Annotated in this window: 54 protein-coding genes and 2 pseudogenes (2 of these 56 only partly in view); 29 read left to right on the top strand and 27 right to left on the bottom strand. The window is 73.0% G+C overall.

Translation table 11 applies throughout. From position 1 onward, the window contains the following. Window positions 1–279 carry the end of a cysteine desulfurase-like protein gene (locus tag AB0P07_RS05260; RefSeq protein ID WP_365545339.1) on the top strand. 924 nt of this gene lie to the left of the window's left edge, so only the last 279 of its 1,203 coding nucleotides appear in the window; its start codon lies beyond the left edge, outside the window; the stop codon is at window positions 277–279. A gap of 10 nt (window positions 280–289) precedes the next feature. Here AB0P07_RS05260 and yicI read toward each other — a convergent pair whose 3' ends face one another. Then, window positions 290–2,560: an alpha-xylosidase gene (yicI, locus tag AB0P07_RS05255; RefSeq protein ID WP_365545337.1), complete on the bottom strand. Its 2,271-nt coding sequence runs from the start codon at window positions 2,558–2,560 to the stop codon at window positions 290–292. A gap of 284 nt (window positions 2,561–2,844) precedes the next feature. Between yicI and AB0P07_RS05250 the strand changes: the two genes are divergently transcribed. Genes AB0P07_RS05250 through AB0P07_RS05235 form a run of 4 tightly spaced genes read left to right on the top strand, consistent with a single transcriptional unit; the run spans window position 2,845 to window position 7,376 of the window. After that, the gene (locus tag AB0P07_RS05250) at window positions 2,845–4,131 is read left to right on the top strand and encodes a sugar ABC transporter substrate-binding protein (protein ID WP_365545334.1); all 1,287 of its coding nucleotides are present in this window, start codon (window positions 2,845–2,847) and stop codon (window positions 4,129–4,131) included. Window positions 4,132–4,154: 23 nt separating this feature from the next. Then, window positions 4,155–5,108, top strand: coding sequence for a sugar ABC transporter permease (locus tag AB0P07_RS05245; RefSeq protein ID WP_365545863.1), 954 nt, complete (start codon window positions 4,155–4,157; stop codon window positions 5,106–5,108). Between the two features lie 5 nt (window positions 5,109–5,113). Beyond that, window positions 5,114–5,941: a carbohydrate ABC transporter permease gene (locus AB0P07_RS05240; RefSeq protein WP_365545331.1), complete on the top strand. Its 828-nt coding sequence runs from the start codon at window positions 5,114–5,116 to the stop codon at window positions 5,939–5,941. Window positions 5,942–5,996: 55 nt separating this feature from the next. Continuing rightward, a complete protein-coding gene (locus AB0P07_RS05235; protein WP_365545328.1) occupies window positions 5,997–7,376 on the top strand; it encodes a GH1 family beta-glucosidase in 1,380 nt (459 codons plus the stop codon). 57 nt (window positions 7,377–7,433) lie between these two features. Here AB0P07_RS05235 and AB0P07_RS05230 read toward each other — a convergent pair whose 3' ends face one another. Further along, a complete protein-coding gene (locus AB0P07_RS05230; protein ID WP_365545326.1) occupies window positions 7,434–8,600 on the bottom strand; it encodes a ricin-type beta-trefoil lectin domain protein in 1,167 nt (388 codons plus the stop codon). On the opposite strand from AB0P07_RS05230, the gene AB0P07_RS05225 reads away from it, so the two are divergent. The 3 genes from AB0P07_RS05225 (at window position 8,587) to AB0P07_RS05215 (ending at window position 10,866) form a co-directional block, all read left to right on the top strand. Beyond that, window positions 8,587–8,808, top strand: coding sequence for a substrate-binding domain-containing protein (locus tag AB0P07_RS05225; RefSeq protein ID WP_365545323.1), 222 nt, complete (start codon window positions 8,587–8,589; stop codon window positions 8,806–8,808). The two genes, AB0P07_RS05230 and AB0P07_RS05225, sit on opposite strands and share 14 nt — an antisense overlap. An 80-nt stretch (window positions 8,809–8,888) precedes the next feature. After that, entirely contained in the window at window positions 8,889–10,061 is a 1,173-nt protein-coding gene (locus AB0P07_RS05220; RefSeq protein ID WP_365545320.1) for an MFS transporter, read from the top strand. Between the two features lie 64 nt (window positions 10,062–10,125). Next, entirely contained in the window at window positions 10,126–10,866 is a 741-nt protein-coding gene (locus AB0P07_RS05215; RefSeq protein ID WP_365545317.1) for a maleylpyruvate isomerase family mycothiol-dependent enzyme, read from the top strand. Between the two features lie 22 nt (window positions 10,867–10,888). Here the strand turns inward: AB0P07_RS05215 and AB0P07_RS05210 are convergent, their stop codons facing one another. Then, window positions 10,889–11,287, bottom strand: coding sequence for a MarR family transcriptional regulator (locus AB0P07_RS05210; RefSeq protein ID WP_365545315.1), 399 nt, complete (start codon window positions 11,285–11,287; stop codon window positions 10,889–10,891). Window positions 11,288–11,363: 76 nt separating this feature from the next. On the opposite strand from AB0P07_RS05210, the gene AB0P07_RS05205 reads away from it, so the two are divergent. Continuing rightward, the gene (locus AB0P07_RS05205) at window positions 11,364–11,648 is read left to right on the top strand and encodes a DUF6332 family protein (RefSeq protein WP_365545312.1); all 285 of its coding nucleotides are present in this window, start codon (window positions 11,364–11,366) and stop codon (window positions 11,646–11,648) included. On the opposite strand, the gene AB0P07_RS05200 is transcribed toward AB0P07_RS05205, so the two are convergent. The 3 genes from AB0P07_RS05200 to AB0P07_RS05190 all read right to left on the bottom strand — a co-directional run bounded on the left by AB0P07_RS05200 (window position 11,609) and on the right by AB0P07_RS05190 (window position 15,317). Continuing rightward, a complete protein-coding gene (locus AB0P07_RS05200; protein ID WP_365545308.1) occupies window positions 11,609–12,274 on the bottom strand; it encodes a response regulator transcription factor in 666 nt (221 codons plus the stop codon). The genes AB0P07_RS05205 and AB0P07_RS05200 overlap by 40 nt on opposite strands. Continuing rightward, entirely contained in the window at window positions 12,271–13,518 is a 1,248-nt protein-coding gene (locus tag AB0P07_RS05195) for a sensor histidine kinase (RefSeq protein ID WP_365545305.1), read from the bottom strand. Before AB0P07_RS05195 ends, AB0P07_RS05200 begins: the two co-directional genes overlap by 4 nt. 530 nt (window positions 13,519–14,048) lie before the next feature. Further along, on the bottom strand, window positions 14,049–15,317 hold the full coding sequence (locus AB0P07_RS05190) for a geranylgeranyl reductase family protein (RefSeq protein WP_365545303.1): 1,269 nt from the start codon (window positions 15,315–15,317) through the stop codon (window positions 14,049–14,051). A gap of 144 nt (window positions 15,318–15,461) precedes the next feature. Between AB0P07_RS05190 and AB0P07_RS05185 the strand changes: the two genes are divergently transcribed. Then, window positions 15,462–16,817, top strand: a complete 1,356-nt coding sequence (locus AB0P07_RS05185) for a dipeptidase (protein ID WP_365545300.1) — start codon at window positions 15,462–15,464, stop codon at window positions 16,815–16,817. Between the two features lie 84 nt (window positions 16,818–16,901). After that, window positions 16,902–17,597: an MBL fold metallo-hydrolase gene (locus AB0P07_RS05180; RefSeq protein WP_365545297.1), complete on the top strand. Its 696-nt coding sequence runs from the start codon at window positions 16,902–16,904 to the stop codon at window positions 17,595–17,597. 2 nt (window positions 17,598–17,599) lie between these two features. Here the strand turns inward: AB0P07_RS05180 and AB0P07_RS05175 are convergent, their stop codons facing one another. The 3 genes from AB0P07_RS05175 to AB0P07_RS05165 form a co-directional block, all read right to left on the bottom strand. Continuing rightward, on the bottom strand, window positions 17,600–18,643 hold the full coding sequence (locus AB0P07_RS05175) for an NUDIX domain-containing protein (RefSeq protein ID WP_365545295.1): 1,044 nt from the start codon (window positions 18,641–18,643) through the stop codon (window positions 17,600–17,602). Between the two features lie 167 nt (window positions 18,644–18,810). Beyond that, complete coding sequence (locus AB0P07_RS05170) at window positions 18,811–19,005, bottom strand: hypothetical protein (protein WP_365545292.1); 195 nt, start codon at window positions 19,003–19,005, stop codon at window positions 18,811–18,813. A gap of 376 nt (window positions 19,006–19,381) precedes the next feature. Then, the gene (locus AB0P07_RS05165) at window positions 19,382–20,335 is read right to left on the bottom strand and encodes an ROK family protein (protein ID WP_365545289.1); all 954 of its coding nucleotides are present in this window, start codon (window positions 20,333–20,335) and stop codon (window positions 19,382–19,384) included. Between the two features lie 213 nt (window positions 20,336–20,548). On the opposite strand from AB0P07_RS05165, the gene AB0P07_RS05160 reads away from it, so the two are divergent. Together AB0P07_RS05160 and AB0P07_RS05155 are read left to right on the top strand one after the other, a co-directional pair. Then, on the top strand, window positions 20,549–21,625 hold the full coding sequence (locus AB0P07_RS05160) for a LacI family DNA-binding transcriptional regulator (RefSeq protein ID WP_365545286.1): 1,077 nt from the start codon (window positions 20,549–20,551) through the stop codon (window positions 21,623–21,625). A gap of 120 nt (window positions 21,626–21,745) precedes the next feature. Beyond that, window positions 21,746–22,621, top strand: coding sequence for a hypothetical protein (locus AB0P07_RS05155; protein WP_365545283.1), 876 nt, complete (start codon window positions 21,746–21,748; stop codon window positions 22,619–22,621). On the opposite strand, the gene AB0P07_RS05150 is transcribed toward AB0P07_RS05155, so the two are convergent. From AB0P07_RS05150 to AB0P07_RS05130, 5 genes are all read right to left on the bottom strand, one after another. Beyond that, window positions 22,602–23,900 carry an aldolase/citrate lyase family protein gene (locus tag AB0P07_RS05150; RefSeq protein ID WP_365545281.1) on the bottom strand — a complete coding sequence of 433 codons (1,299 nt, stop codon included), beginning with the start codon at window positions 23,898–23,900 and terminating at the stop codon, window positions 22,602–22,604. The two genes, AB0P07_RS05155 and AB0P07_RS05150, sit on opposite strands and share 20 nt — an antisense overlap. 167 nt (window positions 23,901–24,067) lie before the next feature. Next, window positions 24,068–25,030 carry an electron transfer flavoprotein subunit alpha/FixB family protein gene (locus AB0P07_RS05145; RefSeq protein WP_233647539.1) on the bottom strand — a complete coding sequence of 321 codons (963 nt, stop codon included), beginning with the start codon at window positions 25,028–25,030 and terminating at the stop codon, window positions 24,068–24,070. Window positions 25,031–25,084: 54 nt separating this feature from the next. Beyond that, complete coding sequence (locus AB0P07_RS05140) at window positions 25,085–25,873, bottom strand: electron transfer flavoprotein subunit beta/FixA family protein (RefSeq protein WP_102928853.1); 789 nt, start codon at window positions 25,871–25,873, stop codon at window positions 25,085–25,087. Window positions 25,874–26,093: 220 nt separating this feature from the next. After that, window positions 26,094–26,603 carry a flavin reductase family protein gene (locus AB0P07_RS05135; protein WP_365545278.1) on the bottom strand — a complete coding sequence of 170 codons (510 nt, stop codon included), beginning with the start codon at window positions 26,601–26,603 and terminating at the stop codon, window positions 26,094–26,096. 145 nt (window positions 26,604–26,748) lie between these two features. Next, window positions 26,749–27,099 (bottom strand): thioredoxin family protein, encoded by a 351-nt coding sequence (locus tag AB0P07_RS05130; RefSeq protein WP_365545860.1) that lies wholly within the window; start codon window positions 27,097–27,099, stop codon window positions 26,749–26,751. 295 nt (window positions 27,100–27,394) lie between these two features. Here AB0P07_RS05130 and AB0P07_RS05125 point away from each other — a divergent pair, with 295 nt between their 5' ends. Next, window positions 27,395–28,123, top strand: a complete 729-nt coding sequence (locus AB0P07_RS05125; protein WP_365545275.1) for a lysophospholipid acyltransferase family protein — start codon at window positions 27,395–27,397, stop codon at window positions 28,121–28,123. A gap of 10 nt (window positions 28,124–28,133) precedes the next feature. Here the strand turns inward: AB0P07_RS05125 and AB0P07_RS05120 are convergent, their stop codons facing one another. The 4 genes from AB0P07_RS05120 to AB0P07_RS05105 form a co-directional block, all read right to left on the bottom strand. Continuing rightward, the gene (locus tag AB0P07_RS05120; protein WP_365545273.1) at window positions 28,134–28,706 is read right to left on the bottom strand and encodes a transglutaminase domain-containing protein; all 573 of its coding nucleotides are present in this window, start codon (window positions 28,704–28,706) and stop codon (window positions 28,134–28,136) included. 96 nt (window positions 28,707–28,802) lie between these two features. Continuing rightward, window positions 28,803–29,873 carry a low specificity L-threonine aldolase gene (locus tag AB0P07_RS05115; RefSeq protein WP_365545270.1) on the bottom strand — a complete coding sequence of 357 codons (1,071 nt, stop codon included), beginning with the start codon at window positions 29,871–29,873 and terminating at the stop codon, window positions 28,803–28,805. Next, a complete protein-coding gene (locus tag AB0P07_RS05110) occupies window positions 29,870–30,616 on the bottom strand; it encodes an SDR family NAD(P)-dependent oxidoreductase (protein ID WP_365545268.1) in 747 nt (248 codons plus the stop codon). The genes AB0P07_RS05115 and AB0P07_RS05110 overlap by 4 nt, the downstream gene beginning before the upstream one ends. Window positions 30,617–30,675: 59 nt before the next feature. Continuing rightward, on the bottom strand, window positions 30,676–32,079 hold the full coding sequence (locus AB0P07_RS05105; protein WP_365545265.1) for a DUF6421 family protein: 1,404 nt from the start codon (window positions 32,077–32,079) through the stop codon (window positions 30,676–30,678). Window positions 32,080–32,305: 226 nt separating this feature from the next. On the opposite strand from AB0P07_RS05105, the gene AB0P07_RS05100 reads away from it, so the two are divergent. After that, a complete protein-coding gene (locus AB0P07_RS05100) occupies window positions 32,306–32,989 on the top strand; it encodes a glycerophosphodiester phosphodiesterase family protein (RefSeq protein WP_365545262.1) in 684 nt (227 codons plus the stop codon). Window positions 32,990–33,023: 34 nt separating this feature from the next. On the opposite strand, the gene AB0P07_RS05095 is transcribed toward AB0P07_RS05100, so the two are convergent. Beyond that, complete coding sequence (locus AB0P07_RS05095; RefSeq protein ID WP_365545259.1) at window positions 33,024–33,563, bottom strand: GNAT family N-acetyltransferase; 540 nt, start codon at window positions 33,561–33,563, stop codon at window positions 33,024–33,026. An 86-nt stretch (window positions 33,564–33,649) separates the two neighbouring features. Here AB0P07_RS05095 and AB0P07_RS05090 point away from each other — a divergent pair, with 86 nt between their 5' ends. Together AB0P07_RS05090 and AB0P07_RS05085 are read left to right on the top strand one after the other, a co-directional pair. Further along, window positions 33,650–34,042 carry a VOC family protein gene (locus tag AB0P07_RS05090; protein ID WP_365545256.1) on the top strand — a complete coding sequence of 131 codons (393 nt, stop codon included), beginning with the start codon at window positions 33,650–33,652 and terminating at the stop codon, window positions 34,040–34,042. A 120-nt stretch (window positions 34,043–34,162) separates the two neighbouring features. After that, complete coding sequence (locus tag AB0P07_RS05085; protein WP_365545253.1) at window positions 34,163–34,927, top strand: VOC family protein; 765 nt, start codon at window positions 34,163–34,165, stop codon at window positions 34,925–34,927. 41 nt (window positions 34,928–34,968) lie between these two features. Here the strand turns inward: AB0P07_RS05085 and AB0P07_RS05080 are convergent, their stop codons facing one another. Together AB0P07_RS05080 and AB0P07_RS05075 are read right to left on the bottom strand one after the other, a co-directional pair. After that, window positions 34,969–35,532: a MarR family transcriptional regulator gene (locus tag AB0P07_RS05080; RefSeq protein ID WP_365545250.1), complete on the bottom strand. Its 564-nt coding sequence runs from the start codon at window positions 35,530–35,532 to the stop codon at window positions 34,969–34,971. Next, window positions 35,529–37,217, bottom strand: coding sequence for an FUSC family protein (locus AB0P07_RS05075; protein WP_365545248.1), 1,689 nt, complete (start codon window positions 37,215–37,217; stop codon window positions 35,529–35,531). Before AB0P07_RS05075 ends, AB0P07_RS05080 begins: the two co-directional genes overlap by 4 nt. Before the next feature lie 201 nt (window positions 37,218–37,418). Here AB0P07_RS05075 and AB0P07_RS05070 point away from each other — a divergent pair, with 201 nt between their 5' ends. From AB0P07_RS05070 to AB0P07_RS05050, 5 genes are all read left to right on the top strand, one after another. Then, complete coding sequence (locus AB0P07_RS05070) at window positions 37,419–38,024, top strand: DUF5134 domain-containing protein (protein WP_365545245.1); 606 nt, start codon at window positions 37,419–37,421, stop codon at window positions 38,022–38,024. 396 nt (window positions 38,025–38,420) lie between these two features. Next, entirely contained in the window at window positions 38,421–39,356 is a 936-nt protein-coding gene (locus AB0P07_RS05065; protein WP_365545242.1) for a M56 family metallopeptidase, read from the top strand. A 45-nt stretch (window positions 39,357–39,401) separates the two neighbouring features. After that, complete coding sequence (locus tag AB0P07_RS05060; RefSeq protein WP_365545239.1) at window positions 39,402–40,076, top strand: phosphatase PAP2 family protein; 675 nt, start codon at window positions 39,402–39,404, stop codon at window positions 40,074–40,076. Window positions 40,077–40,157: 81 nt separating this feature from the next. Then, window positions 40,158–40,847 (top strand): HAD-IA family hydrolase, encoded by a 690-nt coding sequence (locus tag AB0P07_RS05055; protein WP_365545236.1) that lies wholly within the window; start codon window positions 40,158–40,160, stop codon window positions 40,845–40,847. Between the two features lie 145 nt (window positions 40,848–40,992). Further along, entirely contained in the window at window positions 40,993–41,730 is a 738-nt protein-coding gene (locus AB0P07_RS05050) for a helix-turn-helix domain-containing protein (protein WP_365545233.1), read from the top strand. On the opposite strand, the gene AB0P07_RS05045 is transcribed toward AB0P07_RS05050, so the two are convergent. Next, window positions 41,718–43,220: a hypothetical protein gene (locus tag AB0P07_RS05045; RefSeq protein WP_365545230.1), complete on the bottom strand. Its 1,503-nt coding sequence runs from the start codon at window positions 43,218–43,220 to the stop codon at window positions 41,718–41,720. The genes AB0P07_RS05050 and AB0P07_RS05045 overlap by 13 nt on opposite strands. A 206-nt stretch (window positions 43,221–43,426) precedes the next feature. On the opposite strand from AB0P07_RS05045, the gene AB0P07_RS05040 reads away from it, so the two are divergent. Further along, window positions 43,427–44,083, top strand: coding sequence for a DUF305 domain-containing protein (locus tag AB0P07_RS05040; RefSeq protein ID WP_365545227.1), 657 nt, complete (start codon window positions 43,427–43,429; stop codon window positions 44,081–44,083). 42 nt (window positions 44,084–44,125) lie between these two features. On the opposite strand, the gene AB0P07_RS05035 is transcribed toward AB0P07_RS05040, so the two are convergent. Together AB0P07_RS05035 and AB0P07_RS05030 are read right to left on the bottom strand one after the other, a co-directional pair. Then, on the bottom strand, window positions 44,126–44,581 hold the full coding sequence (locus tag AB0P07_RS05035) for a DUF6214 family protein (protein ID WP_365545224.1): 456 nt from the start codon (window positions 44,579–44,581) through the stop codon (window positions 44,126–44,128). A 172-nt stretch (window positions 44,582–44,753) separates the two neighbouring features. Next, window positions 44,754–44,966: pseudogene (locus AB0P07_RS05030) on the bottom strand (helix-turn-helix domain-containing protein); the annotation flags it as partial. An 11-nt stretch (window positions 44,967–44,977) separates the two neighbouring features. On the opposite strand from AB0P07_RS05030, the pseudogene AB0P07_RS05025 reads away from it, so the two are divergent. Beyond that, a pseudogene (locus AB0P07_RS05025) lies at window positions 44,978–45,313 on the top strand (pectate lyase); the annotation flags it as partial. A gap of 4 nt (window positions 45,314–45,317) precedes the next feature. Here the strand turns inward: AB0P07_RS05025 and AB0P07_RS05020 are convergent. Further along, window positions 45,318–46,070, bottom strand: a complete 753-nt coding sequence (locus AB0P07_RS05020; protein ID WP_365545857.1) for a PaaX family transcriptional regulator C-terminal domain-containing protein — start codon at window positions 46,068–46,070, stop codon at window positions 45,318–45,320. 102 nt (window positions 46,071–46,172) lie between these two features. Here AB0P07_RS05020 and AB0P07_RS05015 point away from each other — a divergent pair, with 102 nt between their 5' ends. The 5 genes from AB0P07_RS05015 (at window position 46,173) to AB0P07_RS04995 (ending at window position 51,917) form a co-directional block, all read left to right on the top strand. Then, entirely contained in the window at window positions 46,173–47,876 is a 1,704-nt protein-coding gene (locus AB0P07_RS05015) for a DNA alkylation response protein (RefSeq protein ID WP_365545221.1), read from the top strand. Window positions 47,877–48,029: 153 nt separating this feature from the next. Further along, complete coding sequence (locus AB0P07_RS05010) at window positions 48,030–49,115, top strand: exo-alpha-sialidase (RefSeq protein ID WP_365545219.1); 1,086 nt, start codon at window positions 48,030–48,032, stop codon at window positions 49,113–49,115. A 70-nt stretch (window positions 49,116–49,185) separates the two neighbouring features. Further along, window positions 49,186–49,863: a uracil-DNA glycosylase gene (locus tag AB0P07_RS05005; RefSeq protein WP_365545216.1), complete on the top strand. Its 678-nt coding sequence runs from the start codon at window positions 49,186–49,188 to the stop codon at window positions 49,861–49,863. Then, window positions 49,860–50,852, top strand: a complete 993-nt coding sequence (locus AB0P07_RS05000; protein WP_365545213.1) for a BadF/BadG/BcrA/BcrD ATPase family protein — start codon at window positions 49,860–49,862, stop codon at window positions 50,850–50,852. The genes AB0P07_RS05005 and AB0P07_RS05000 overlap by 4 nt, the downstream gene beginning before the upstream one ends. A 138-nt stretch (window positions 50,853–50,990) precedes the next feature. Then, entirely contained in the window at window positions 50,991–51,917 is a 927-nt protein-coding gene (locus AB0P07_RS04995) for a hypothetical protein (protein ID WP_365545210.1), read from the top strand. A gap of 304 nt (window positions 51,918–52,221) precedes the next feature. On the opposite strand, the gene AB0P07_RS04990 is transcribed toward AB0P07_RS04995, so the two are convergent. Next, window positions 52,222–53,259 carry a lactonase family protein gene (locus AB0P07_RS04990; protein WP_365545207.1) on the bottom strand — a complete coding sequence of 346 codons (1,038 nt, stop codon included), beginning with the start codon at window positions 53,257–53,259 and terminating at the stop codon, window positions 52,222–52,224. A gap of 210 nt (window positions 53,260–53,469) precedes the next feature. After that, window positions 53,470–54,714, bottom strand: partial view of an FUSC family protein gene (locus tag AB0P07_RS04985; protein ID WP_365545204.1) — the 3' portion only. 237 nt of this gene lie beyond the right edge of the window; only the last 1,245 of its 1,482 coding nucleotides appear in the window; its start codon lies beyond the right edge, outside the window; it ends in the stop codon at window positions 53,470–53,472.

Below are 54,714 nucleotides of genomic sequence, written 5' to 3'. Positions count from 1 at the left end.
CGGGGCCTGGCCGGTCTGGACGGCGTCACCGTGTACGCGCGGGCCGCCCGGCGCACGCCGACGCTGCTGTTCACCGTGGCGGGCCTGCGCCCGGGCGAGGTGTACCGGCAGTTGGCCGAGCGGGGCGTCGACGCGCCCGCCGGGTCGTTCTACGCCCTGGAGGCCTCGCGCCGCCTGGGCCTGGGCGACGAGGGCGCCGTCCGGGTCGGACTGGCGCCCTACACCAGCGCGGCGGACGTGGACCGCCTCCTGACCGCGCTGGCCGGCCTAGACCGCTGAGCCCGCCGCCTCACGACAGCGGTACGGTCACCTCCCCTTCGCCCTCCGCGCTCGCGCCGCCCGCGACCCGGACGGTGAAGGGGCGGTCGGTGCCGTCGGCGGTGACCCGCAGGACGTCTCCCTCGCGCCGCACCCGGAAGGTCGCGGCCGGAGTGCCCAGCAGGTCGGGCACGGTGACCTCGGCCGTGCAGCCGGCGTCGGCGGTCGGGTGGACCAGCAGGGTCGGGGCGTCCAGCCAGTCGCCGTCGGGCCGCCGGTCGTCGGAGGCCAGCGGCAGGACGGCGCCCTCGCGGACGTACAGCGGCAGGCTGTCGTAGCCGTGCCGTTCGGTGCGCCAGGCCGGGCCGGTGACGCGCTCGCCGGACAGGAGGTGGGTCCAGGTGCCCTCGGGGAGGTAGACCTCGACCTCGCCGTCCTCGGTGAAGACCGGGGCGACCAGGACGTCGGAGCCGAGCATGTACTGGCGGTCCAGCGTCCGGCAGCCCGGGTCGTGCGGGTACTCCAGGACCATCGGCCGCATCATCGGCACGCCGGTGCGGTGGGCCTCGGCGGCGACGCCGTAGAGGTAGGGCATCAGGCGGTGCTTGAGCAGGGTGAAGCGGCGGGCGACGTCGACGGCCTCCTCGCCGAACTCCCACGGCACCCGGTACGACGAGGAGCCGTGCAGCCGGCTGTGCGAGGAGAGCAGGCCGAAGGCGAGCCAGCGCTTGAAGACGGCCGGGTCGGGCGTGCCCTCGAAGCCGCCGATGTCATGGCTCCAGAAGCCGAAGCCGCTCAGGGACAGGGACAGGCCGCCCCGCAGTGACTCGGCCATCGCCTCGAAGGACGACCAGCAGTCGCCGCCCCAGTGGACGGGGTACTGCTGGCCGCCCGCGGTCGCGGAGCGGGCGAAGAGGACGGCCTCACCCTGCCCGCGCTCCTTCTCCAGGAGTTCGAAGACGGTGCGGTTGAACAGGTGCGTGTAGTAGTTGTGCATGCGCTCCGGGTCGGAGCCGTCGTGCCAGACCACGTCGGTGGGGACGCGCTCGCCGAAGTCGGTCTTGAAGCAGTCCACGCCCTGGTCCAGCAGCGGCTTGAGCTTGCCGGCGTACCAGTCGCGGGCGGCCGGGCTGGTGAAGTCGACCAGGCCCATGCCCGCCTGCCACAGGTCCCACTGCCAGATGTCGCCGTCCGGCCTGCGCACCAGGTGCCCGAGGGCGGCGGCCTCGTCGAAGAGCGGGGACTTCTGGGCGATGTAGGGGTTGATCCAGGCGCTGACCCTGAGCCCCTTGGCCTTGAGCCGGGCGAGCATGCCGTCCGGGTCCGGGAAGACGTCCGGGTCCCATTCGAAGTCGCACCACTGGTACTCGCGCATCCAGAAGCAGTCGAAGTGGAAGACGGAGAGCGGGATGCCGCGCTCGGCCATGCCGTCCACGAACGAGGTGACCGTCTGCTCGTCGTAGGAGGTGGTGAAGGAGGTGGTGAGCCACAGGCCGAAGGACCAGGCCGGCGGCAGGGCGGGGCGGCCGGTGAGGGCGGTGTAGCGGGTGAGGACGTCCTTCGGGGTGGGCCCGGCGACGACGTAGTACTCCAGCGCCTGGTCCTCGACGCTGAACTGCACCTGGCCGACGGACTCGGAGCCGACCTCGAAGGAGACCGCGCCGGGGTGGTTGACGAAGACGCCGTAGCCGCGCGAGGAGAGGTAGAACGGGACGTTCTTGTAGGCCTGCTCGCTGCTGGTGCCGCCGTCGGCCTGCCACATGTCGACGACCTGGCCGTTCTTGACGAACGGGGTGAAGCGCTCGCCGAGGCCGTAGATCTGCTCGCCGACGCCGAGGGTGAGGCGGCCGAGCATGTGGTGGGCGCCGTCGCCGGTGGTGGCGAAGGCGGTGCTCTTGGCGTCGGCGCGGGTCAGCTCGCGTCCGTCCGCGTCGCGGAAGGTGAGGCCCCAGGGCCCCTCGCGGTCCAGGCGGAGGGTGAGCGGGCCGCTGGTCAGCTCGGTGACGGTCCCCTCCTGGCGCACCTCGCCGGCGCCGTCCTCCGCCTCGGTGAGCGCGAAGTCGGGGCCCGGCCGGCGCTTGCCGGCGTGGTGGGTGACGCGGACGCCGATGACGCCCTCGGCGGGAGAGAAGCACTCGACCGTGAGGAGCGGCGCGTTGAGCGTGTCCCCCCTCCGCGTCACCTTCTTCACGGCGGCATGGGCGGTGAAGCGCTTCGATTGCGGACGTACATCGCGTACCTCGGTGGCGTACGAGAGATGCACGCCCTCACGGATGAGCCAGAAGCCGTCGGTGAACTTCATGATCTTCCTCGGGTGGGGCGGGAGCTGTCGGATGGGGAGCACGGAGGCCGTCTCACAGCGATGTGATCGTACACAAGACAAATCCCCGCGCCGAGGCGTTTGCGGCACTCACACCGCTCTGACCAGTAACTATTACGTCGGAGAACAACTTCGTCACCGCACGGAGCGAAGAGAGAGGGGCCACTTTGCTCTAGCGCGGAAGCGGGTCCGTGACGTATTAGTCATCACACCAAACAAATCGGTCCGGCGAGGAAGCCGGACGGTACGACAGCAAGGGCCGCACCATGTCGAAGCGCTTCACCTCGCTCGCCTTGACAGCACACCCTCCGGCTGCCACGCGCCGCGGGCGAGGACGCTCACGCCGAGTCATCGCCCCCGTCACCGCCGTGTCCGTGCTGGTCTCCGCAGCGGCGCTGGCCGGCTGCGGACAGCAGCGCGACGCCGGCACGTACACCGTGATGAACTCCTCGACCGACGAGTCGTACCACCGCTGGGACGCGGAGGCGATGGCCCGCTGCGGCAAGGAGCTGGGCATCACCATCGAGCAGCAGAGCGTCCCCGCCTCGCAGGTGATGACGAAGGCGCTGCGCATGGCGTCGTCCAAGTCGCTGCCCGACATCGTGCAGTTCGACGCGTCCGAGATGCCGACCTTCGCCGACGCGGGCGGTCTGGTGGACCTGAGGACCCTCGGCCTGAGCACCGACGACATCCCGGACGGGATCGTCGACTTCGGCTCCTACAAGGGCACGTACTACGGCGCGGCCCGCTCCGTGAACACCCTCGCCCTCTTCTACAACAAGGACGTCCTCGACAAGGCGGGCGTGAAGGTGCCCACCACCTGGGCCGAACTGCGGGCGACGGCGAAGCAGCTCACGCAGGGCAAGCGGTACGGCCTCGCGCTCAGCGCGGGCGGCGCGGAGGACGGCGTCTTCCAGTTCACGCCGTTCATGTGGTCCAACGGCGGCGACGAGACCGACCTGGACGGCCCGAAGGTGGTCGAGGCCCTGGACTACTGGAAGAGCCTGCTGAAGGACGGTTCGCTGTCGAAGTCGACGGTCAACTGGACGCAGGCGGACGTCAACGACCAGTTCATGGCCGGCAACGCGGCGATGATGATCAACGGTCCGTGGCAGGTGGAGACACTCAACAGCGACGAGTCGCTGCACTGGGGCATCGCGCCGATCCCGGTGCCCGAGGCGGGCGACGACTCGGTGGGCCCGCTCGGCGGTGCCGTGCTGACCGTGCCCGACACCGGTGACGAGGCCCGGGAGAGGACGGCCGGGAAGATCGTCGCGTGTCTGGCGAGCGAGAAGGAACAGCTGACCTACGCGCTCAACAGCTGGATGGTCCCGGCCAACGCCGAGGCCGCCGCCGTCTGGCGCGAGAAGGTGCCCGAGCTGGACTCCCTGGCCGACCAGGTGGCCGTCGCCCGGTCCCGGACGGCGAAGCTCGGCGCCGGCTGGTCGAGTGTGTCGCTCGCCCTGCAGAGCGCCTTCCAGTCGGCCCTGACCGGCCAGTCCAGTGAGACCGCCCTGAAGCGCGCCCAGCAGCGGGCCACGAGCGGGAACTGAGGTACGCCGCCATGACCACGCCCATGCCCACGTCCACCGTCTCCACGCAGGCGCCCGCGAAGGCGCCCACGTCGCCCGCCGCGCCGGACCCCGGCCGGATCGCGCGCCGCCGCAGGCTCGCCCAGTGGGGGTTCGTCGCCCCCGCCGTCGTCTTCATGCTGCTGTTCTTCGGCTACCCGCTCGTGCGCAACGTCGTGATGAGCTTCCAGGACTACACGCCGAAGACCTTCTTCACCGGTGAGGCGCCCTTCAACGGCGCCGACAACTGGTCGAACGTGTTCCAGGACGCCCTGTTCGGCAAGGCGCTGTGGCACACGCTCGTGTTCACGGCGGGCTCCCTGCTCGGCCAGTTCTGCATCGGCCTGGCGCTCGCGGTGTTCTTCAGCCGGCGCTTCCCCCTGAACGGGGTGCTGCGCTCCCTGATCCTGCTGCCGTGGCTGGTGCCCATGGTGGTGTCCGGCATCGTCTGGCGGCGCATCCTCGACCAGGACACGGGCGTGCTCAACTCGTTCCTGGACACGCTCGGGACCGGCGGTCACACGCCCTGGCTGACCAGCCCGGAGATGGCCCTGCTCTCGGTCATCCTGGTCAACATCTGGATCGGCATCCCGTTCAACATGGTCATCCTGTACGGCGGTCTCCAGGAGATCCCGAAGGAACTGCACGAAGCGGCCGCCCTGGACGGCGCCTCGGCCTGGCGGACCTTCCGTTCGGTGACCCTGCCGATGCTCAAGCCCGTCGTCACGGTCGTCCTCGTGCTGGGCTTCATGTCGACGGTGAAGATCCTCGACCTGATCCTCGCCCTGACCGACGGCGGCCCGGCCGACGCCACCCAGACGCTGGGCACCCTGACCTACCAGAACTCGTTCGTCCAGCTGGACTTCGGCGCGGGCGCCGTCGTCGGCAACGTACTCATCCTGATCTCCGCCGTGTTCGCGGTGTTCTACCTGCGGGCCAACCGCACCGAGGGGAAGTGACGTCCATGGCCTCCCACACGCCCACCGCCTCCCGGCGCCGCTGGGGCTCCACCGTCGCCGGCGTACTCATCCTGTGCGTGATGCTGTTCCCGCTGTACTGGATGCTCAACACCGCGCTCCAGCCCGACTCCGGGCTGCTCCAGGTCGATCCGGTGCCGGGCAGCCTGGACCTGTCCGGCTTCTCCAAGGCGATCAGCGACCAGGGCGGTCACCTGCTGACCTCGCTGGCGGTCTCCCTCGGCGCGGTCGCCATCTGCCTGGCGATCTCGGCGCCCGCCGCGTACGGTCTCGCGCGGTTCGGGCTGCGCGGCTCGCGCACCATCGTGTTCGGCACGCTGATCACCCAGATGGTGCCGGGCATCGTCATCGCCAACGCGCTCTACAACTCCTACGTCGACCTGGGCCTGGTCAACTCCTACTTCGGCCTGATGCTGGCGGACGCCTCGCTGGGCATCCCGTTCTCGATCGTGCTGATGCGCTCCTTCATGGTGTCCATCCCGGGCGAGGTGATCGAGGCGGCGCAGATCGACGGCGCCGGTCCGGTGCGCGCCTTCGTACGGGTGGTGCTGCCGATGAGCCGCAACTCGCTGATCACGTCGGGCCTGTTCGCGTTCCTCTTCTCGTGGAGCGACTTCATGTTCGCGCTCACCCTGAACACGACCGACGACGTCAAGCCCATCACCCTGGGCATCTACCAGTACATCGGCGCGCACGTCGGCGACTGGGGCTCGGTGATGGCCGCGTCGGTGCTGTCGGCGGTGCCCGCCGCGATCCTCCTCGTCCTCGCCCAGAAGTACATCGCCGCCGGGATCACCGGCGGTTCCGTCAAGTGAATCCCGCACGCGCCTGAACCCGCACGCCCCGCAAGCACGGAGATGACAGCACAGCATGAGTGAGTACCCCGGTTTCCCGCCCGGCTTCGTCTTCGGCGCCGCGACCGCCTCGTACCAGATCGAGGGCGCGGCGACCGAGGACGGCCGCGGTCCGTCGATCTGGGACACCTACAGCCACACCCCCGGCCTGGTGGTGAACGGCGACACCGGTGACGTGGCCTGCGACCACTACCACCGCTACCCCGAGGACGTGGCCCTGCTGCGGGACCTGGGCGTGGACTCCTACCGCTTCTCGATCGCCTGGCCGCGCATCGTGCCGGACGGCTCGGGCGCGGTGAACCCGAAGGGCCTGGACTTCTACTCCCGGCTGGTGGACGAACTGCTCGCGGCGGGCATCGAGCCGGCCGCCACCCTCTACCACTGGGACCTGCCGCAGGCCCTCGAAGACGTCGGCGGCTGGCGGGTGCGGGACACGGCGGAGCGGTTCGCCGAGTACACGGCGGTGGTCGCGGAGCACCTGGGCGACCGGGTGCCCCGCTGGATCACCCTCAACGAGCCGTGGTGCAGCTCCTTCCTCGGCTACTCCATCGGCCGGCACGCGCCCGGTGCCCAGGAGGGCCGGGGCGCGCTGGCCGCCGCCCACCACCTGCTGGTCGGCCACGGTCTGGCAGTGAAGGCGCTGCGGGCGGCCGGGGTGCGCGAGGTCGGCATCACGCTCAACCTGGACCGCAACCTGCCCGCCACCCACTCCCCGGCCGACCTGGCGGCGGTGGTCCGCGCGGACACCCAGCACAACCTGGTGTGGACCGAGCCGATCCTCGCCGGCCGCTACCCGGCCACCGAGGAGGAGACCTGGGGCGAGCTGATCACCGGGGAGGACTTCCGGCGGGAGGGCGACCTGGAGCTGATCTCCCAGCCGCTGGACTTCCTGGGCGTCAACTACTACCGGCCGATCGTGGTCGCCGACGCCCCGCACCGCGAGAGCGACCCGGCCCGCCGCGTGGCGACGGACAACCGGTACGAGGAGGTACGGCTTCCCGGGGTGCGGCACACGGCGATGGACTGGCCGGTCGTGCCGGACAGCTTCACCGACCTGCTCGTCGCTCTGAAGAAGCGGTACGGCGACGCGCTGCCGCCGGTCCGCATCACCGAGAACGGCTCGGCGGAGGACGACGCGCCCGCCGCCGACGGCACGGTGCACGACACCGACCGGGTCGCCTACCTGCGCGACCACCTCACCGCGCTGCGGGCGGCGATCGACGCGGGCGTGGACGTGCGCGGGTACTACGTGTGGTCGCTGCTGGACAACTTCGAGTGGGCGTACGGCTACGACAAGCGCTTCGGCATCGTGCGGGTCGACTACGACACGCAGGAGCGCACACCGAAGGACAGCTACCGCTGGTACCGGGAGCTGATCGCCGCGAACCGCGGGTGAGGTGAGGAGGGCGCGCCCCGCGGACGATCACGCGGCGCGCCCTCGGTGCTCCCGGGGTCAGGCCGGCAGGTTCCACTTCTGGGTACCGAGGCCGTTGCAGTCGTAGATCTGCAGCCTGGTGCCGTTGGCGGTGCCGCCCGAGGGGACGTCCAGACAGCGGCCGGACTGCGGGTTGAACAGCGAGCCGTCACTCCGGTGCCGCCACTGCTGGCCGCCGACGCCCGGGGCGCAGTCCCACACCTGGACCTTGGTGAAGTTGGCCGTGCCGTTGCCGTCGATGTCCAGGCATTTGCCGAACGCGCGCACCGTGCCGTCGGGGGCGACGGACCAGCGCTGACCCGTGGCGGTGTTGCAGTCCCACAGCTGGGCCGCGTTGCCGTTGCGGCTGGTGTTGGTGTCGACGTCCAGGCACTTGCCCGCGACCCACGGCGTGGTGATCTGGCCGACCGGTCCGCCGAGACCGCCGGTGCCGAAACGGACCTGGCACTGGTTGCCGGTGCCGAGCCAGGTGGCGGTCAGGTGGAGGAAGGAGCTGCCGTCGGCGCGCGGCACGATCGGTGAGCTGTAGCCGGGGCGGGAGGGCTCACCGGGGTTGTAGCCGCCGGTGGGGTCGGTCAGGAACGGGGCCTCGATCTCGGTCCACTCCCCCGCGCCGAGGCGGGTGTTGGCGAAGACGACGGTGCCGGACTCCGACAGCACGGTCTTGTTCCCGGTGGGTCCGCTCACGACGCGCTGCCCGGACATCAGCAGCGTGCCGTCGGGGCCGCCGCCCGGTACCCGGGCGAGGTAGGGGGTGTGCAGCAGCTCCCTGCCGTCGGCGGTGCGCACCAGGGTGCCCGGATTGTCGGCGGGCGCCCAGTTCCGGCCGTCGGGGCTGGTCTTGGTGTACACCTCGCAGGCGTGGTCGGCGTCGGTGGCGTCCCGGCACATCCCGTACGCCATCATGAACCGCCCGTCGGGCAGCGGGACGACGATCGACATGCCCGGGCGGGCGAGGTTGTCGGCGGGGAAGGCGACGTCCTGGGTGAGCGTGCCGCTCCAGGTGCGGCCGCCCTCGGTGGAGGTGTAGTGGCCGATGACCTGGTTGTTGGTGGGGCTGTTCGCGGGCCGCTCGTCGGAGATGAAGCAGGCCAGGGTGTTGTCGGGGGCCAGCAGGAACCAGGGTTCCCAGATGCCGTGCCCGATGGTGTCGGGCAGACCGCTGGTGCGGGTGCCCGACGACATCGCCGTCGTCGGTGTGGACGGCATCCAGGAGGGCCGGTACAGCTCGCCGTCGCTGACCACCGTCGCCCCGGACAAGGCCGCGATCGCGCGCACGGCGGTCAGCACCCTGCTCGGCGTCATCGACGGCTCGGCACCCGCCCCGACGGAGGCCAAGGCGCCGCACCGGCTGGTGGTGCGGGAGAGCACGGCGGGGGCACGGGCCGGCTGACGGACGCTCTTGCCGCGGGCCCGCCCGGCACCTAGCCTCCATTTGTGCCGCAAATAAACAAAGCCCGATCGCACAGCGCCGTGCCGGGCTCCCGTACCGGTCTCACCCGTCTCCGCATCGCCCTGACCGCCTTCTTCGCCCTGGACGGCTTCGTCTTCGCCGGCTGGGTGGTCCGCATCCCCGCGATCAAGGAACAGACCGGCGCCTCCGCCAGCGCCCTCGGGCTCGCCCTGCTCGGTGTCTCGGCGGGCGCCGTCGTCACCATGACGCTCACCGGACGGCTGGTCCGGCGCTACGGCAGCCACCCCGTCACCGTCGCCTGCGCGGTGCTGCTCTGCCTCAGCATCGCCCTGCCCCCGCTCACCCACTCCGCGCTCGCCCTCGGCGCCGTGCTGCTTGTCTTCGGCAGCGCCTACGGCGGGATCAACGTCGCCTTCAACAGCGCCGCCGTCGACCTGGTCGCCGTACTGGGGCGTCCCATCATGCCCAGCTTCCACGCGGCGTTCAGCCTCGGCGGGATGGTCGGCGCGGGGCTCGGCGGTCTGGTCGCCGGGGCGCTGTCGCCGACGCAGCACCTGCTCGCCCTCACCGTGACCGGCCTGCTGGTCACCCTGTTCGCGGGCCGCGCCCTGCTGCGCTGCGAGCCCGCCGTCCCACCGGACCGCACACCGGACGAGGACGACGCCCCGCGCCGCCGTGACCGTCGTACCCGCCGCCTCGTCGTCACCTTCGGCCTGATCGCCCTGTGCACGGCGTACGGCGAGGGCGCGATGGCCGACTGGGGCGCCCTGCACCTGGAGCAGGACCTCGACGCCTCCCCGGGGCTGGCGGCGGCGGGCTACTCCTGTTTCGCGCTCGCCATGACCGTGGGCCGGCTGACCGGGACGACGCTGCTGGAGCGGCTGGGCCGGACGGCCACGGTGGTGGCGGGCGGCACCACCGCGGTGGCCGGCATGCTGCTCGGGTCGCTCGCCCCGTCCGTGTGGGCGGCGCTGTTCGGCTTCGCGATCACCGGCCTCGGACTGGCCAACATCTTCCCGGTCGCGGTCGAGCGGGCCGGTGCGCTCGGCGGCCCGAGCGGTGTCGCGACCGCGTCCACCCTGGGCTACGGCGGCATGCTGCTCGGCCCGCCCGCGATCGGCTTCATGGCCGACTGGTTCTCCCTGCCGGCCGCCCTCACCAGCGTGGCGGCGCTCGCCGCGGTGGCCGTGCTGGTGGCGGTAGCGACCCGACGCGCGGGGGTTCCGGGCTGAAGCGGGTCCCGGAGGTGCCGCGCGGTGTGCCGTCGAGCGCACTCCATGCGGCACACTGCCTGCCATGAAGACCGCCGCGTACGTCGGGATCCTGGACCGTGAAGGAGCGTTGCTGGCTGCTGCCGCCGAGGCGGCGGGCACCGGCTCCGAGGTGCCGACCTGCCCGGACTGGCGGGTGCGGGACCTGCTGCGGCACACGGGGATGGTGCACCGCTGGGCGACGGCGTTCGTCGCCGAGGGGCACACCGGCCCCCGGCGGGCAGACGACCCGCCCGTCCTCGACGGCGGCCCGCTGCTGAGCTGGTTCCGGGAGGGACACGAACGGCTCGTCGACGCCCTCGCCGGCGCCGAGCCCGACGTGCGGTGCTGGCACTTCCTGCCCGCACCGTCACCGCTGGCCTTCTGGGCCAGGCGGCAGGCGCACGAGACGACCGTGCACCGGATCGACGCCGAGTCGGCCCGCGGCGGCGAACCCACCGCCGTCGGTGTGGACTTCGCGGTGGACGGCATCGACGAGTTGCTGTGCGCCTTCCACGCCCGCCCGAGGAGCGCGGTGCGCACCGAGGAGCCCCGCACGCTGCGGGTGCGGGCGACGGACGGGCCGGACGCGGTGTGGACCGTACGGCTGTCCGCGCAGCCGCCGGTGACCGTGCGGGCGGAGGAGGGGGACGCCGACTGCGAGCTGTCCGGCCCCGCCGCGCAGCTCTATCCGGCGCTGTGGAACCGCCGGCCCTTCCCGGAGGTGACCGGCGACGGCGCGCTCGCCGCGTTGTGGCGCGAGCGGTCGGGCGTCACCTGGAAGTGAGCCGAACGCCCGAGGGCGTCGGTCAGCCGGTCAGCATGCGGTGCAGCACCGCCCGCTGCACCGGGAGCGCCTCGCCGTGCCTGGCGCGCCCCTGCGGGGTGAGCGCCACCCGCACGCCCCGCCGGTCCTCGGCGCACATGGAGCGCTCGACGAGACCGTCCCTCTCCAGCCGGGTGAACAGACGCGACAACGCGCTCTGACTGAGGTGGACCCGCTCGGAGATCTCCTGGACCCGGTATCCGTAGGAGCCGGGACCGTCCTCGTCCGGAGTGCCGGCCAGGACGTCCAGGACCTCGAAGTCGCTTGCGCACAGGCCGTGTCCGTGCAGCGCGCGGTCGAGTTCGCACTGGACACGGGCGTGGAGGACCAGGATCGAGCGCCACCGGGTCACGAGCACCTGTTCGGCCTTCTTCGCCGCCATCCGCGCACCGTAGCAGAGCCCTTCGCGGCGGTCTCCGCGCCGACGGAACCCCGCCCCTTCTGGGAGACTTGGCACCATGGAGACCTACGGGGGACGGCGCACGCAGGGCGAACGGGACGCCATCACCGTCGAGATCGGCTACGCGCTGTGCAGCGCGGCGTTCGCGGCGGCCGTGCTGTTCGGCGCGGTGGCGGGGCCGGCGTATCTCTTCGATCTGACGGGCACGCCGCGCACGGCGCTCGTCGGGGCGGGCGCGGTGCTCGCCGTGGTGGTGTTCGCCGTCCGGGTGGTGAGCGTGCTGGTCCGGTTCGCGCGCGGCGGTCAGCCGAGCCAGCCCGGGCGCACGAGCCCCGACTCGTAGGCGAGGACCACCAGTTGGGCCCGGTCGCGGGCACCCAGCTTCACCATGGTGCGGCTGACGTGGGTCTTGGCGGTCAGCGGGCTGACGACCAGCCGGCGGGCGATCTCCTCGTTGGACAGTCCGATGCCGACCAGCGCCATCACCTCGCGCTCCCGCTCGGTCAGCCGGGCCATCTCGGCGGCCGCCGCGGGTTTCTTGGAGCGGGCCGCGAACTCGGCGATCAGCCGGCGGGTCACCCCGGGTGAGAGCAGCGCGTCGCCGTCCACCACCGCCCTCACGGCGCGCAGGAGTTCCTCGGGTTCGGTGTCCTTGACCAGGAAGCCGGAGGCGCCGGAGCGGATCGCCTCGAAGACGTACTCGTCGAGTTCGAAGGTGGTGAGCATGACCACCTTCACGTCGTGCAGCCCCGGGTCGCCGGTGACCTCGCGGGTCGCGGCGAGGCCGTCCCGCAGGGGCATGCGGATGTCCATGAGGACGACGTCGGGGCGCAGTTCGCGGATGGAGCGCACCGCCTCCTCGCCGTCGGCGGCCTCCGCGACCACCTCGATGTCCGGCTGCGCGTCCAGCAGCGCCCGGAAGCCGGCCCGTACCAACGACTGGTCGTCGACGAGCAGTACGCGGATCACCGGTCGTCCTCCTTGGGGTGTGTCGTGTGCTTCACGTCGATCGGCAGGGCCGCCAGCACCCGGAAGCCACCGTCGGGACGCTGGCCCGCGTCGATGGTGCCACCGAGGGCCGCCGCGCGCTCCCGCATCCCGGCCAGCCCGTTGCCGCTGCCGCCCGCCTCGGCTCCCGTCGCGGGGCCGTCGTCGTCGACGCGCAGCAGCAGCGTGTTCCCGTCCCGGTCGAGGCGGACGTGCGCGCGCCGGGAACCCGAGTGCCGGACCACGTTGGTGAGCGCCTCCTGCACGATGCGGAACGCGGCCAGGTCGGTACCGGGCGACAGGCGCGGCGGTTTCCCCGCCACCTCGACGGTGAGGCCCGTGCTCGCCGCCTGCTCGACCAGTTCGGGGAGCCGGTCGAGACCGGGGGCCGGAGCGCGCGGCGCGTCCCCCGGGCTGCGCAGGGTGTCGAGTACCTGCCGCACCTCGCCGAGCGCCTCCTTGCTCTGGTCCTTGATGGTGGTGAGCGCGGTGCGGGCCTGTTCCGGATCGGTGTCCAGGAGGGCCAGTCCGACACCGGCCTGCACATTGATGACGGAGATACTGTGCGCCAGGACGTCGTGCAGCTCGCGGGCGATCCGCAGCCGCTCCTCGTCCGCGCGCCGCCGTGCCGCCTGCGCCCGCTCCGCCCGCTCCCGCGCCCACTGCTCGCGGCGGGCCCGGGCCGGCTCCGACAGGGCCGCGACGGCCACCACCCAGGTGGCGATCACGAGTTCCTGTCCCCAGGACGCGGCCGAGTCCCCGGACGGCGGCAGCCACCGGTAGAGCCAGTGCGCCACCAGGGCGTGCCCGGCCCACAGGGCTCCCATCGCCGCCCACGCCGCCTTGCGGTGCCCGGCGACCACGGCACTGAAGCAGGCCACCGCGACGGCCACGAACACGGGGCCGTACGGGTATCCGGCGCCCAGATAAACCAGGGTGGTGACGGCCGTGCCGAACACGACCGGCACCGGGTACCGCTGCCGCCACAGCAGGGCGGCGCCGGTCACGAACAGCAGCACGCGCGCGAAGGGGTCCAGGGCGGCCCGCTCCCCCGCCTGGGCGTGGGCGGCGAAGTTCGAGCCGAACAGCACGAACGCCGTGATGAGCACGGTGGAGCGCCAGGGCCACCGGGGGGCGCCATCCTCGTCGCCCCGCCGGTCCCACCACGCGGGCCCGTGCCGCCACCACCGCGGTGCCCGGCGCGCGGGATCGTGCTGTCCGTCCATGTCCGCCACGCTAGACGCCGGGCGCGCCGGGCGGCGTCACCCGCGCGTGGTCGTCACGCGTACTCCCGGCGAAGTACGCCCGCGCACGGCCACGGGGCGTCGGGCGTCGAGGGCCCCGGTCCGGCCCGGGCCGGCCGCGTGGGCGAGCCGGTCCGTCACGAACAGCCGGTCCGCCGCGAAGAGCGGCTCCGCAGCGGCACCGGTCCGGCCTGCCCCGTGCGCAGGTGCGCGGGTGCACAGGTACGCAGGTGCGCGGGTACGCAGGTGCGCGGGTACGCAGGTGCACAGGTGCACAGGTGCACAGGTGCACAGGTGACGAGGAGTACGTCGCCCACCCGGGCGGCGGCCGGGACGGTGTCCTCGGGCCGCGGTGCCCGGCACCGGCGGCCCGAGGGTCGGCGTGCACGCGGCGGGGCAGGCAGGCGGCGGGCGAGCAGGCAGGCGGGCTGCGAGCGGGCGAGCAGGCGGACGCGTACCGTCCGGCCCGGGTGGGCACCGGCCTCCGGGCTCGGACGGACCGTCGGCGACGGTCAGGCGCCGGTCTCCTCCCCGGCGGACGGCGCGGTCGGCGCGGACGCCTCGGTCGGCTCGGGCCGCCGGTCCATCGCCGCCAGCGCCCGCTGCGCCAGCGGATGGCCGCGGACCAGCTCGCCCAGCGAGGTCGAGCCCTGTGTGATGTCCTTGAACGCCTTCCACGCCGGGCGGAACCCGGTCAGGGCCGCGTGGAAGAGCCCGGGCCGGCGCTCGAACACCGCCAGCATGCGCTTGCCGACGCTCATCTCCACGCCGAGACCGGCCTTGACGGCGAACGCGTAGTTCAGGGCCTGCTTGCGGGCGTCCACGGCGTCGTGCGCCTCGGAGATGCGCACCGCCCACTCCCCCGCGAGCCGCCCCGAGCGCAGCGCGAAGGAGATGCCCTCGCGGGTCCACGGCTCCAGGAGCCCGGCCGCGTCCCCGCACACCAGGACCCGGCCACGCGAGAGCGGCGAGTCGTCGGCGCGGCAGCGGGTCAGGTGGCCTGAGGAGATGCTGGGTTCGAACCCGGCCAGTCCGAGCCGGGCCACGAAGTCCTCCAGGTACCGCTTGGTCGCCGCGCCCTCGCCGCGCGCCGAGATCACCCCGACGGTGAGCGTGTCGCCCTTGGGGAAGACCCAGCCGTAACTGCCGGGGATCGGGCCCCAGTCGATGAGCACCCGGCCCTTCCAGTCCTCGGCGACCGTCTCGGGTACCGGGATCTCCGCCTCCAGTCCGAGGTCGACCTGGTCCAGCTTCACCCCGACGTGGGCGCCTATCCGGCTGGCGCTGCCGTCCGCGCCGACGACGGCCCGGGTCAGCACGGTCTCGCCGCCCTGGAGGACGACGGCGACCGTGCGCCGGTCCGGGACCGCCGACCCGTGCTGCTCCACCCGGGTCACCGTCGCCCCGGTGCGCAGTTCGGCGCCCGCCTTCTGGGCGTGCTCGACGAGCTGGAGGTCGAACTCCGGCCGGTTGATCAGCCCGAACAGCATCTGCCGGGAGCGCCGGGTCCGGGTGAAGCGCCCGTTGTTCGAGAAGGTCACCGCGTGCACACGGTCCTGGAAGGGCAGCTCGAAGCCGGGCGGGAGGGTGTCGCGCGAGGGGCCGATGATGCCGCCGCCGCACGTTTTGTAGCGGGGCAGCTCGGCCTTCTCCAGCAACAGGACGCGTCGCCCCGCGACCGCCGCCGCGTAGGCGGCCGAGGCCCCCGCCGGTCCCGCGCCCACCACGACCACGTCCCAGACCTGACGCGCGTCGTCCGCCGAAGAGTTCTCGCTGCTCACGATGGTCTACTGCTCCGATCAAACCGCATGCCGCACCTGACCCCCGCATCCTACGGCGGGCATCGCCGCAGGCCACTGTGGGAGGATCGGCCCGTCATTCCAAGTACTCCTTGGTACAACGTCGCACCCACAAGGAGCGTGCCCATGTCGCCGAATCCGGTCGCCGAGACCGTCGCTTCGCTGATGCCCCGCGCGAAGGAGGAACTCGCCGCGCTGGTGGCCTTCAAATCGGTGGCCGACTTCGACCAGTTCCCGCGCAGCGAGAGCGAAGGCGCCGCCGACTGGATAGCGACGGCCCTGCGTGCCGAGGGCTTCCAGGACGTGGCCCTGCTGGACACCCCGGACGGCACCCAGTCGGTGTACGGGCACCTGCCGGGGCCCGAGGGCGCGAAGACGGTGCTGCTCTACGCCCACTACGACGTGCAGCCGCCGCTGGACGAGGCGGGCTGGGTCACGCCGCCGTTCGAGCTGACCGAGCGCGACGGCCGCTGGTACGGGCGGGGCACCGCGGACTGCAAGGGCGGTGTGCTGATGCACCTGCTCGCGCTGCGCGCGCTGAAGGCGAACGGCGGCGTGCCGGTGCACGTCAAGGTGATCGCCGAGGGTTCCGAGGAGCAGGGCACGGGCGGCCTGGAGCGGTACGCCGAAGCGCACCCCGAGCTGCTGGCCGCCGACACCATCGTCATCGGCGACGCGGGCAACTTCCGCGTCGGTCTGCCGACGGTCACCTCCACGCTGCGCGGCATGACGCTGCTGCGCGTGAAGGTCGACACGCTCGAAGGCAACCTGCACTCCGGTCAGTTCGGCGGCGCGGCGCCCGACGCGCTGGCCGCCCTGATCCGCGTACTGGACTCGCTGCGTGCCGAGGACGGCTCGACGACCGTCGACGGTCTGGCGGCGGACAGCACGTGGGAGGGCCTGGCCTACGACGAGGAGCAGTTCCGCAAGGACGCGCGCGTGCTGGACGGCGTGGAGCTGATCGGTTCCGGTTCGGTCGCCGACCGGATCTGGGCGCGGCCCGCCGTCACGGTGCTCGGCATCGACTGCCCGCCGGTCGTCGGCGCCACCCCGTCGGTGCAGGCAGGCGCCCGTGCGCTGGTGAGCCTGCGGGTGCCGCCGGGCGTGGACGCGGCCGAGGCCACCAAGCTGCTCCGGGCCCACCTGGAGACGCGGACGCCGTGGGGCGCCCGGGTCGCCGTCGAGCAGATCGGCCAGGGCCAGGCGTTCCGCGCCGACACCACGAGCCCGGCGTACCAGGCCATGGCGGACGCGATGGCGGTGGCGTACCCGGGCGAGGAGATGCAGTACGCCGGTCAGGGCGGCTCCATCCCGCTGTGCAACACCCTGGCGGCCCTCTACCCGCAGGCGGAGATCCTGCTGATCGGCCTGAGCGAGCCGGAGGCCCAGATCCACGCCGTGAACGAGAGCGTCTCCCCCGGGGAGCTGGAGCGGCTGTCGGTGGCCGAGGCCCACTTCCTGCGCAACTACGCGGCGAGCTGAGCCGGCTCCCGCACCGCGTTCTGCCGTCGGCAGAGGGGCCTCGCCACCCGGCGGGGCCCTGCCTACGGTCGTCGTACGGACGTCGTGGAGATCCTTCCGTGCCTGCACCTGCTGCGCTTCCCGGTCGGTCAGGCGTATCTCTGGCGCGACGGCGACGAGGTGACGCTGATCGACGCCGGACCGGCCGGGTACGGCGCGCGCGTCGTCGAGACCGCGCGGGCCGCCGGCCGGGTACGGCGGGTCGTGCTCACCCACTTCCACGAGGACCACGCGGGCGGGGCGCAGGAGGTGGCCGTGCTCACCGGGGCGGAGGTGGTGGCGCACGCCGTCGAGGCGCCCGTCGTACGGGGCAAGGTGTCCGGCCCGCCGCCCGTGCTCGAGGACTGGGAGCGTCCGCTGTACGAGAACGCCGTGCGTCGGCTCCCGCGAGGCGGCTTCGCCCGGCCGGACCGGGTGACCGAGGTGGTGGACGGCGACATCCTGGACTTCGGCGGCGGGGCCCGGATCGTCCACGCGCCGGGCCACACGGACGGGAGCGTCGCGCTGCACCTCCCGTCCCACGGCGTGCTGTGCACGGGGGACGCGGTCGCCGCCTCGCCGGTCGACGGCACGGTGCTGCTCGGCGTGTTCAACCTCGACCGGGACCGGGCGGTGGCGTCCTTCGGGCGGCTGGCGGCCCTCGACGCGGAGGTGGCCTGCTTCGGTCACGGGGATCCGGTGACCGCGTGGGCCGGGGAGGTACTGAGGGCTTCGGCGCGGACGTACGGGGCGGCGGGCTGACGTCAGCCGACCGGCGTGCCCGCCTCCAGGTAGTGGGCGGCGCCGCGCTCGCGGGCCCGCAGTGCCCAGCGCAGCCGCTCGTAGCGGACCGGGGGCAGCAGGGCGGCGGCCTCGTCCTCGGTGACGAAGCGCCACGCGCGCAGCTCGGCGCCGGGCAGCAGGACCCGGTCGGCGTCCGCGGAGTCGAGCCGGCCGCCGTCGAAGAGCAGCCGCAGACCGCCGTGGGCGGGGGGCGCCGGGGGTTCCCAGTCGACGACCAGCAGGGCGGGTGCGTCCCGCAGGTGGAGGCCGGTCTCCTCGGCGACCTCGCGCATACCGGCGCGGGCGGGTGCCTCGCCGGGTTCGACCACGCCGCCGGGGAACTCCCAGCCGGGTTTGTAGGTGGGGTCGACGAGCAGGACCCGGTCCCGGTCGTCGAAGAGCAGGACTCCGGCGGCGACGGTCTCGCCGGTGGGTTCCGGGGTCTGCACGATCTCGCAGGCCGGCACGGCGCCCGTGCCGACGGCCTCGGCGACCCGGGCGGCGGCCTGGTACGGGGTGAGGGCGCCGGTGTCGACGGGATGGGCGTCGGCGGTGAGCCAGGAGGCGAGGGCCGCGCGGTAGGGCTCGATGTGGTCGTAGGACCACTGGCGTACCCGCATCTCGCCGTCCGGCAGGCCCTCGGGTATTTCCCGGCTCGCTATGCGGTCCCGCAGGATCGTTTCGGCCGGGGCCAGCAGGACGTGCCGGACGTCGATCCGGCGGGCGGCGAGACCACCGAAGATCTCGTCCCGGTACTCCTGGCGCAGGAGGGTCATCGGGACCACGAGCGTCCCGCCGAGGTCGGCGAGGAGCGCGGCCGCCGTGTCGATCACCATCCGGCGCCAGATCGGCAGGTCCTGGAAGTCGCCCACCTCGGCCAGGCGTTTGGGTGGCAGGAGGTGCGCGAGCGCCCCGCCGACGACCTCGGGGTCGAAGAGTGTGCTGTTCGGGATCAGTTCGATCAGTTCCCGTGCGGTGGTGGTCTTCCCCGCACCGAACGCGCCGTTGATCCAGACGACGGTCACAGGTCCCCCTCTTCTGTTGGCCCCCTGTGGCTTGCCCGCTTCACCCTGCCACGGAAACCAGGCGGAGTTGAGGGCGCGCGAAAGGGCATATGACAACGGCGCCGGCGCCCCCGAGGGGCACCGGCGCCTTGAGGTCCGGGCAGGGCGCGTCGCCCCGGCCGGGGGCGTCAGCCCAGCGGTCCCAGGGCGTCCTTGTCCACGGTCAGGCTGTCGGTGGCGACGGTGTCCTGCAGGGTGCTGACGGTGTCGTCCACGTCGAGATTGAGCGGGAGGTCGCTCGGGGCGGCGTGGGAAGGGCTGACGGCCGCGACGACGAAGCCGGTGGCCAGGGACGCGAGGGCGAGCATGCTGCGCTTCTTCATGCCCCGTTCAACTACGCCGACGCGCCGGGGTCACGGGCACGGCCGGGAAAGCCCGCGAACACATCGGCGCTCCCACCGGCTCCCGGACTCAGCCGCGTGTGCGGGCCGCACCGCCATGCCCGAACGGGCGCGCGCCACCACACGCGGAACCCGGACGCGTTCGACCGTCCCACCACCGCACGGCGACGCGCTCGGGGCCACGGCACCACCACCGAACCGCACCCGGACGCCCACGCCCACCGCAACCTCGTGGCCGGACGCGCCCCGCCACACCCCCGCGCCCTGGCGCGTCCGCCCGTCGCACCGCCGTCGTACTCCCGACGCGCGCCCCGCCGCACCACCGCGCCCAGCCGCACACCGGCCGGGCCTTCCGCACTCAGACGTGCGCGGCCGGCGCGCTCGCCGTCCGTGACAGGGCCGCCGCGGCCGCGCCGACCAGCCCGGCGTCCGTGCCCATCTGGGCGGGAACGACCACCAGCCGCTGGACGAAGGAGAGCGTCGCGTAGTCGGTGAGCGCCTTGCGCAAGGGGGCGAAGAGGACCTCGCCCGCCTTCCCCACACCCCCGCCGACCACGGCGATGTCGATCTCGACCAGGGTCGCGGTGGCCGCGATACCGGCGGCCAGCGCCTGCGCGGCCCGCTCGAAGGAGGCGACGGCGACGGGGTCGCCCCGTCGGGCGGCGGCGGCGACCGCGGCGGCTGAGGTGTCGCCGTCCGGGCCGGGCAGCCAGCCTGCGTCGAGGGCGCGGCGGGCGATGTTGGGGCCGCTCGCTATGCGCTCCACGCAGCCGCGCGCACCGCACGGACAGGGGTCGCCGTCGAGGTCGACGCTGATGTGACCGATGTGGCCGGCGTTGCCGGTCGGTCCGGGGTGCAGCCGACCGCCCAGCACCAGACCGCCGCCGACGCCCGTCGACACCACCATGCACAGCGCGTTGTCGTGCCCTCGGGCGGCACCCTGCCAGTGTTCGGCGGCCGTGATGGCCACCCCGTCCCCGATCAGCTCCACGGGCAGCCCGCCCACGGCGTCCCGGACCCGCCGGACCAGCGGGTAGTCGCGCCAGCCGGGCACGTTCACCGGGCTGACCGTACCGGCCGAGGCGTCCACCGGGCCCGCGCTGCCGATGCCGACGGCCGTGGCCCTGCCCCACAGGGGCGACGTCATCAGCTCCGCGAGGACGGCCTCGACGGCCCCCATCACGGTGTCACCGTCCTGCCGGGCGGGTGTCGCACGCTGTGCGCGCGCCTGGATACGGCCGTGGCCGTCCACCAGCGCGCCGGCGATCTTGGTGCCGCCGATGTCCAGCGCTGCCACGAGGTCGGTGTGCATCAGAGTCGGATCTCCCCGTCGGACCGAAAGCGATAAAGCCGTACACAAGAGCGCGCGGCGACCGGCCCCGCGGTGGGGACGAGGGCCGGAGAGTGCGATGGACAGTGTCTCCCGCATCTGACAACGTTGTCCAGGCTCTATGCTCGACGCCACATCCTCATACAAACCCATCACCGGCACATCCCCCCGGACAGCAGGAGCCGACGCATTCCCGTGGACGACAGGACAGGACACCGCATCGTGCCCGACACGACCCGCCGCGCAGACCGCCTCCCCGGGAACCGTTACGGCAACCGCCCGACGATGAAGGACGTCGCCGCCCGGGCGGGTGTCGGCCTCAAGACCGTCTCCCGGGTGGTCAACGGGGAGCCCGGCGTCACCCCGGAGACCGAGCGCCGCGTCCAGGAGGCCATCGACGCGCTGGGCTTCCGCCGCAACGACAGCGCACGGGTCCTGCGCAAGGGCCGCACCGCGAGCATCGGCCTGGTCCTGGAGGATCTGGCCGACCCGTTCTACGGGCCGCTCAGCCGCGCCGTCGAGGAGGTGGCCCGCGCCCACGGCGCCCTGCTGATCAACGGGTCGAGCGCGGAGGACCCGGACCGCGAGCAGGAGCTCGTGCTGGCGCTGTGCGCACGCCGCGTGGACGGGTTGGTCGTGATCCCCGCCGGGGACGACCACCGGTATCTGGAGCCCGAGCTGAAGGCGGGCGTCGCCACCGTGTTCGTGGACCGTCCGGCGGGGCAGATCGACGCGGACGTGGTGGTCTCCGACAACTTCGGCGGGGCCCGTGACGGCGTGGCCCACCTGATCGCGCACGGGCACCGCAGGATCGGCTTCATCGGCGACATGCCCCGCATCCACACCGCCGCCGAGCGGTTGCGCGGCTACCGGGCCGCCATGGAGGACGCGGGGATACCGGTCAAGGACTCCTGGATGTCCCTGGGTGTCACCGACCCGGTGCGGGTGCGGCAGGCGGCCGAGGAGATGCTCGCCGACCCGCACCCGGTGACCGCGATCTTCACGGGCAACAACCGGGTGACGGTCACCGTGATCCGGGTCCTGGCCGAGCACACCCGGGGTGTGGCCCTGGTCGGCTTCGACGACATCGAGCTGGCCGACCTGCTCCGGCCGGGCGTCACCGTGGTCGCGCAGGACGCGGCCGCCCTCGGCCGCACCGCCGCCGAGCGGCTCTTCCGCCAGCTGGACGGCACTCTCCTCGCCCCCGACCGCATCGAACTGCCGACCAGACTGGTCACCCGGGGCTCGGGCGAGCTGCCGCCGGCCGACTGAGCCGGCCGCGACGGACGACCGGCCCGCCCGGCCGGACACGGCCGGGCCTGTGAGCCGGTCGGCCCGCACGCGGGCGGGCCGACGCCCTGTCCCACCCCCACCGTCGGGAGGAAGCACACCGTGTCCCCACCACCGAGCGAGGACCGCGCACCCGCCGCAGGGCCGCCCGGCGAGGACCGTACGCTGCGGGCGCTCGGGCTGGACGGGGTGCCGCGCGAGGAGCCGCTGCTGTATCCGGGCGCGTGGCCCCGCGAGTCCGGGCTGCTGGTCGGGGACCGGCTGCTGCCGCTGGACCGGCCGGCGCGCGAGGAGTGGGAGGAGGCGGACGGCCGGGTCCCGGTGCTGGCGATCGGCTCCAACGCGAGCCCGGCCCAGCTGCGGCACAAGATGGCCGAGTTCGGGATCGACTCGCCGGTCCCGATGGTCAGGTCGCGGGTCACCGGGCTGGACATCGGCGTCTCCGCGCACGTGAGCCGCATGGGCTACGTGTCCGCCTCGCCGGTGGGCGCCCCCGGCGTCGTGCGGGAGCTGTTCGTGCTGTGGCTCGACGCCGAGCAGCTCGCGGTGATCGACGCCAGCGAGGGCGTGCCGATGGCGGGCGGCAACTTCGACCGCGTCCGGCTGCCCACGCCGGACGTCCGCGTGGAGCCGGGGGACGGCTCGGTGCCGGCCGTTGTGTACGCGTACGTCAACCGCCACGGCGTCCTGCACGACGGCACCGGCGTACCGCGGCGGCATCCGGGCGAGCAGCGGCCCCTGATCACGGGGTTGCTGCACGAGTCGGCACGGCTGCGGAAGCTGTTCGGCCAGACGCCGGAGGAGTTCTGTGCGCGGGCACGCGCGGACCGGTGGCTGTGCGACCGGGGGACGCGGCTGTTCGCCGAGGAGGGACGAGTGACGGCGTCCGGCCTGGAGCGGTACGTGGGTGCGGAGCCCGAGGAGCCCTTCGCCGGGGGCCGGACGTCGTCTTCGGGGCCTATTGCGCCGATGCCGTGAGGTCGCCGCGCCGCGGACCCGAGAAGCTCTCCAGGTCGGCGCGGGTCAGGCCGGTCAGCCGGGCGACCTCGCCGATGTCGAGGGCGCCGCAGTCCAGGCCGCGCAGCAGGTAGCCGCTGAGCGCCTTGGCGGTGGCGGGCTCGTCCATGACGTCGCCGCCGGTGCGGTTGGCATAGCGGGCGAGGCGGGCGGCGGCCTGCTCGAACCCCTCGCGGTAGAAGGCGAAGACGGCCGCGTACCGGGTGGGGATGTGGCCGGGGTGCATGTCCCAGCCCTGGTAGTAGGCGCGGGCCAGGGCGCGGCGGGTGAGGCCGTAGTGCAGGCGCCAGGCGTCGTGCACCTGGGCGGTGGGGCCGACCGGCAGGACGTTGGTCGAGCCGTCCGAGACGCGGACGCCGGTGCCGGCGGCGGCGACCTGCATGACCGCCTTGGCGTGGTCGGCGGCCGGGTGGTCGCTGGCCTGGTGGGCGGCGGAGACGCCGAGGCAGGCGCTGTAGTCGAAGGTGCCGTAGTGCAGGCCGGTGGCGCGGCCCTCGGCGGCCTGGATCATGCGGGCGACGGTGGCGGTGCCGTCGGCGGCGAGGATGGACTGGCTGGTCTCGATCTGGATCTCGAAGCCGATCCGGCCGGGCGTGAGACCGCGCGCCTTCTCGAAGGCCTGCAGGAGCCGCACCATGGCGGTGACCTGCTCGGGGTAGGTCACCTTGGGCAGGGTGAGGACCAGTCCGTCGGGCAGGCCGCCGGCCTCCATCAGGCCGCTGAGGAAGACGTCGAGGGTGCGGATGCCCCGGGCGCGCACCGGTGCCTCCATGCACTTCATGCGGATGCCCATGTACGGGGCGGCCGTGCCCTGCTCGTACGCCTCGGCGACCAGCCGGGCGGCGCGGGCGGCCGCCTCGTCCTCCTCGGCGTCCGTACGGTTGCCGTAACCGTCCTCGAAGTCGACGCGCAGGTCCTCGATCGGCTCGCGCTCCAGCTTGGTGCGTACGCGGGTGTACACGGGCTCGGCGAGGTCGTCGGCGAGGCCGAGGACGGCGGCGAAGGAGGCGGCGTCCGGGGCGTGTTCGTCGAGTGCGGTGAGGGCCTTCTCGCCCCAGGAGCGGATGGTGTCGGCGGCGAAGACGTCACCGGGGACGTACACGGTGTGGACGGGCTGGCGGGTGCCCGGGTCTCCGGGGTAGCGGCGCTCCAGCTCCGCGTCGACCGGCGCGAGGGAGGCACTGATCTCCTCGCCGACGGCGCCCGCGAGGCTCGTTGCCACCTTCTCCTGCTGACCCATCCGACACCCTCCTGATGTTCATTTTTCCGCTGAACGGAATCAGTTATCCGTAGTGCGAAGTTATCTGTCGGTCTCCCGCCGGTCAACACCCATCCTGCGCAGACGCCGAGGCCCCCGCGACCACGGACGGTCGCGGGGGCCTCGGCAGGACGTTGCCGCCGGGAGGGTCAGCCCTTGCGGGACTTCACTTCCTCGGTGAGCTGCGGCACGACGTCGAAGAGGTCGCCGACGACGCCGTAGTCGACCAGCTCGAAGATCGGGGCCTCGGCGTCCTTGTTGATCGCCACGATCGTCTTGGACGTCTGCATGCCGGCCCGGTGCTGGATCGCACCCGAGATGCCGGAGGCGATGTACAGCTGCGGGGAGACCGACTTGCCGGTCTGGCCCACCTGGTTGGTGTGCGGGTACCAGCCCGCGTCCACCGCGGCGCGCGAGGCGCCGACGGCCGCGCCGAGCGAGTCGGCGAGGGCCTCGATGATCGCGAAGTTCTCCGCGCCGTTGACGCCGCGGCCGCCGGAGACGACGATCGCGGCCTCGGTCAGTTCCGGGCGGCCGGTCGACTCGCGCGGCGTGCGCGAGGTGACCTTGGTGCCGGTCGCGGCGGCGGAGAAGGTGACCGACAGGGCCTCGACGGCGCCGGCGGCCGGGGCGGGCTCCACGGAGGCCGAGTTCGGCTTGACCGTGATGACCGGGGTGCCCTTGGAGACGCGGGACTTGGTGGTGAAGGCGGCGGCGAACACCGACTGGGTGGCCACCGGGCCCTCGTCGCCGGACTCCAGGTCGACGGCGTCGGTGATGATGCCCGAGCCCAGGCGCAGCGCCAGGCGGGCGGCGATCTCCTTGCCCTCGGCGGAGGAGGGGACCAGCACGGCGGCCGGGGAGACGGCCTCGACAGCGGCCTGGAGGGCGTCGACCTTCGGCACGACCAGGTAGTCGGCGTACTCGGCGGCCTCGTGGGTGAGGACCTTCACCGCGCCGTGCTCGGCGAGGACGGCGGCGGTGTCGGCGGCGCCGCCTCCCAGCGCGACGGCGACGGGCTCGCCGACGCGGCGGGCCAGCGTCAGCAGTTCCAGGGTCGGCTTGCGGACGGCACCGTCCACGTGATCGACGTAGACGAGAACTTCAGCCATGGGACTTCTTCTCTCCTGCTTGCGAAAGATGAGGGGCGGTCAGCGGGGCGCGGCTCAGATGAACTTCTGGCCCGCGAGGAACTCGGCGAGCTGCTTGCCGCCCTCGCCCTCGTCCTTGACGATCGTGCCCGCGGTGCGCGCCGGACGCTCGGCGGCCGACTCGACGACCGTGTAGGCGTTCTCCAGGCCGACCTCGTCCTCGTCGATGTCGAGGTCGGACAGGTCCCAGGACTCCACCGGCTTCTTCTTGGCCGCCATGATGCCCTTGAAGGAGGGGTAACGCGCCTCGCCCGACTGGTCGGTGACCGACACGACCGCCGGCAGGGAGGCCTCCAGCTGCTCGGTGGCCGAGTCGCCGTCGCGGCGGCCCTTGACCGTGCCGCCCTCGACCGAGACCTCGGACAGCAGCGTCACCTGCGGCACGCCCAGGCGCTCGGCGAGCAGCGCGGGGACGACGCCCATGGTGCCGTCGGTGGAGGCCATGCCGGAGACGACCAGGTCGTACCCGGCCTTCTCGACGGCCTTGGCCAGGACCAGGGAGGTGCCGATGGCGTCGGTGCCGTGCAGGTCGTCGTCCTCGACGTGGATCGCCTTGTCCGCGCCCATGGACAGCGCCTTGCGCAGGGCGTCCTTGGCGTCCTCGGGACCCACGGTCAGGACGGTGACCTCGACGTCGTCGTCGGAGTTCTCGGAGATCTGCAGCGCCTGCTCGACCGCGTACTCGTCCAGCTCGGAGAGCAGACCGTCCACGTCGTCCCGGTCGACGGTCAGGTCATCGGCGAAGTGCCGGTCGCCAGTGGCGTCGGGCACGTACTTCACAGTGACAACGATCCTCAAGCTCACGCCGGCTCTCCTACTGCGTCGACATTTCCAGTGCTGCCTCTTGCAGGCAGCATAGGCGCCCCAAGCGGCCGATCCCGGTCGGGGCGACCTGCGCTCCGCCGGAATATTACTCGTCAGTACACCCAGTTCCTGCCCGCTAAGCAAGCGCTTTGAACTGTGACCTTCGCAACGCAGCGTAACCGGAACTCGACGCCTGCGCAGACGGCGTCCCGCCGACCGGTCAGTCGCGCAGACCCCGGTAACGCCCCTGGTGGTACAGCAGCGGCTGGCCGTCTCCGGCGGGGTCGCCGAGGAGGACCTCCGCCAGCACGATCCGATGGTCCCCCGCGGGCACCCGGCCGGCCACCCGGCACACGAGCCAGGCGAGCACGCCGTCCAGCACGGGCACGCCCTCGGGCCCCTCCCGCCAGGCGGTGGGAGCCGCGAAACGGTCGGCGCCGCTGCGGGCGAAGGTGGCCGCCAGTTCCTCCTGGTGCTCGCCGAGCAGGTGGACGCCGACGTACTCCGCCTCCGAGACCGCGGGCCAGCACGAGGAACCGGTGCCGATGCCGAAGGAGAGCAGCGGCGGGCGGGCGGAGACGGAGGTGAGGGACGTGGCCGTGAAACCGGCCGGACCGCCGGACCCCCGCGCGGTGATCACGGCGACGCCCGCCGCGTGCCGCCGGAAGACGGACCGCAGCAGGTCGTCGGTGGCGGGCCGCGGCGCGGCGAGGTCCGGTGTGGCCGTCATGCGGGGTGGTCCTTCTGTGTTGCGCCTCGGCCCCGGGAACCTGGAGCGGGGCACGGGGGCGGGCTGACGACGGGTGGCACACACAGTCAATTACGTCCCGGATGTCGAAGCTGTGGAGAAGGCCTCACCACCGAGGTGGCGCTTGTCACACCGCCTCGCCCAGCGCGGCGATCACGTCCGCCGTGCGCGGCTGCCCGACGGCGCGCCGTACGACACGGCCGTCGGCGTCCAGTACCAGCACGGTGGGAGTCTTGAGCACGTCGAGGGCGCGGACCAGTTCCAGGTGGCCCTCGGCGTCGATCTCGACGTGGGCGACGCCGGGGACCATGCCGGCCACCTCGCCGAGCACGCGTCGGGTGGCCCGGCAGGGCGCGCAGAAGGCGCTGGAGAACTGCACGAGCGTGGCGCGGGCTCCGAGTTCGGCTCCCAGGTCCGCCGCGTCCAGCCGCGGGGCGCCGGTCTCCGGCCGCCCGCCGTCGTCCTGCTCGCGCACCAGCGCACTCCCGTTCCGCCGCCACTGCGGCCGTCCTGGGCACGCGTACCCCGCGCGCCCTCGATCCGGTCCCGTCAAGGTGCAGCGCCCCCGAAGGGACCGGGATTCCCGCCCACCGTCGCATTTCGGCCACGAAACGGCCGGGCGAGTGATGAGGATCTCGCCGCACACGGGCACCAAGGCTGGTACACCGGCCGTTCTTGGGGCACGATCTGCGACAGGCCCGTAAACCTACGGCTGCGTAACTTTCGACTGGGAACCCCCTTCCCAGGCTGACAAGGAAGGGTCCGACCCGCCCATGGCAGAACTCGTCTACCGTCCGGTCATCGGTCTCGCCCGCACCATGTTCAAGGTGTGGGACCTCAAGATCGACTGCCGTGGATCGGAGAACATCCCGCGCACGGGCGGCGCCGTACTGGTGAGCAATCACATCAGCTACCTGGACTTCATCTTCGACGGCCTGGCCGCGCTGCCCCAGAAGCGGCTGGTGCGCTTCATGGCGAAGGACTCGGTCTTCCGGCACCGCGTCTCCGGCCCGCTGATGCGCGGGATGAAGCACATCCCGGTGGACCGCAAACAGGGCGAGGCGGCCTATGCGCACGCCCTCGACTCGCTGAAGTCCGGCGAAATCGTCGGGGTCTTCCCCGAGGCGACGATCTCCGAGTCCTTCACCCTGAAGAGCTTCAAGTCGGGAGCCGCGCGGCTCGCGCAGGAGGCGGGCGTCCCGCTGGTCCCCGTGGCGCTGTGGGGCACCCAGCGGCTGTGGACCAAGGGGCACCCGCGCAACTTCAAGCGCAGCCACACCCCCATCACCATCCGGGTCGGCGAGGCGATGGAGGCCTCGCGCGAGCAGTACGCGGGCGCGATCACCCGGCGGCTGCGCGAGCGGGTGCAGGAGCTGCTGGAGGCGGCGCAGCGCGCCTACCCGGTGCGCCCCAAGGGGGCCGACGACACCTGGTGGATGCCGGCCCACCTCGGCGGCACGGCACCGACGCCCGAGCAGCTGCGCACGGCTCAGGCGCACTGAGCCGGATGTATCACAGGGCGGTGGGCAGGCTTTCCCACAGCTGCGGGCGGTCGACGGCCGCCTCGAGGACGGCCAACACCTTCGGATGCGGTGCCGCGTACAACTCCGGAAGGTCCGCCTCGCCCGCCGCGCGGTCCGGCGTGAAGGCCAGTCGCTCCCTCCCCAGGGAGAACTGCGCGTTCACGCCGGGCTTGTTCCCGCGCGGATCCTGTCGGTGCCAGGCACCGTCCAGACGTACGGCGACCAGCCCGTGCACCACGTCGAACCGCTGGTAGCACAGCGCCGTGGGGATGTCCTCGGCCCGCAGCAGCGCGGCCAGCGCGTGCGCCTTGGCGTAGCAGATGCCGGTGCGCTGCTCAAGGACGTCGGAGGCCCGCCAGGTGACGCGCGGGTCCCCCGAGTCCTGTGAGTGCGGGATGGTGTCGCGCACGAACTCGAACGCCAGCCGCGCATAGGCATACGAGTCCTCCGCCTCCCTGGCGAGCCGGCCGGCCACCTCTCGTACGTGCGGGTGCTCATGGTTGACGGCCTCGTCGGCAGTGAGGTAGGCAGACAGGTCAGAGGACTTCTGGATCAGCTCCATGCCCGCAGAGCATAGGAAAGCGATCACCCGCCAGTCAATGACTTTTCAAGTGACCGCATACCTATGCATGATCCGAGGGTGCCGGGCGGGGTCTCGTCAGCGCGCCATCTCCTCCTTGACGGCGGCCACGAACGCGTCGACGTCGTCCTCGGCGGTGTCGAACGCGCACATCCAGCGCACATCCCCGGCGGCCTCGTCCCAGAAGTAGAAGCGGAAGCGCTTCTGCAGGCGCTCGCTCACCTCGTGCGGCAGGCGGGCGAAGACCGCGTTGGCCTGCACCGGGTAGAGGACCTCCACACCGTGCACGGCCCGCACGCCCTCGGCCAGGCGCTGGGCCATCTCGTTGGAGTGCCGGGCGTTGCGCAGCCACAGGTCCTTGGCCAGCAGCGCCTCCAGCTGGACGGACACGAAGCGCATCTTGGAGGCGAGCTGCATGGACAGCTTGCGCAGGTGCTTCATGTGCCGCACCGCGTCCTGGTTCAGCACCACGACCGCCTCGCCGAACAGCGCGCCGTTCTTGGTGCCGCCGAGGGAGAGGAGGTCGACGCCGACCGCGTTGGTGAACGTGCGCATGGGCACGTTCAGCGAGGCGGCGGCGTTGGCTATCCGGGAGCCGTCCAGGTGCACCTTCATGCCGTGCGCGTGGGCGTGCTCGCAGATGGCGCGGATCTCGTCGGGCGTGTAGAGGGTGCCCAGCTCGGTGCTCTGGGTGATCGAGACGACCTGCGGCATCGCGCGGTGCTCGTCCTCCCAGCCGTACGCCTGCCGGTCGATCAGGTCGGGCGTGAGCTTGCCGTCCGGGGTGGGGACGGTGAGCAGCTTGAGGCCGCCCACGCGCTCGGGGGCGCCGCCCTCGTCGACGTTGATGTGCGCGCTCTCGGCGCAGATCACCGCGCCCCAGCGGTCGGTGACCGCCTGGAGCGCGACGACGTTGGCGCCGGTGCCGTTGAATACCGGGAACGCCTCGGCGGCGGAACCGAAGTGGCTGCGGATCACGCGCTGGAGGTTCTCGGTGTACTCGTCCTCGCCGTACGCGACCTGGTGCCCGCCGTTGGCCAGGGCCAGGGCGGCGAGCACCTCCGGGTGGGCCCCGGCGTAGTTGTCGCTGGCGAAACTGCGGACCTCGGGGTCGTGATGGCGACGCGCGTCGGTCTTCGGGGGGTTCACGGCTTCTCGGTCAGCCACAGACGGTTTCCGTTCACTTCCGCGGCGGGCTTGTCCCAGACGCCGGCGACGGCCTCGGCGAGGTCGCGCACGTCCGTGAAGCCCGCGAACTTCGCGTTGGGGCGCTCGGCGCGCATCGCCTCGTGCACCAACGCCTTGACCACCAGGATCGCAGCCGCCGACGTCGGCCCCTGCTCGCCCCCCGCCTTGCGGAAGTAGTCCGCCATGGCCAGCGTCCACGCCTCGGCGGCGGCCTTGGCGGCGGAGTAGGCGGCGTTGCCCGCGGTGGGGCTGGAGGCGCCGGCCGCGCTGATCAGGACGTAGCGGCCGCGGTCGCTGCGCTGGAGCGCCTCGTGGAAGGCGAGGGACGTGTGCTGCACGGTGCGGACGAGCAGCTTCTCCAGGAGGTCCCAGTCGCCGAGTTCGGTCTTGGTGAAGGTCTTGCTGCCGCGCCAGCCGCCCACGAGGTGGACCATGCCGTCGATCCGGCCGAACTCCTTCTCGGTGCGGTCGGCCCAGGCCCGGGTGGAGTCCAGGTCGAGCAGGTCGACGGTCTCGCCCGTGACGGTGGCGCCGCCGTGCGCGTAGCGCGCCGCATCCACGGCCTCGGCCAGCCGCTGTGGGTCGTTGTCCGCGCCGACGACGGTCGCACCCGCCTCGGCGAGCCGCAGCAGCGCGGCCCGTCCGGCGGGTCCGCCCGCCCCCGCCACCGCGATCACCGCGCCGTCGAGCGCCCCGTTCCCCATGGTCCTCGCCTCCCGAGCCTGTGTCTGCCGTGCCTGTTCCTGCCCGTTGCCGCCGTCGCTCACGCGGCGGCCCGCTCGGCGCCGTCCACGGCCCCGGTAATGCCCCGGGTCGAGCCGATCACCTTCTTGAGCTTCTTGGACAGGGCCTCGTAGAACATGCTCAGCGGAAACTCGTCGGGAAGCACGTCGTCGACGAGTTTGCGCGGCGGGAGGGTCAGGTCCAGGGCGTCGGGGCCCTTGGCCCACTTCGAGCCGGGGTGCGGGGCGAGGTAGGTGGAGACCAGCTCGTAGCCGGCGAACCAGTGGACGATCTTCGGGCGGTCGATGCCGTCGCGGTAGAGCTTCTCGATCTCGCCGCACAGCTGGTTGGTGACCTGCGGGGCGCGCTGCCAGTCGATGAACAGCTTGTTGTCCGTCCAGCGAACGACGTCGTGCTTGTGCAGGTAGGCGAAGAGGAGCTGGCCGCCGAGGCCGTCGTAGTTGCGCACCCGCTCGCCGGTGACCGGGAAGCGGAACATGCGGTCGAAGAGCACCGCGTACTGCACGTCGCGGGCCTGCGGGACGCCTTCGTCCGTCAGCTTCACGGCCTCCCTGAAAGCGGTGAGGTCGCAGCGCAGCTCCTCCAGGCCGTACATCCAGAACGGCTGGCGCTGCTTGATCATGAAGGGGTCGAAGGGCAGGTCTCCGTGACTGTGGGTGCGGTCGTGGACCATGTCCCACAGGACGAACGCCTCTTCGCAGCGCTTCTGGTCGTGCACCATCGCGGCCACGTCCTCGGGCAGCTCCAGGCCCAGCAGGTCCACGGCGGCCTCGGTGACGCGGCGGAAGCGGGCGGCCTCGCGGTCGCAGAAGATGCCGCCCCAGGAGAAGCGCTCGGGGGCCTCGCGCACGGCGATGGTCTCCGGGAAGAGGACGGCCGAGTTGGTGTCGTAGCCGGCCGTGAAGTCCTCGAAGGTGATGCCGCAGAACAGCGGGTTGTCGTAGCGAGTGCGCTCCAGTTCGGCCAGCCAGTCGGGCCAGACCATGCGCAGCACGACCGCTTCGAGGTTGCGGTCCGGGTTGCCGTTCTGTGTGTACATCGGGAAGACGACCAGGTGCTGGAGGCCGTCCGCGCGGTTCGCGGCGGGCTGGAAGGCCAGCAGCGAGTCGAGGAAGTCGGGCACCTGGAAGCCGCCGTCGGCCCAGCGGCCGAGGTCGCTCACCAGGGCCTCGTGGTAGGCGCGGTCGTGCGGCAGCAGCGGGGACAGCTCGCGCACGGCCTCGGTGACCCGGTGTACGGCGTCCTCGGCGGCGGCCCGCTCGGGGGCGCCCTCGGCGTCGAAGTCGATCGACCCGTCCTTCGACTGCCATGGCCGAATCCGCTCCACGGCATCCTTGAGCACGGGCCACGCCGGGTGCTCAACCACCCTGCTCGCCGGAGGAATGCTTTCCTCCGCACCCACCTGCACAAGAATTTCCGTCATGTCCGATCCTCCACGGGAGAAGCTAGCGTGACGACACCGTAGACATACGACGTTTCTCCAATCAAGGGGTAGCTCCGTAAATTATCCTGCCTCACCCCACGCTTCGCCGCACTTTTTCCTGTCGAGCACCGGATTCGTATACCCGGCGCGGCACGGGGGAAACGCTCCGGCAGGGCCGTTAGGCTGCGCCCTGCCCACGCCGACGTCGACGGAAGCGAGTCGAGCCTTGAACTTCCTCACCATCGGTCACCGCGGAGCGATGGGTGTCGAACCCGAGAACACCCTGCGCTCCTTCGTCGCCGCCGAGCAGGCCGGCCTCGACGTCGTCGAGCTGGACCTGCACCTGAGCAAGGACGGCGCGCTCGTCGTCATGCACGACGCCGACGTGGACCGCACCACCGACGGCACCGGCGCGATCGCCGACAAGACGCTGGAGGAGCTGCGCGCCCTGGACGCCGGGCGCGGGGAGCGGATCCCGGTCTTCGAAGAGGCACTGGACGCCGTGTCCGTGCCGTTGCAGGCCGAGATCAAGGACGCGGCGGCCGCGCGCGTCCTCGCCGAGGTGATGCTCCGCCGGGACCTGGTGGACCGGGTGGAGGTGATCTCGTTCCACGACGAGGCGATCGTCGAGATCGCCCGGCTGGTGCCGGGGGTGCGGACCGCGCTGGTCGCGCAGTACTACGGCCCCGAGGTCGTGGACCGCGCCGTGAAGGCGGGAGCCCGGGCCCTGTGCCTCGACATCAACCGCATCACGCTGGAGATCGTGAAGAAGGCCCGCAAGGCGGGGTTGCGCGTCTTCTCCTGGACCGTGAACACCCAGGACCACCTGCGGCTGGTGCGTGCCCTGGGGCTGGACGGCGCCACCACCGACTACCCGGAGATCAAGCGCACCGGCCGCTTCACCGCCTGAGCGGCCGGCGGCGGCCACAGCGGCCGCGTCCGCGTCAGGCCAGCGGCTTGACCAGCAGCTCGAACCGCAGGTCGTCGCGCTGCGGGATGCCGAAGCGCTCGTCGCCGTACGGGAAGGGGGTCGTCCGTCCCGTACGGCGGTAGCCGCGGCGCTCGTACCAGGCGATGAGGTCCTCGCGCACGGAGATCACGGTCATGTGCATCTCCGTGACGCCCCACGTCTTGCGGGCCTGCCGTTCCGCCTCCGCGATGATCGCCTTGCCCAGTCCCTCGCCCTGGAGCGCCGGGCTGACGGCGAACATCCCGAAGTAGGCGTGCGTCCCGCGGTGCTCGAGCTGGCAGCAGGCCACTACCACGCCCTCCCGCTCCACCGTCAGCAGACGGCTGTCGGGCGCCTTGACGACGTCCAGTACGCCCTGCGGGTCGGTGCGCTGCCCCTGGAGGATGTCCGCCTCGGTGGTCCACCCGGCCCGGCTGGACTCCCCCCGGTAGGCGGACTCTACGAGCGCCACGAGCGCGTCCACGTCGGCGGCGGTGGCGTCGCGGTAGGTCAGTCGACTGGGCGCGGTGTCCATGTGGGGCGTCTCCGGTTCGGTCTCGGGCGCGTCGCGGGCACCGATGAGCGTAACGCCGTCGGCGCGCGCCACTACGCTCGGGACGCATGGTGCACGTACTCAGCAGCCGGACCCTGCTCCGCCCCACCGACCCCGACCGCTCGCGCGCCTTCTACGGCGAGCAACTCGGTCTCGCCGTCCACCGGGAGTTCGGCACGGGTCCGGAGCGGGGCACCGTCTACTTCCTCGGCGGCGGCTTCCTGGAGGTCTCCGGGCGTTCCGAAGCCCCCGTCGCCCCCACGCTCGCCCTGTGGCTCCAGGTCGAGGACGCGGCGGCGGCCCACGAGGAACTGCGCGCCAAGGGGGTCGAGATCGTGCGCCCGCCGGTCAAGGAGCCGTGGGGCCTGGTGGAGATGTGGATCGCGGACCCGGACGGCACCCGGATCGTGCTGGTGGAAGTGCCCGCCGAGCATCCGCTGCGCTACCGGCCGGGGATCTGAGCCGCCCGGGACGCACGGCGGCCGGTGCGCGTCCCTGCCGGATGGCCGCGGCCCCGGGCCGGCCTTAGCGTGCTGAGGAGGATGGACGGTCCGCGGCCCCGGCGGAAGGACGCCACCACGATGAAGCTCCACGAACCGGTGACCGGCGGGCCCTGCCTGGCGGAGCTGGGGACCACCGACCTGGAAGCCGCCAAGAGGTTCTACACCAAGCTGTTCGGCTGGTACCCCGAAACGGATCGGCGGCAGCAGGCGGGCGGTTACACGATCGCCCGGATCGACGACGCGGCGGTCGCCGCCCTGACCCCGCTGTATCAGCCGGGTCAGCCCGTCGCGTGGAACGTGTCCTTCGCCGTGCGCGACGCGGACGCGGCCGTGCGGGCGGTGACGGCGGCCGGCGGTGCGGCGCTCCAGGGGCCCACGGACGTCTTCGACGCGGGCCGGTTCGCGGTGGCCGCCGATCCGACCGGGGCGGTGTTCCAGCTGTGGCAGGGCCGCTCGTTCCCCGGGGCCGGGCTGTTCAACGCGCCCGGCTCGCTGGGCTGGGTGGAGCTGCTGACCCGGGAGCCCGACCGGGCCGCCGACTTCTACGAGACGGTGTTCGGCTGGAGCGTCACCGCCTCGCGGCGCTATCCGCAGTGGGGCATCGACGGGGCGGACTTCGGCGGCATGGTGACGATGGACGACAAGTTCCCGCACGAGGTGCCGGCGCACTGGCTGCCGTACTTCGCGGTGGCGGACGTGAACGCCGCCGCGGTCGACACGACCGACGGCGGCGGCAGCGTGCTCATGGAGCCGACGTCGGTGCCCGACCAGCCGCGCATCGCGGTGCTGCGGGACCCGCAGGGCGCGATGTTCGGCGTGTACCTGGCGGGCGCCGAGCGCTGATCCGCACAGCGCGCGGCAGGCCGGCGCCGTGCGGAGGGCGATCAGGCCCGCAGCGCGTCCAGGCGGCCCTCCAGCTGGCCGAGGAGCCCGCCGAGGAGCGCCGCCAGCTCGTCCTGCCGGGGCCCGTCCACGCCGGACAGGACGGCGGACTCGTAGGCGAGCTGCTCCGGCAGGATGCCGTCGACGAGGTCGCGCCCGGCCTCCGTGAGGCGGAGGTGGGCGACCCGGCGGTCCCGGGTGTCGCCGCGCCGTTCGACGAGGCCGCGCTCGGTGAGCTGCTTGAGACGCTTGGTGACGGCGGCGCCGGAGGAGAAGGTCTCCCGGGCCAGCTCGCCCGGAGTCAGCTCGTGGCCCGTGCGGCGCAGCGCGCCGAGCAGGTCGAACTCGGCGCGGCTGAGGCCCGCCCGGCGCAGCGGTGCGTCCTCGGCCTGCTGGAGGAGGGCGGCGCAGCGGTTGATACGGCCGATGATCTCCATCGGCCCCGTGTCGAGGTCGGGGCGGACGGCCCGCCACTGGCGCACGACGGCGGCCACGGTGTCCCCGCCCGGTCCCGTCCTGCCGTCGCCGGCCGGCCCGTCGTGGGCTCCCCCGTCGGTTGCGGTCATGGCCGTACGTCCTCCGTTCTCGTGCCCGTGTCCCGGTCCGGACGCGCTGCCTGGCGTCGCACCGCCTCGGCGAGCGTACGGTGTCCGGACTGCTCGGCGAGCACGACCCTCTCCTGGGGCAGTGCGCGTCCCCACCATTCGCCGGCCGCGCCGTCGGCGGTGGCCCTCAGGTCGGTCAGCGCGGCGGCCAGGCCGCGGCGGGCGGCCTCAAGGGCACCGGGAACGGGGGCGGGCTCCGCGAGGAGGCGCGCGGTGCGCTCCCGGGCGCGGTCGGCCGCGGTCACCGCCTGCTCGACGCGACCGCCGGCGGGCCGGTTGGTGACGACCACGGCGGCCAGGAACCCGACCAGGGCCCCGACGAGGGTGTCCACGGCCCGCTCGGTCATCAGCTCCCCGGGGGCCTGGTAGCCGGCGAACTCGGTGACGAGCAGGGCCATCGGGGTCACGCAGACGGTGCCGAGCCAGTAGTTGCGGGTGATGAGGGCCTCGGCGCCGAAGTTGAGGGCGAGGCAGCACAGGACGAGGAGCACCTGCCCGAGGTGGGCGAGCGGGGCTATGGCGGCGAAGAGCAGCACGCCCGCGAGGTTGCCGACGACGCGCTGCACGGCCCGGCTCCAGGTCAGGGTGATGTTGGCCTGGTAGAGCGCGGCGGCGGTGACCAGGGCCCAGTAGGGGCGGCCGATGCCGAGGGCGAGGGAGGCGTAGCCGGCCAGCGCGCAGCCGAGGGCGGTACGGACGGCGATCGGGGTCAGCGGACCGAGCCGGTGCCGCAGGGGCGCGGGGCGGGCGGCGAGTTCGGCGTCCGCGCCGAGGAGTTCGTCGGTGTCGGCCGGGGCGTCGCCGGTGCGGGGGATCCGGCCGCCGCCGCGCAGGGCGTGGGCCCAGGCGCTCAGCCGCTCGGGGTCGGTGTCGGCCGGTGCGGCCAGTGCGACCTCGGCGCGGACGACGAGGCGTTCCAGGGCGTGCCGGGTGGTGGCGCGGGCGCCCGTCGCGGGCAGGGACAGCAGCGTCTGCCAGGCGGCCTGTACGGCGGCGTACCCGGCGGCGCGCAGCGGGGCGTGGCCCTCGCCGGTGCCGCGGGTGGCGGCGTACGCGGCGGCGGCGTTCAGTGCCTGGGCGGTGGCCCGGCGTTCCGGACCGTGCGGTCGGACCAGGGCGGGTGCCAGGCCGACCAGCCAGGCCCAGACGCCGGCGGCGGTGGCCAGCGTCAGGTGCCCGGGGACCTGGGCGAGGGTCTGCGGGGCGAAGAGGGCGGCGGAGGTGATGAAGGCCGGGATCACGTGGCCCGGCGGGCCGACGCGGGTGGCGTCGCACACTGCCTTCTGCACGGCCGCCAGCAGGGCGCCGACGGTGACGAGGACGACGGCGTCGCGGGTGAGCGAGGCGGCGACCAGGGCGACTGCGAGGCCGCCGATCATGCCGAGCACGACCCCGGCCAGGGTGCGGGCGCGGGCGGCGTAGGGGCGGTTGTGGGCATAGAGCGCGCACAAGGACCCCGCCATCGTGTACATCGCCAGGTCGAGCCTGCCGATGGCCAGCAGGAGCAGGTTGGGAGGGGCGACGGCGGCGACCGAGCTCAGGGCGGGTTTGAACCAGATCTCGGAGGGACGGCGCAGGCGCAGCACGCCGGCCAGGGACAGACGTCGGGCCGGTGGGGTGCCGGGGGTGGGGGTCGCACTGCTCATGGATATGAGATTAACAAGTGTTTTACCTGTAAACCTAAAGCCGGATGTGCGCCGGGCTGCCCGACCGACCTGCGGCGATCCACTGCGGCAGGCGCGCACGCTCCCCCTGATGCCCCCCGCGTACACCCTTGCGCTCGCGTGCGCGCCGCATGGCCCGGGCAGTCCTTGACGGACCGTGGACCGCGGAACGGGGAGGTGCGTGTGCACGGACCGGCGTCGTCCGGATGGCTGCTGGTCGCGCTGTGCGCGGCGACCGGCGCCTACTGTCTGCTGCGGATGCGCAGCAGTGTCGAGGAACAGCGCCGTGCCGCGGGCGGTGAGGCCCTGATGGGGTTCGGCATGGCGGCCATGGCCGTGCCCGCGGCGGTGTTCACGCCGCCGGCCTGGGTCTGGCCCGGCTACGCGGTGGTGTTCGGCGCGGCGGGGCTGCGGGCGCTGTGGGCGGCCCGGTCCGGGCGCCATCATCTGCACCACCTGGTGGGCGCCGCGGCGATGGTCTACATGGCGGTGGTGATGGCCGGCTCCCCCGCCCACGCGCACGCGCACGGCGCGTCCGGCACCCCCGTGCTGACCGGGGCACTGCTGCTCTACTTCACGGGATACGTCCTGCTGACCGGCGTACGTCTGATCCCCGTCGGGGCAGTGGCGGGGAGCGGCGCGGGGGCACCACCCGTGCCCCTGCCGGGGCGGGGCCCGGCTGCCGGCGGCCCCGCCGCGGCGGGTGGGTGGGGCGACCGGCCGGAGCTGGCGCGCGCCTGCCGGCTCTCCATGGCGATCGGAATGCTGGCCATGCTGCTGCCCCTGTGACACCGGCTGACACCGGCGAGGGCTCGGGTCCACGGTCCGGCCGTGGCCCGAGTCGGTCCAGGCCCGCCCGGCGCCCGAGGCCCGTTGAGGGGGCACGGTCACGGCCCGCCCCGGGGCCCGGCAGTCCCGCCCGGGGGCCCGCCCCGGGGGGCACAAGACTGCCCCGGGGCCCACAGGCCACCCAGGGACACGGACCCGCCCTGCGACCCACGGGCCGCCCAGAGGCCACGGTCGGGCCCGGCCCCGGAGTCCCTTCAAAGGCCGGGATCGCCCGGGGACCGGCGCCCCGGAGGCCAGGGCCCGGCCTGCCCCGGGTTTGCGGTGGGCAATCGTTGCCTGCGTCACTTTGCGCCTGCGGCCGTACTGCTGACGGCGCCGCGCTCATAGGCTGCCCCCATGATTCTCCCCGCGGCACTGCTGCTGCTCGGCGCGCTGACCGCCGTGCTCGCCCCCAGGCTGCTCGCCCGGGCCGACTGGCCGGACCGTGAACCGGTGGTCGCGCTGTGGGTCTGGCAGTGCGTGGTGGCGGCGGTGATCGTGTGCTGCGCGCTGTCGATGACGTTCAGCGCGGCGGCGGCCTGGCACGCGGTGGGCGGGCCCGTCTTCGCGACCGCTCCCGGCCCGGTGGTCGAGGCCTACGCGCTGGGCACCTCCGGTCTCTGGGCGGACACGACCGCCGTCACCCTGGCCTGCGGCGGCCTGTGGAGCGTCGTCATGCTGACCCGGGAGGTCGTGCGGGCCCGTTCCCGACGCCGGCTGCGCCGGGCCGAGCTGAGGCACCGCGCTCCGCTGCTGCCCGGCGAGGAGCCCGGCACGAGCCGGCTCGTCGTCCTGGAGGGCGAGCGGCCGGACGCCTGGTGGCTGCCCGGCACTCCCCCGCAGCTGGTGGTCACCACCGCGGCGCTGCGCCGCCTCGAGGGCCGCCAGTTGGACGCGGTGCTCGCCCACGAGAAGGGCCACGCGCAGGCCCGGCACGACTGGCTGCTGAACTGCTCCACCGCACTGGCGGACGGCTTCCCGCAAGTTCCGGTCTTCGCGGCGTTCCGCGACGAGATGCACCGCCTGGTCGAACTCGCCGCCGACGACGTGGCCTCCCGCCGCTTCGGCCGGCTGACGACCGCTCTCGCGCTGGTCGAACTCAACGAGGACCGCGGTGTCTTCGGCCCGTGCCCGACCGGCGGGGCCCACGTCCCGCAGCGGGTCCACCGCCTGCTCACCCCGCCGAACCGGCTGACGGCGGGCCGCAGACTGCGGCTGACGGCCGCCGCCGCGGTGGTCCCGGCGATCCCTGTCCTGGTGGCCTTCGCGCCGGGACTGAGCGCACTCGGCTGACCGGGGAACTGGCCCCGGAACCACCGGTTCGGGGAGGATCGCGGCATGCAGACGCCGCCGGTCGACACCCCGCCCGCCCCGCCGCAGCCGCCACGCACCGTCCTGCGCGTCACCTGGGTGCTGAGTGTGTGCTCCGCGCTCCTGCTCGCCCTGGTGGCCGTCGACTGGGGCCCGTTGGTGCGGCTGGACGACGACATCGCCGTCACCACCCACCGCTGGGCCGTCGACGAAGGCGGCGTCACCCACGCCATGCGGATCCTCACCGACTGGGTGTGGGACACCTGGACGATGCGTCTGCTGTGCGCGGCGGTGGTGCTGTGGCTGTGGTGGCGCCGGGCCGACCGGTGGACGGCCGTGTGGCTGGGGGCGACGTGCCTGCTGGGCAGCCTCCTGCAACAGGCCCTCAAGGCCGCGGTGGACCGCCCCCGCCCGGTCTGGCCCGACCCCGTGGACTCCGCGCACTACGCGGCCTTCCCCTCCGGGCACGCCATGACCGCGACGTTCGTGTGCGGCCTGCTGGTCTGGCTGCTGCACCACTACGGCGCCGGCCGCGACCTGCGCCGGGCCGGCCTCGCCGTGGCCGTGGTCTCCGTGGCCGGGGTCGGCGTGACGCGGGTGTGGCTCGGCGTCCACTGGGCCACGGACGTCCTCGGCGGCTGGCTGATGGGCGCCCTGATCGTGGCGCTCGCGGTGCTGGTGCACCGGCGATGGCATCCGTGAGCGGGGCGACCCACCGGGCCGGGCCCGCCCGCACCGCAGCGCCCCTCACGGCGCCCCCGCCACCCGCCTAGGATCCGGTACATGACCGCCGTTCTGTTCGACTTCTCGGGCACGCTGTTCCGTGTCGAATCCACCGAGTCCTGGCTGCGCGCGACGCTCGACGATGCCGGTCTGCGACTGCCCGCGCCGGAGTTGGCCGAGACGGCCGAGGCGCTCCGGCGGGCGGGAGCCCTGCCCGGCGGCGCACCGCCGCTGCGGGTGCCGGAGGAGCTCGCGGAATTGTGGGAGACCCGCGACGAGAGTTCGGAGCTGCACCGGGCCGCCTACACCGGACTGTCCCGGCAGGTACCGCTGCCGGACCCCGGCCTGCACGACGCGCTCTACGAGCGGCACATGTCATCGGGCGCCTGGAGTGCCTACCCCGACGCCGCCGAGGTGCTGGACACGCTGCGCGGGCGAGGAATCGCCGTGGGGGTGGTCAGCAACATCGGCTGGGACCTGCGGCCGGTCTTCCGGGCGCACGACCTCGACCGGTACGTGGACACCTACGTCCTGTCGTACGAGCACGGCATCCGCAAGCCCGATCCCAGGCTGTTCGGCGTCGCCTGCGCGGCGCTGGGCGTGGCGCCGGAGCGGACGCTGATGGTCGGGGACGACCGGGGTGCGGACGGCGGTGCGACGGCGCTGGGCTGCGGGGTGCACTTCGTGGACCACCTGCCGGTGGCCGAGCGCCCGGCGGGACTGCGGCCGGTGCTGGACCTCGTTCCATAGCCCGAGGCAACCAACCAAGTGGTGCCATCCGCCTCGGACGATCCCCCGTGTCGCCCGAGGCAGACGGTAGCCGGAGCAACCCTGGAGGCCCCTCCGTCTGCGCCGAGTATAGTTGGCTGGCAGCCAGTCAACGCAGGAGTACAGGATGTCCCCGCGCAGCGCCTCGGTCAATGAAGAATTGCGGCGGCGCTCGAAGGAGCGTCTTCTGCAGGCCGCCGTGGAGCTCGTGGGCGAGCGCGGGTACGAGGCGACCACGCTGGGCGACATCGCGGACCGGGCGGGCTCGGCACGCGGACTGGTCTCGTACTACTTCCCCGGCAAGCGCCAGCTGGTGCAGTCCGCCGTGCACCGGCTGATGCACCGCACTCTGGAGGAGGCCCTGGAGCGCGAGCCCCGCACCACCAAGGGGCGCGAGCGGCTGGCACGGGCCATCGACGCGATCCTGGGACTCGCCCGGGACCGTCCGGTGCTCATGCGCCAGCACATGGCGGGACTGCTCCAGGCGGAGGTGGGTTTCGTGCCCTGCCCGGAGCAGCGGCGGCTGGCGGAGCTGCTCCGGGACACGGTGGCCCGGCACGGCTCGCGGGACGTCGACCGCGACTATCCGATGCTGCGCGCCCAGCTGATGGGCGCGGTCTTCGCGGCGCTCGTGCCCGGGGTGCCGATGCCGGTGCCGGAGCTGCGCGCCGAGCTGTTCGAACGCTATCGGCTGGACTGGAAGCTGGGTGTCCCGCCGGACGCCGAGGCGCCCGGCGGGACGGTGTGCGACCCGGACCTGTCGCGGTTCTTCGCGACCGGCCTGTCGGACCGGCCGGCCCGGACCGACGAAACCGGCCGGACGGACCGGACGGATCCGACGGGCCGGACCGCTCAGTCGAAGTAGTCCGGCTGCGTCTGTGTGTTGAGCTCCCGCAGGTGGATCCGCTTGGCCGGGTCGGTGCGCCGGTCGCTGAGCTTGAGGACGTCGAATCCCTTGGCGATGTCGTTCGAGTAGATGTAGCCGTTGTAGTAGTACGCCGACCACGAACCGCCGGTGTTCATCGTGTCGGTGCTCAGCGGTCCCCGCTCGAAGTAGGCGATCTCCCTGGGCCGCGAGGAGTTGGTGAAGTCCCAGACGGAGACACCGCCCTGGTACCAGGCCTGGACCATGATGTCCTTGCCCTTGACCGGGATCAGCGAACCGTTGTGGGCCACGCAGTTCTCGGTGTCCGCCTGGTGGCGCGGGATCTTGAAGTAGCTGCGGAAGACCAGCTTGCGGTGGTCGCCCCGGCCGACGATGTCGTAGATGCCGTCGGCGCCGCGGTTCGGGCCGATCTCCGCGTTGCAGGTGGCGGCGCCGCCGCCGCCCAGCTCGTCGGTGAACACGACCTTGTTCGCGCGCTGGTTGAAGGTGGCCGAGTGCCAGAACGCGAAGTTCACGTTGTCCTGGACGCGGTCGATGACCTTCGGGTGCTCGGGGTCCTTGATGGAGAACAGGATGCCGTCGCCCATGCAGGCGCCGGCGGCCAGGTCCTCGGAGGGCAGGACGGTGATGTCGTGGCAGCCGGTGGTCTTGGAGACGCCCGGGTTGGTGGGCCCGCCCGGGTTGCCTCCGCCGTCGGGGCCCTCACCGGGGAAGAGCACGGGGAAGCCCACGAGGGCCGCCCGCTCGGGTGCCTTGCGCGGCACCTTGATCACGGAGATCCCGTCGTGCGGCGGCTGGCAGTCGGGGTAGGCGGCGTTCGGCGAGTACGAGGAGACGTAGATGTAGACGTTCTTGCGCTCGGGCACCAGCGTGTGGGTGTGCGAGCCGCAGGCGGTCTCGACCGCGGCGACGTACTTCGGGTTCCGCTTGTCGCTGATGTCGAAGACCTTCATGCCCTCCCAGGAGGACTTCTCGGTCGCGGGCTGCGTGGTGCTGTTGCAACTGCTGTCGCTGCGCGAGGAGTCGGTCGACAGGAAGAGCAGGTCGCCGGAGACCGAGATGTCGTTCTGCGAGCCGGGGCACAGCACCTGGGCGACGGTCTCGGGCTTCTTCGGGTTCTTGATGTCGAAGATGCGGAAGCCGTCGTAGTTGCCGGCGAACGCGTACCGGCCCTGGAAGGCCAGGTCCGAGTTGAAGCCGGACAGCGCGTCCTTGGGGATGTTGGTCAGGTGCTCGATGTTGTCGGAGTGGACCACCTCGTCCTGGCCGGGTGTCCCACCGCTCTCGATGGCGTCGCGGACCTCGGCCCGCGCGCTCTTGGACACCTCCTTCGACGTGGCCGGACCGTCCCCGGGGTCGGGGGTCGCCACGGCCGGGCCGGCGGTGAGCAGCGCGGACAGGAGTCCGGCGGCGACGGCCGCGACTCCCAGACGTCTGCGCCGCGTTCGCGGGTCGTTCAACAGGGTCACTGTTTCCTCCCAACGTCCGTTCCGGTTGGAACGGTTCACGCTCCCGGCAGTATCGTCTTCGCCATGCCCATATCAACAGAGGGCAACAAACACGCAATGCAGTTTTTTGATCACGGAAGCGCGGAAGCGTGCTAGGACGGTCACCGCACCCACAAGGTGCCCCGTTTCCCTCCACCCAGAGGGCCCCGTAGTCACAGGAGGTCGTTGTGTCCTTTCGCCCCGCGATGTCCGGCGCTTCGCTCGTCACGGCCTCGTTGACCGCCTTGGCGGTGCTCGGGCTGGGGGCGTGCGACTCGGGCCCGGACACCGGTTCGGCGGCTGCCGCCGGACCCTCGGTGATCGCCCCGGGCAAGCCGGGCGAGGGCAACCGGACCCTGTCCGCCGAGGCCGCCGAGAAGCAGCGGGCCGACGACGACTCACCCAACTCCGCGGACGTCTCCTACGCGCGGATGATGATCCTGCATCACGCCCAGGCACTGGAGATGACCGAACTGGCGCCCACGCAGGCCGAGTCCGGCCGAGTCAAGAAGCTGGCCGAACGGATCTCCGCCGCCCAGGGCCCGGAGATCAGGGCGATGGAGGGCTGGCTCGCGACCCACGGCGAGAAGGTGGCGGGCGCCGGGCACGATCACTCCGCGATGCCGGGCATGGCGACCGAGGCACAGCTGAAGAAGCTGCGCGCGGCACGAGGGAAGGCGTTCGACCAGCTCTTCCTCACGCTGATGATCACTCACCACGAGGGGGCGATCAGCATGGCCACGGACGTGAAGTCCGAGGGCAACAACGTGCTGGTCGAGGAGATGGCCGACGACGTGGTGGCCCAGCAGACGAGCGAGATCACCCGGATGCGCGCGATGCTGTGACGGCGCGACGGTCCGGCGCCCGGCCCGGCGCCCGCGCGTGACTCAGCGACGCGCGCGACGGGGCGTCAGGAACCCCTCGTCGCGTGCCTGGCCGATCAGCCTGAGCGACTTGCGCCTGCTGTGCCCGGTCGCGCGCATCACCGCGAGGACCGGGTCACCGCCCTCCTCCCGGGCCGCCCTGTACTCCTGGGCGACGAGCCTGCGCCCCTCCCGGCCGCGCGGCCACGCGGGTCGGGCCCGCCGCGACGCCGCCGGCAGGCCACGGGCGGGGGCGGGCACACAGGCCTCGAAGAGCGGGTCCTCCAGCCACTCGGCCAGTACAGCCAGGTCGTCGAGGGACAGCGGCGGCCGCGCCCGTACGTCCTCGACCCGCACGTTGTCACCGGAGAGCACGGCGAGCGCATCCACCCGGGCGCCGTCGGCGAAGGTGAGCCGGACATCGAACCACGACGTCGTGGTGGAGCCCTCGCTCACCACCCAGGCGTGCCGCACGGACATCTCACCGTCGCCCGGACAGCGGTCGGAAAGCTGAAGAGAACGATCAACGAAGGATGCTTCGAGCACATACGCAACGTAACCGAATGATCACATTCCATACGAACAGAACACGCTTCGTTCAGCGCGGGCAGCACCCCGTCAGCGGAGCGGGCCCGCGCGATGCCGGCCGGAGTCAGTCGCTCCGCACGGCCGCGACCTGGCGGGCGGCCGCGGCCAGCAGGGCGTCGAGCAGCCCGGGGAAGAGGGCGTCCAGGTCGTCCCTGCGCAGGCCGTTCATCTTGGCCGTGCCCCGGTAGGCCTGCCGCACCACCCCGCTCTCGCGCAGCACCCGGAAGTGGTGGGTGGTCGTGGACTTGGTGACCGGCAGGTCGAAGTACGAGCACGCGAACAGGGCGTCACGGCGCCGGCACGCTGAACATCTCCGGCTTCGCCGTCAACAACTTCGGCACCTTCGTCCGGTCCTGCGGCAACTGCTCGACCCAGCACAAGCGGACCACCAACCTCAGCGGCATCGAGGTCAACTGGAAGGGCGGCCGGATCGCCGGCATCAACACCAACTACGGCGACAGCGCGACCCTGCGCAACATCACGATCGTCGGGGACAGCAGCAGGAAGATCGTCCCGTGCCAGAAGTACATCGGCAACGACGACGGCGACGAGCCGGACTCGAACGGCTCGGGGGCCAACGGGACGTACTGCAAGTACTCCTCGTCCGACATCACCTACAAGTGAGGCGTCAGGTCCGGGTGCCGTGCGCCCGGACCCGACCGGACTGCTCCCGCTGGTAGCGCGCATAGGCGTCCCTCAGGGCCGCCCCCGGCCAGTGCGGCGGGAGCAGTTCCGCGGGCAGCACCGGGTCGGCGAGCAGGTGCCGTACGACGGCCGCGAAGGCCGGGAGACGGTCGGCCGGACGCCGGACGCGGTCGACGTGGGCGAGCAGCGCCCGGGCCGTGTCCGCCCAGTCGGCCAGCGGCCACAGGCGCGCAGCGAGTTCCGCGGCCGGGGAGCCGGGACGCGAGACGAGGCACTCGGCCACCCGGTCGAGGTCTGCGGGCAACGGGCGGTCGAGGTTGGCGGGGCGCAGCCAGACACCCTCGCGGAGTTCGGCCAGGCGCAGGGCGGTCAGCCGGGTCCGCAGCTCGGCACGGGCGGCGGGGCCGCGCCCCGTCGCGGTGACCACGAGCGTCTCCCAGTCGCCGCCCCACGCGCGCGTGTGCGGGCCGAGCGCCTCGTCCTGGCGCCGCTGGCGCTCCAGCAGCCGCTCGCTGAGCCGGTATCCGGTGTCCGTGCGCCGCAGGTCCCCGGCGGCGGCCATCCGGCTGAGCGCCGCGCGCGCGGTGGAGGCGCCGACGTCGAACCCTTCCACCAGTCGCACCAGTTCCCGCGCCGGCAGCTCCGGCGGGTGGGTGCCGAGCAGCAGGCTCAGGACCACCGACCGCGCGGACAGCGGACGCAGCGTGAGCCCGTCGAAGGCCCCGGAACCGTTCATCCGCGCGGGCACGTGTCGTTCGTCCACATGGGCACGTACTGTACGTGCGCCCACCGTGTTGCACTATTGCTGCGGTCGCACGAAAAGTGCAACACTCGGGTCATGACGACACTCGCGCAGGAGCCGCCGTACGAGTCCCACGAGCCGTCCGGGGAGTCCCGGGCCGGCCCGGAGGGGTACGCGACGCACGACGTCACCAATCAGCCGCCTCCCCTGACGCCCTACGACGCGTTCGACGACGCCGCGCTGCTGGAGGGCGTCCGACGGGAGGGCGCCGGCTGGGCCGAGGACGGGCTGCGGCGGCTGGGCCGGCGGGCGGGGAGCGCGGAGGCGCAGGAGTGGGGCGACCTGGCGAACCGGCACGAGCCCGTGCTGCGCACGCACGACCGGTACGGCAACCGGGTCGACGAGGTCGAGTACCACCCGAGCTGGCACCACCTGATGCGGGTGGCGGTCGGCGAGGGCCTGGCCGGGGCGGCCTGGGCCGACGACCGGCCGGGCGCCCACGTGGCACGGACCGCCGGCGGACTCGTCTGGGGGCACACGGAGGCGGGGCACGGGTGCCCGACGTCGATGACGTACGCGGCCGTCCCGGCCCTGCGCGCCCAGCCCGAGCTGGCGAAGGTCTACGAGCCGCTGCTGACCTCCCGGGAGTACGAGCCGGGGCTGCGCAGGCCCACGGAGAAGCGCGGTCTGCTGGCCGGCATGGGGATGACCGAGAAGCAGGGCGGCTCGGACGTCCGTACGAACGCCACGACGGCCACGGCGACCGCCGAGCCCGGCGTGTACACGCTGCGCGGGCACAAATGGTTCACGTCGGCGCCGATGTGCGACGTGTTCCTGGTGCTGGCCCAGGCGGTCGGCGGGCTCTCCTGCTTCCTGGTGCCGCGCGTGCTGCCGGACGGCACCCGCAACACCTTCCGCATCCAGCGCCTCAAGGACAAGCTCGGCAACCGGTCCAACGCCTCCTCGGAGCCCGAGTTCGACGGGACGGTGGCCTGGCTGGTCGGGCCCGAGGGGCAGGGCGTCAAGACGATCATCGAGATGGTCAACTGCACCCGGCTGGACTGCGTGATGTCGTCGGCGACGCTGATGCGCAAGACCCTCGTCGAGGCCGGCCATCACGTACGGCACCGCAGCGCCTTCGGTGCCCGGCTGGTCGACCAGCCGTTGATGCGCAACGTCCTGGCCGACCTCGCACTGGAGTCCGAGGCCGCGACGACGCTCACCCTGCGGCTGGCCGGCGCGGCCGACCGCTCCGTACGCGGGGACGAGGGGGAGGCGGCGTTCCGGCGGATCGCCACCGCCGTCGGCAAGTACTGGGTGACCAAGCGCGGACCGGCGTTCACCGCGGAGGCCCTGGAGTGCCTGGGCGGCAACGGCTACGTGGAGGAGTCGGGCATGCCCCGCCACTACCGCGAGGCGCCGCTGCTGTCGATCTGGGAGGGCTCGGGGAACGTCAACGCCCTCGACGTGCTGCGGGCGCTGCGCCGCTCCCCCGCCACCGCGCACGCCCTCTTCGGCGAACTCGCCCTCGCGCGCGGGGCGGACGCCCGGCTGGACGCGGCGGTGGCCCGGCTGGAGACGGGGCTCGGCGCGGCGTCCGAGACCGGTGCCCGCCGGCTGGTGGAGCTGATGGCGCTCGCCCTCCAGGGCTCCCTCCTGGTCCGGCACGCCCCGCCCGCCGTCGCCGACGCCTTCTGCGCGACCCGGCTCGGCGGCGACTGGGGGCACGCGTTCGGCACCTTGCCGGACTCGGCCGACCTCGACGGCATCCTGGCGCGGGCCCTGCCCCGGGAAGGCTGACCGAGCACCCCGGCCAAGCCACCTCACCGGACCCGACACCACCGCCCTGACCTGCGGCGAAGCCCTTTCCAGGGGTGACTGTCAGTGGCTGGGTGCAGACTGGCCCGTGTCCGAGACTAAGGCGTCGACGAGGACGCCGCGGAGGTGATCGGCATGACCGAGGTACTGCTCGCCGTGGGCACCCGCAAGGGCCTGTTCATCGGGCGCCGGCGGGGTGGCACCTGGGAGTTCGACGAGAGTCCCTACTTCAACGCACAGGCGGTCTACTCGGTCGCCCTCGACACCCGCGGCGACACCCCGCGGCTGCTGGCCGGCGGCGACAGCGCGCACTGGGGGCCGTCGGTGTTCCACTCCGACGACCTGGGCCGGACCTGGACCGAACCGGCCGCGCCCGCCGTCAAGTTCCCCAAGGAGACCGGCGCCTCCCTGGAGCGGGTGTGGCAGTTGCACCCGGCGGCGGCCGAGCCGGACGTGGTGTACGCGGGGACGGAACCGGCGGCGTTGTACCGCTCGGAGGACCGCGGTGAGAGCTTCGAGCTGGTCCGCCCGCTGTGGGAGCACCCGACGAGGTCGAAGTGGGTGCCGGGCGGTGGCGGCGAGGGGCTGCACACGGTCCTCACCGACGCCCGCGACCCCGGGTCCGTGACGGTCGCCGTCTCCACCGCGGGCGTGTTCCGCACGGCCGACGGCGGCGCGAGCTGGACGCCGTCTAACTCCGGTGTCTCCGCCGTCTTCCTGCCGGACCCCGACCCGGAGTTCGGCCAGTGCGTGCACAAGGTCGCGCGGGACGCGGCCAACCCGGACCGCCTGTACCTGCAGAACCACTGGGGGGTCTACCGCAGCGACGACGCCGGCGCGCACTGGACGGACATCGGCGAGGGCCTGCCCTCCACGTTCGGTTTCGCGGTGGCCGCCCACCCGCACCGCGGCGACACCGCGTACGTCTTCCCGATCAACGCCGACGCCGACCGGGTGCCCGCGGACCACCGGTGCCGGGTCTTCCGCACCGCGGACGCCGGCAAGAGCTGGGAGCCGCTCTCCGCGGGCCTGCCCCAGGAGGACCACTACGGCACGGTGCTGCGCGACGCGCTGTCCACGGACGACGCGGAACAGGCGGGCGTGTACTTCGGCAACCGCAACGGGGAGGTGTTCGCGTCGGCCGACGACGGCGACAGCTGGCGGCAGTTGGCCTCGCACCTGCCGGACGTGCTGTGTGTGCGGGCCGCGGTCGTCGCGTGAACCGGACCGGGGGGACCGGCCTTGGCCACCGGTTGATCGGCGTCACCCGTACGGCAGTAGGGTGACGCCCGTGGCACCACGACCCTTGAATGAAATCGTCGAAGCGGGCTGGGCGAAGGCCCTGGAACCCGTCGCCGGACGGATCACCGCGATGGGTGAGTTCCTGCGCGCGGAGATCGCCGCGGGGCGCACCTACCTCCCGGCCGGGGCGAACGTCCTGCGGGCCTTCCAACAGCCCTTCGACGACGTACGGGTCCTGATCGTCGGACAGGACCCGTATCCCACCCCGGGGCACGCGGTGGGGCTGTCGTTCTCCGTCGCGCCCGAGGTGCGCCCGCTGCCGGGCAGCCTGGTCAACATCTTCCGGGAGCTGAACACCGACCTGAACCTGCCGCACCCGTCCAACGGGGACCTGACGCCCTGGACCCAGCAGGGCGTGCTGCTGCTCAACAGGGCGCTCACCACGGCCCCGCGCAAGCCCGCGGCCCACCGCGGCAAGGGCTGGGAGGAGGTCACCGAGCAGGCGATACGGGCGCTGGCGGCGCGCGGCAAGCCGATGGTGTCCATCCTCTGGGGCCGCGACGCGCGCAATCTGCGGCCGCTGCTCGGTGACCTGCCGGCCGTGGAGTCCGCGCACCCCTCGCCGATGTCGGCCGACCGGGGCTTCTTCGGCTCACGTCCATTCAGCCGGGCCAACGACCTGCTGATGCGTCTGGGAGGTCAGCCGGTCGACTGGCGTCTGCCGTGAGCGGCGCCGGCTTCCTGGCCGTGGACTCGGGCGGCTCGGGGCTGCGCGTCGTCGTCGGCACCGCCGTCGGCGACGGATCCGGTCCGCCCGGCCCGCAAGGCCGGCGTGTCTCGGGGGAACCCGTCCGTACCGGCCCGCGCGGGATCGACCCCGGGCATCTCCTGGGGCAACTTCTGCCCATGGCCCGGTCGTTGGCCGAGGAGACCGGGGTGGCCCGGCTCGACACCGTCGTCGTCGGGGCCGCCGGGCTGGCCACGCTGGGCGACGCGCTGCGCGCCGAACTGCCGGACGCGCTGGCCCGGGAGCTGGGCGTACGGACGGTCGCGCTGGCCGCCGACGCCGTCACCGCGTACGTGGGCGCCCTGGGTCCGCGGGCCGGGGCGGTGGTGGCCGCCGGCACCGGCCTGATCGCCGTCGGCACCGATCTGGCCCGCTGGCGCCGGGCGGACGGCTGGGGACATCTGCTGGGCGACTGCGGCAGCGGCGCCTGGATCGGGCGGGCCGGTCTCGAGGCGGCGCTGCGCGCTCACGACGGGCGGGAGGGCGGCTCGGCGCCACTGCTGGCCCGGGCCGAGGAGTGCTTCGGTCCGGCGGCGGGACTGCCGGGGCAGGTGTATCCGCGCTCCGACCGTCCCGCCGTTCTCGCCTCCTTCGCGCCCGAGGTGGCCGCGTGCGCGGCCGACGACCCTGTCGCCGCAGGAATCCTGCGTGCCGCCGCGCGGCACATGGCCGACTCGGCCGCGGCCGTCTGCCCGGCCGGCGGCGAGCCCCGGGTCGCGGTCACCGGCGGACTGCTGCACATGGGCGATCCGCTTCTCGTACCCCTGGGAGAGGAACTGGCGAAGCGGCTGCCGCAGGCGCGGCGGACGTCCGCCGAGGGTGACCCGCTCGACGGCTCGGTCCGGCTCGCGACCGACCTGGCGACCGGCTCGCTCACCCTTCCGAGCGACGAGAGGATGCTGCGGGTGACGAGCCTGCCGAGCGGCTGAGAAGTGGTCGCCCGACGAGGTGAATCGTGCCGATGTCGGCCGATCCGTACATCACTCATCAGACAAAACCGGACGGATACCGCTCACCTGCACCCTCCCCGAACAGGGAAACCCCGGAAACCAGTAACATGCGGCGCCATGAGCTCCCCCACTGGGCCCGCGTCCGGCCTGCCAGTACGAATGCCGCGCCCCCGCCAGCCCGGACGGCACCGCCGTCCCGAACCTCTGGTGGCTCCCGAGGGCGCGCCGGCGCTCGTCCTCGCGGTGCCGGGGACGCCCAGCAGCGCCACCCGTAGCCTCGCCGACGAGGTCATCAGCATCGCCCGTTCCGAGCTGCCCGGGCTCGACGCCCGGGTCGGTCACCTCGACGGGGACGACGACGCCGAGTTCCCGTCCCTGACCAGCGTGCTCGTGCGCGCCGCCGAGGAGCGCACCGCCCGCTTCGAGCAGGCACGCATGGCCGGCCTGGACGTGAAGGAGCCCGAGGGCCCCGTCGCGGTCGTCGTGCCGCTGCTCGCCGGCCCGGACAACGCCCTGCTGCGCCGGATCCGGCAGGCCGTCATGGACAGCAGGATCGCGGCCGAGCTGACCGATGTGCTCGGACCGCATCCACTGCTCGCCGAGGCGCTGCACGTGCGGCTCTCCGAGGCCGGTCTCGCCCGTGCCGACCGTGCCCGCCTGTTCACCGTGGCGACCGCCGCGGACGGCATCATCCTGGCTTCGGTCGGCGGTGACGAGGCCGTCCAGGCGGCCGGGATCACCGGCATGCTGCTCGCCGCGCGCCTCGCCGTCCCGGTGATCGCGGCGGCGCTGGACGAGGAGGGCTCGATCGCCTCCGTGGCCGAGCAGCTGCGTTCCTCGGGCTCCCAGCAGCTGGCGCTCGCCCCGTATCTGATCGGGCCGGAGATCGAGGCGTCCGTGCTGGAGGAGGCGGCCAAGGAAGCGGGCTGCTCCACCGCCGAGCCGCTCGGTCCGTACCCGGCGATCGGCAAGCTGGCGCTGGCCAAGTACACGTCGGCGCTCGGGATCTCGCCGCAGCAGGTGCAGGGGGCGCCGGTTCGGTGAACGGCGCGTGCGCTTGCGTTTTCAGGCGCTTGTGAAGGGGGCCGCTCCGGTGGAGGAGCGGCCCCCTTCGGCGTTGCGGGGCCGCCGGTCGTGGACGCGCCCTGCCTGCCGGTGGACCGGGGGTGGGTCGCGCGCCCGGCGCCCGCGGGGTGCCTCCCCCGATGTCTGAACGGCCTGGGAGGTGCCCCCCAGCGCCCACCCGTGCCGCCCCAGCGGCACGACTGTCCGCAGCTGGAACGGGTGGGGCGGGGCGGCGGCTGCCCGCAGCCGGGACGGGCAGGGCGGGGCCGCGGCGGTCCGGGGGTTACGGGGTGAGGATCACGCAGGAGGCAGCCGGGACGTCGAGGGAGCCTGTACGGCGGGGGATGCCTGTGGTGGGATCCAGGGCGAACCAGGTCACGTTTCCGGAGCGTTCGTTGGCCGCGTACAGGAAGCCGTGGGAGACGGTGATGTCGCGGGGCCAGTGGCCGCCGCAGGGCACGGTGGCGGCCAGGCGCAGTCCGTCCGGCTCCACGACGAACACGGACAGGACGTCCTCGCCGCGGGTGGCCGTCCACACGAAGCGGCCGTCGGGCGAGACGGCGATGCCGGACGGGTAGGCGTCGCCCGCCGGGGCGCCCGGCAGCACCGGCACCTCGGTGAGCGGCTTGAGGGTACCGTCGGCGGCGTCCCAGTGGCAGACGGTGACGGTGGGCGCCAGTTCGTTCACGACGTAGACGTGGGACCCGTCCGGGTGAAAGGCCAGGTGCCGCGGTCCCGAACCCGGCCGCAGCGCGATCTCCCGGTGCACTGCGGGGGCACCGTCCACGAGGGTGCAGACCCGCACCGAGTCGGTGCCCAGGTCCGCACTCACGGCCCACCGCCCGCTGGGGTCGGGCCGCACCTGGTGGGCGTGCGGTCCCTGCTGGCGCTGGGCGTGCGGGCCGGAGCCGGTGTGCCGCAGGACGCCGGACGCGGTCCGGGCGAGGGTGCCGTCGGCGCGGACCGGCACGGCGGTGACGGTGCCGGAGCCGTAGTTGGCGGTCAGCACGTGCCCCGCGTACAGACTCAGGTGGGTCGGTCCGTCGCCCTCCACGGGCACCGGGCGCCCGGCGGGTTCGGGCCTCCCGCCACTCACGCGATAGGCCGCCACCGCGCCCTCGGCCGTCTCGCTGACGGCGTAGAGCGTGTTCCCGTCGGGAGCGAGGGCCAGGTAGGAGGGGTCGGCCAGGCCGTCCGTGCCGCTCACGACCGTGAGGGCGCCGCTGTCGGGGGCGACGGTCGCCGTCAGGATCCCGGGCCCGCCGGCCGCCGTGAACGATCCGATGTATGCCCGCCGCTGCCGCCTGCCGCCGTCCGCCACCGCTGCCCCTCTCGTCCCGCTTCCTCTGCCCGCTCCGTTGTGCGCCGCGTCCAGGGCCGGCCCGGGCGTCGTGTGCGGTGCCGGCCCGGTCGGCCGAACCGATCGCCCGGCTCGCCCGAACCGACTGATCGTCGCCGGGAGCGACGGTAGCAGTCGATCAGGTTCGGTCTAGACCAAACGGGTGTCGCGGTGGGAGACGGTGTGGCCGGGTCAGGCGCCGGCCAGTCGCGAACCGGAAGGGCTGCGCAGGGGCGCGGCGAGTTCGGCGAGGGCGTGTTCCAGGCCGTGGAGGTGGGCCAACGCGGGTTCGGCGGCGGGGGGCCCGCCCGCGTGGGCGGGGACCGAGCCCCCGCCGGTGAGTGCCTCGACCGCGGCCTCGACACGCCAGCAGGCGGCGGCCAGCCGGGCGTCGTGCGAGGCCTCGGGGTCGGCGGCGACGGCGACCAGGCCGCGGATCTCGCGGGCGCAGTCGTCGAGCAGGTCGAGGACCCGGCGGGCCCGCCGCCTGCGGCCGTACATCGGGCTCAGCGGGTGCACGAGCGGGGCGACCGACAGCCGTACCCGGCCGAGCAGCTGCTCCAGCTCGGCCACGCGCGGCGTCGGGTCGGCGCCCTCGGCCCCGGCGAGGCGTGCGGCGGCCTCGGCGGTGCAGGCGTGCACGCAGCGCAGCGCGCGCTGGATCCAGACGTCGGTGACGGCGTGCGTGGTGACGGGCAGGACGAAGAGCACGGCGAGCGCGGCGCCGAGCGCGCCCACGCCGGTCTCGGCGATCCGCAGGGCGAGCAGGCCGGGGCTGAGGACGCCCAGGAGGCCGTAGAGCAGCTCGGCGAGCAGGGTCACGCAGAGCATCATCCAGGTGTAGGAGACCGCGGCGGTGTAGAAGATGCCGAACACGCAGGCTGCGGCGAGGACGGCGGTGGGCGCCGGCGAACCGGCCACCGGCACCGCGATCAGGAAGCCCAGGCCGATGCCGACGACCGTGCCGAGGACCCGGCGGAAGCCGCGCACCAGCGTCTCGCCGCGCGAGGTGGTGTTGACGAAGACCCACCAGGTGGCGCCGACGGCCCAGTACCAGCGGTCGCCCGACACCAGCTGGCCCACGACCAGGGCGAAGCCGGCGCCCGCGGTGGCCTGCACGGCCTGGCGGGTGGTGATGCGGGCCAGACCGGGCGGCGCGGGGACCGCGGGCGCGGACCGGCGGCGCTCGTAGCACCACAGGCCGAACCGCACCCCCGCCGAGGTGGCCACGGACAGCAGGACGGCGGCGTACATCTCGGGCAGCCGGTCCGTGGTCGCGTGCAGGAACTGGGCGATGAAGAAGGTCATGAAGGCGAAGACGCCCAGGCTGTGCCCGCGCGGCCCCCAGCGGCGCGCGTACACGCCGGCGCCGACGACGGCGAGGAACGTGAGGTCCCGGGCCACGGGGAGGTCGTGCAGCGCCGCGGCGACGGTGAG

The organism is Streptomyces sp. NPDC085944 (genome assembly GCF_040686295.1).
Classification (GTDB): domain Bacteria; phylum Actinomycetota; class Actinomycetes; order Streptomycetales; family Streptomycetaceae; genus Streptomyces; species Streptomyces salinarius.
This window is presented reverse-complemented; position numbering and strand designations above follow the sequence as displayed.

Bases quoted from the DNA above. Each gene is read 5' to 3' on its own strand.
- yicI (WP_365545337.1), bottom strand. From the start codon at position 2,560: ATGAAGTTCACCGACGGCTTCTGGCTCATCCGTGAGGGCGTGCATCTC.
- AB0P07_RS05250 (WP_365545334.1), top strand. From the start codon at position 2,845: ATGTCGAAGCGCTTCACCTCGCTCGCCTTGACAGCACACCCTCCGGCT.
- AB0P07_RS05245 (WP_365545863.1), top strand. From the start codon at position 4,155: ATGCCCACGTCCACCGTCTCCACGCAGGCGCCCGCGAAGGCGCCCACG.
- AB0P07_RS05240 (WP_365545331.1), top strand. From the start codon at position 5,114: ATGGCCTCCCACACGCCCACCGCCTCCCGGCGCCGCTGGGGCTCCACC.
- AB0P07_RS05235 (WP_365545328.1), top strand. From the start codon at position 5,997: ATGAGTGAGTACCCCGGTTTCCCGCCCGGCTTCGTCTTCGGCGCCGCG.
- AB0P07_RS05230 (WP_365545326.1), bottom strand. From the start codon at position 8,600: ATGTCGTCGGGCACCCGCACCAGCGGTCTGCCCGACACCATCGGGCAC.
- AB0P07_RS05215 (WP_365545317.1), top strand. From the start codon at position 10,126: ATGAAGACCGCCGCGTACGTCGGGATCCTGGACCGTGAAGGAGCGTTG.
- AB0P07_RS05210 (WP_365545315.1), bottom strand. From the start codon at position 11,287: ATGGCGGCGAAGAAGGCCGAACAGGTGCTCGTGACCCGGTGGCGCTCG.
- AB0P07_RS05205 (WP_365545312.1), top strand. From the start codon at position 11,364: ATGGAGACCTACGGGGGACGGCGCACGCAGGGCGAACGGGACGCCATC.
- AB0P07_RS05195 (WP_365545305.1), bottom strand. From the start codon at position 13,518: ATGGACGGACAGCACGATCCCGCGCGCCGGGCACCGCGGTGGTGGCGG.
- AB0P07_RS05185 (WP_365545300.1), top strand. From the start codon at position 15,462: ATGTCGCCGAATCCGGTCGCCGAGACCGTCGCTTCGCTGATGCCCCGC.
- AB0P07_RS05170 (WP_365545292.1), bottom strand. From the start codon at position 19,005: ATGAAGAAGCGCAGCATGCTCGCCCTCGCGTCCCTGGCCACCGGCTTC.
- AB0P07_RS05165 (WP_365545289.1), bottom strand. From the start codon at position 20,335: ATGCACACCGACCTCGTGGCAGCGCTGGACATCGGCGGCACCAAGATC.
- AB0P07_RS05150 (WP_365545281.1), bottom strand. From the start codon at position 23,900: ATGGGTCAGCAGGAGAAGGTGGCAACGAGCCTCGCGGGCGCCGTCGGC.
- AB0P07_RS05145 (WP_233647539.1), bottom strand. From the start codon at position 25,030: ATGGCTGAAGTTCTCGTCTACGTCGATCACGTGGACGGTGCCGTCCGC.
- AB0P07_RS05135 (WP_365545278.1), bottom strand. From the start codon at position 26,603: ATGACGGCCACACCGGACCTCGCCGCGCCGCGGCCCGCCACCGACGAC.
- AB0P07_RS05125 (WP_365545275.1), top strand. From the start codon at position 27,395: ATGGCAGAACTCGTCTACCGTCCGGTCATCGGTCTCGCCCGCACCATG.
- AB0P07_RS05120 (WP_365545273.1), bottom strand. From the start codon at position 28,706: ATGGAGCTGATCCAGAAGTCCTCTGACCTGTCTGCCTACCTCACTGCC.
- AB0P07_RS05110 (WP_365545268.1), bottom strand. From the start codon at position 30,616: ATGGGGAACGGGGCGCTCGACGGCGCGGTGATCGCGGTGGCGGGGGCG.
- AB0P07_RS05105 (WP_365545265.1), bottom strand. From the start codon at position 32,079: ATGACGGAAATTCTTGTGCAGGTGGGTGCGGAGGAAAGCATTCCTCCG.
- AB0P07_RS05095 (WP_365545259.1), bottom strand. From the start codon at position 33,563: ATGGACACCGCGCCCAGTCGACTGACCTACCGCGACGCCACCGCCGCC.
- AB0P07_RS05090 (WP_365545256.1), top strand. From the start codon at position 33,650: ATGGTGCACGTACTCAGCAGCCGGACCCTGCTCCGCCCCACCGACCCC.
- AB0P07_RS05085 (WP_365545253.1), top strand. From the start codon at position 34,163: ATGAAGCTCCACGAACCGGTGACCGGCGGGCCCTGCCTGGCGGAGCTG.
- AB0P07_RS05080 (WP_365545250.1), bottom strand. From the start codon at position 35,532: ATGACCGCAACCGACGGGGGAGCCCACGACGGGCCGGCCGGCGACGGC.
- AB0P07_RS05075 (WP_365545248.1), bottom strand. From the start codon at position 37,217: ATGAGCAGTGCGACCCCCACCCCCGGCACCCCACCGGCCCGACGTCTG.
- AB0P07_RS05065 (WP_365545242.1), top strand. From the start codon at position 38,421: ATGATTCTCCCCGCGGCACTGCTGCTGCTCGGCGCGCTGACCGCCGTG.
- AB0P07_RS05060 (WP_365545239.1), top strand. From the start codon at position 39,402: ATGCAGACGCCGCCGGTCGACACCCCGCCCGCCCCGCCGCAGCCGCCA.
- AB0P07_RS05055 (WP_365545236.1), top strand. From the start codon at position 40,158: ATGACCGCCGTTCTGTTCGACTTCTCGGGCACGCTGTTCCGTGTCGAA.
- AB0P07_RS05050 (WP_365545233.1), top strand. From the start codon at position 40,993: ATGTCCCCGCGCAGCGCCTCGGTCAATGAAGAATTGCGGCGGCGCTCG.
- AB0P07_RS05035 (WP_365545224.1), bottom strand. From the start codon at position 44,581: ATGTCCGTGCGGCACGCCTGGGTGGTGAGCGAGGGCTCCACCACGACG.
- AB0P07_RS05020 (WP_365545857.1), bottom strand. From the start codon at position 46,070: ATGAACGGTTCCGGGGCCTTCGACGGGCTCACGCTGCGTCCGCTGTCC.
- AB0P07_RS05015 (WP_365545221.1), top strand. From the start codon at position 46,173: ATGACGACACTCGCGCAGGAGCCGCCGTACGAGTCCCACGAGCCGTCC.
- AB0P07_RS05010 (WP_365545219.1), top strand. From the start codon at position 48,030: ATGACCGAGGTACTGCTCGCCGTGGGCACCCGCAAGGGCCTGTTCATC.
- AB0P07_RS04995 (WP_365545210.1), top strand. From the start codon at position 50,991: ATGAGCTCCCCCACTGGGCCCGCGTCCGGCCTGCCAGTACGAATGCCG.